Below are 57,671 nucleotides of genomic sequence, written 5' to 3'. Positions count from 1 at the left end.
CGAACTCATTTTGGCGATCATTTGTTGAACCAATTGATGACGGCCAATTTCTTTGCCAAAGGTCTTGCGCTCATGGCAATATTTCAAACTTGCTTCTAAACTAGCTTCGATTAAGCCAACCGCTCCAGCAGCTACGGTAAAACGACCATTATCTAATGCTGCCATGGCAATCTTAAAGCCTTCGCCTTCTTCACCAAGTCTGTTCGTAACTGGAACTTTTACATCTGTTAGGAATACCTCACCTGTGTTACCGGCACGAATTCCTAATTTCCCTTTGATGGCTTTTGTTTCAACGCCAGGGAAGGTACGCTCAACGATGAATGCTGTAATCCCCTTGTGAGCGAGGTCGTGGTCTGTTTTTGCAAAAATAATGAAGTTATCAGCATAATCACAAAGTGAAATCCAAGTTTTTGATCCGTTTAAGATATAGTAATCTCCCTCGCGGCGCGCCGACGAGTTCATTGCTGCCACATCACTTCCGGCATTCGGCTCTGTTAATCCAAAAGCGCCAATTTGTTCACCCTTCGCCTGCGGTACTAAGTATTTTTGTTTCTGCGCTTCTGTTCCCCATTGCAATAACGTCATGCTGTTAAGACCGGTATGTACAGAAACCGCTGTTCGATAAGCCGTATCCCCTCGTTCCAGCTCAGCACATACAATGGCAAGTGTATTATAATCCATACCTGCTCCGCCGTACTCTTCCGGGATACAAACGCCCATAAGTTGTAATTCGGCTAATTTCCTCATGATGCTTGGTTGAAATTCATGGTTGCGATCCCATTCCTGAATATAAGGGATGATTTCCTTATCTACGAATCTTCGCACCATTTTTTGCACACTTTGTTGTTCTTCTGTTAATTCAAAATTCATCATTAAAAATCCTCCTAAAATTGTAATTTTTTCATAATTTTCTGTTAATTGATTCAACTTACCACATATCTCAAACTACTTTTTAAGTAAAAAAGAGTCAGTAAATCCAACAATGCTGACTTCACATTGCTAGGCTTACTGACTCTTATTCATGGCTTGTCTTCTCGTGCCAGAAGATCAAGTGAACAATGTCAAGTTTTCATCTTTCAATTTTAGAAAAATCAATCCGGGCATGCAGCAAGGAATTTGCTGTCATCGGTTTGTTAATCTCATCATAAAATAATAGTTTGAATTTTTCAACAATTTATTTATCTCAAAATACGACATTATTTACTTACATACTTTAGTGCCGTTTTCAGTTGTAAATCGTTTTTCTCCTTGCGCAGCTCGGCACGGATAGCTTCTACTAAATTGGATGCTGTCTTCTCGTCAATGATTCCAGTTGGCTTTAAGTCTTTGACCTGTTGAAAGGCTTTTACGGCTGTCTCGGTTTTTTCGCTAAAATAGCCATCTGTCCGACCTGGTGAAAAACCGAGCCCCTTCAAAATTTCTTGAGCATGTTGGACCTGCTCATCGTTCATATCGAGTTTTAACGGCTCTTCTAGGTTGAGCGGCTGGGTCCGATACATCGCAGGCTGACTAACCTCAACAGTTGGCGCAATACCCTTTTTATGAATCCAATTGCCATCTGGTGTCAACCATTTAAAAAGAGTCAGCTTAATATTACTGCCATCACCCATTGGAACTGCCTGTTGCACTGTTCCTTTCCCAAACGTCGTTTCACCAATTAAGGCATATCCTTCAGCTTCATTTAAGGCACCTGCAAGAATCTCCGACGCGGAGGCGCTGCCCTTATTAATCAAAATAGCGATGTCATATTTCTTCTTCTTTTTTAGCTCGGAAAAATAACGAAGCTTCTCTCCGTTACGCTGTTCAATTTGCACATATGGCTTTTTATCAGTTACCAGCTCACGAAGGATCTGCTCGACACTGACCAACAGGCCTCCGGGGTTACCACGAACATCAAGGATAAGACCGTCGATGCCTTCTTTTTCAAATGCTTTAAGTTTCTTCTTGAAATCATCTGCCGTATTTTCTGAGAAGGTCGTGATTTCAATGTAGCCAACCTGTTTGCCATTTTGCTCCTTTATTTCTCCGTGGACTGTCTCAAGCGGAATTTCATCACGCTTAATTTCCACCTTAAGCGGCTTACTTAAACCATCACGTTGAATTTCCAACTTTACCTTCGTGCCCTTCTCGCCACGAATTTTAAGCGTTGCTTCATAAAGGTCCAAACCAATAACACTTTCGTTATCAACCTTGAGGATTTGATCGTTTGGCTTTAGGCCAGCCTTTTCAGCTGGAGAACCTTTGAACGGGGAGACGATGACAATTTTTCCATCAACACTTGAGACCTCAGCACCGATTCCTTCAAACGATGATTCGAGTGTTTGATTGAACTGCTTAGCCGTTTCCTCATTCATATAGACAGAATATGGGTCCTCAAGCTTTGAGAGCATCCCCTGAATAGCCCCTTCGACAAGAGTGTCCTCCTCCACTTTTTCAACATAGCGATTCTTGATTAGATCATAGGCTTGCGAAACCTTCTGCAACTCGCTTGCACTTTCCTCCGATGAATTGCCCGCTTGTCCCTGTTTACTCGTTTCAGTGGCATTGTTCGGGTTTTGCCTACTCTCCCACCAAGACATGCCAGCATAAGTCCCACCCGCTCCTGTTAATAGCGACCCTGCTAATATTAGAGCTGTCCACTTTCGGCTCATCCTCATCCTCCTATTCACTTTAGAAAAAGTCGCCTTCGTAGCCGACTTCGTATCGTGATTTCAAAAAAACACCACACGAATAGTGCGATGTCCATGTCCATACAAATATATGAACACAGAGGACAAGTTATGACCACGCTATAGCGCACTAACGCGATGGGGGACTGTCCCCCATCGCTTTAACGTAAAAAAGAGGAGGTGCGTATCATCGCACCTCCTCTTGGAGATAATAATTTATGTTACATTGGAATATAGCTTAATGGGTTAACTGCGTTTGATTTAGCCGAATTCCACTCACCGACATGCAGTTCAAAGTGAAGATGCTGCCCGTAGGACTGACCAGTATTACCCATATAACCGATAACATCACCTTTTCGTACTGTTGCATCAGTACCAGCGACACGGCTGCTCATGTGTGCATAAACAGTTGTATAGAGTTGACCGTTATAATAATGAGTAATAAAAATACAGTTTCCGTAACTAGAAGAATAATAGGATTTAAGAACAATACCATCTGCTGCAGCTACAATAGGAACCGACACCGAATTAGCGATATCAACTCCTTTGTGGTTTTCACCTTCACGATATCCAAATCCGGACGAAACTCGCCCAACTGCAGGTCTTGTCCAATAACCGTTCGATACTGTTGGTGCAGAACCACCGCCTGCTCCACCAGTACTGCCACCGCCATTATTCCCTTGCGGTGGTTGTGTAGCTTTTGCCGCCTCGTCAGCCAAGCGTTGCTCCTCAAGCTTAATCGCCTTTTGAATCGCTGCTTGCTGAGCTGCTAAGATGGATGCCTGTTCCTCCAACGCCATCATTTCTTCGTTAATTTTCCCCTCTTTTTCCACTAATGCAGCCATGACTTGGTCTTTTTCAGACTTTTGCTCTGCAAATTGGCGATTCATTGCTTCTAAATCTTGATACATCTTTTCAAGGGAAGCTAAATCAGTTTCAACTTGCTTTTGCTTTGCTTCTAAAAGCTGCTTATCCTGCTTTTGCTGACGCAATATACCCTGGTCAGCCTCTAAAATCGTTGCTAGTGCACCAACACGATCAATAAAATCACCGAAGGTTTGCGCCCCAACTAACACATCTATATATGTGACGCGTCCGCCATTTTCTTGGAACGAACGGGCACGATCTTTTAATAATTCAGTGCGCTTATTGATTCGGTCTGAAATTTGTTGAACCTCTGTTTGAAGCTGCTGAATTTCACCCTTTTTTACTTCAATTTCCTGCGACTTTTCATTCATTTTAAGATTGGTGTCACCAATTGCTAAATCAATTCGTTTCATCTCTGCTGTTAAAGATTCTTTTTCATCTTTAACTGTATTCATTTCTTCGCTGGTTTCGGTTAACTCTGAATTGACACCTGACTTCTGTTGATTAATTTGAGCTTTTTGCTTTTGTAAATCGGTTAACTTAGAGGCAGATGCAGTGTCTGCTGTGATCCCTGGTATGACGGTTCCAAGAAGTAATGCTGTTGCGATTGATACTGTATACACTGTGCGTTTCAAGCTCCGATTCCCCCTTTTTCTCTCTCTATGTAAAAGTAACATCACGCAAACACGGAAAGGAAACTTAGCGAATAACCTGAACTGGAATCCGCTAAGCTTCCTTTTTATAAATTTCATTGCGTGATGTAATACACAATCAACACGAATTAATGCTAATCAACAATTAAATGGTTGGTTCTCCTCTAAACCAAAACTACACTTTTAGGAACTTACGGACAGACATTAAGCTTCCCCATACACCAATTAACGCGCCCATTAACAGAAGTAAACCTGACACTTGGAAAATAAATGGTGAAAATTCCAGTAGTTGGATGAAGTTGTCTTCCAACTTCGGTTTTAAATAGTCATAAACGTAGAAATATCCCGTTCCAACAACAATAATTGGCAAAATTGACCCAAGAATACCTAACCATAGCCCTTCAATGAAGAATGGCCAACGGATAAAGGCATTGGTTGCACCAACAAGTCTCATGATTTCAATTTCACGCCTGCGAGCCACAATGGTAATTTTGATTGTATTTGAAATTAAAAAGATCGCTGTAAATAACAAGCCGGCAATTAATGCTAAGCCAACATTTCGACTAATCTTGGTAAAACCAAACAGCTTTTCAACCTCGCCTTGTCCATATTTAACCTTGGCAGCAAATTCAAGCTTTTCGATTTTTTTTGCCGTTTTCATTGTATCAACTGGATTTTTCGTTTTTACGATATAAACATCGTTTAAGGGATTATCCTGTTCAAACAGCTTAAAGGCTTCTCCTTCTTCTCCAAGACTTTTGATAATACCCTGTAGCTCATCTTCTTTTGAGGAGAACTTTACACTTTTGACCTCAGGAATTTGTTCTATTTGTGTCCTCAAGACTTGTTGATCTTCTTTATTAGCTGCCACATCAATGTGGACACGAATTTCAACATCCTCTTCAATGGATGTTGCAACATTGTTGAGGTTCATCATAATCACGAAAAATACACCGACAAGTAAGAGTGTAACCGTGACAGCACCAACTGAAGCAAAGGTCATCCAGCCGTTACGAGCTATACTCCTTAAGCTTTCTCTTACATGACGGCGAATTGTCCTAATTTTCATAGCCATATTCACCCTTCTGTTCATCACGGACAATTTTACCTGATTCAATGGCAATAACACGTTTCTTAATCGTATTCACAATTTCACGGTTATGCGTTGCCATGACAATGGTTGTGCCCCGTGTATTAATTTCCTCAAAGAGGTTCATTATCTCCCAAGATGTATCGGGGTCAAGGTTACCTGTTGGTTCGTCAGCAATGACAACCTTTGGTGCGTTGACGATAGACCTTGCAATCGAAACACGCTGCTGCTCCCCACCTGAAAGCTCAGACGGTAGCATTCTTGATTTATGCCTTAAGCCAACTAAATCCAACGTTTCCATAACCTGCTTCTTAATGTACTTCGGTTGTTCCTCAATAACCTCCAGCGCGAAGGCAACATTTTCATACACTGTTAAACCCTGCAAAAGCTTAAAGTCTTGGAAAACGACGCCAATATTTCGACGCAATAGCGGGACTTTGCTATTTTTGATTCTTGAGAGGTTTACACCATTAATCATAATGTCGCCTTTTGTTGGTCTTTCCTCACGGTACATCATCTTAATAAATGTAGATTTCCCTGCACCACTTGGACCAACGACATAAACAAATTCACCTTGCTTAATTTGCACACTAATCCCATTAACGGCCGTTACACCGTTCGGGTACTTTTTGTATACATCCTGCATTTCAATCATTTATATCACCTTAGTCTAAGTATGTCATAGGAGCCTTCTTTTCTCTTTCTATATAAAAAAGCCTATTCGACAAAATTTTTATTTTTTTCAAAATCCAAACACCAACGTATTTAAACATATTACAGCAAAATAATACTAAGTCCGACAACACAACTAATTATAACATTATCATTTGTCATATTGATGAAAAAAAATATTACAGTTTCGTATCATAAATGTTATTTCAGGAATAATTTGTTGCAAATAGTGCTTTTGTCTTAGCTTAGATTCAACGGGTTTTTCCAATATATAACCAATTTTATTATAGTTTAGTCGACAAAATTCGCCAATAATCCACACTGTTAGTTCTTAAAAAAATTCCTACAAACTTCCTACAGTTATACGGCAATGAAAAAACGCCCCGGACATAATGCCCAAGACGTTTTATGTAATTATTTTTTCTCAGCTAACCATCCAGCTACTGCTTTAGCATCGTCGCCAGTTAACTGGCCTTTTGGCATTGCGTTACGGCCATTTACAATAACCGTTTCAATTTCGTCTTTAGATAGTCTTGATCCAACTTGAGTTAAATCTGGGAAGGCTCCACCGCCGCCACCTTTCAAGTCAGCTCCATGACAGCTAGAGCATTTTTGTTGGAACAACTTTTCAGGATCTGGCTTGCTGCTCGCAGTATCCTTTGTATCGTCTCCGCCACCGCCACAGGCAGCAAGTACGATTGAAGTTCCGATTAATAGGCCTAATAACTTCTTCTTCATTCCCTAAATCCCCCTTGAAAGTCAATGATACATCTCACAGATATTATAACAATTTTATGTCCTTTTGAAACCCTCTCCTAAAACCTCTGATGCCTCCATAACGATGACAAACGCAGTCGGGTCAATGCTTCTGACTAATTGTTTCAACTTTGTGAACTCTGTGTGATTAAAGACACACATCAAAATCGGTCGTTCATTGTCGGTATATCCACCATGTGCAACTAATTTTGTCACACCTCGGTCCATTTTTTTCAAGATGGCTTGTCGAACTTCATCTTCATTATTTGTAATAATCATTGCCATTTTTGACAAACTTAGCCCCACTTGAACAAGATCAATCGTTTTACTAGTAGCAACCAAACTCAAAAGTGCATACAACCCGCTCTCGATATTAAAAACAAGTGCTGCCGACAACACTATAAGTCCGTCAATGAGGGCTACACAAGTCCCGAGTGACAATCCACTATATTTATGGATAATTTGCGCTGCAAGATCCGTTCCGCCAGTCGATGCTCTCCCCCTAAATACGATACCAATCCCCAGGCCGACCATAGCACCGCCGAAAATTGCCGCAAGAAGCGGGTCCGTTGTCCAAGGGGCCCAGTCCTTTGTCAGAAACACAACAAATGGCAGGAACACTGTTCCAACCAGTGTTTTTACCCCAAATTGCCTACCAAGCAAAAGAACACCCGCGATGAACAACGGAATATTTAAAGCCCATTGCACATACGCTGGTTCCCAGCCAAGTACATCATATAAAATCGTACTAATACCGCTCACACCACCCGATGCAATCCGATTCGGAAGCAATAAGACATTAAAGGAAATGGCGACGAACGCTGATCCAACTAAAACGAATATATATTCAAATATTTTTGCGATAAGTGAGTTTTCCGCAAAGCTTTCCTGACGTCTTTTCATAGATGTTTCTCCTCGGTAAATTTATTCAAAAAAACCTATGCAATCCCATAAATCGCATAGGCCTTTTAAAACAAAATTAATTCAGTTTCGAGCGCAAGTAAGCATCGATAAATTGATTGATGTCACCGTCCATGACAGCTTGAACATTGCCGCTCTCGGTGTTAGTGCGGTGGTCTTTTACCATTGAATAGGGATGGAAGACATATGAGCGAATTTGGCTACCCCAGCCAATCTCCTTCTGCTCACCGCGAATTTCCGCTAATTGCTCCTCTTTCTTTTCAATTTCACGTTGGTAGAGCTTTGCTTTTAGCATTTTCATCGCAGCTTCCCTGTTTTTGATTTGCGAGCGCTCTGATTGGCAAGTTACGACAATACCGGACGGTAAATGCGTAATCCGTACAGCTGAGTCTGTCGTGTTAATGTGCTGACCACCAGCACCTGTGGAACGATACGTATCAATTTTCAAATCCTCAGTGCGAACTTCAACCTCAATTTCTTCATTGAACTCCGGCATCACCTCGCACGATACAAAGGAGGTGTGTCGACGCCCAGATGCATCAAATGGCGAGATACGCACAAGACGGTGGACACCCTTTTCAGCTTTCAAATATCCGTAAGCGTTATGGCCCTTAATTGCTAAGGTAACACTCTTAATCCCTGCCTCATCACCAGGTAGATAGTCTAACGTTTCGACCTTGAAGCCCTTCTTTTCGGCCCAGCGCGTATACATCCGGAGCAACATTGAACCCCAATCCTGTGATTCTGTTCCACCCGCACCTGGATGAAGCTCTAAAATAGCATTATTTTTATCATAAGGTTCACTTAATAAAAGCTCGAGTTCAAACTTGCTCAAGCGCTCTGTCAGTTCGCCCAACTCTGTTTCTAATTCTTCACGAAGCTCATCATCAGCCTCTTCTTTAACTAACTCATAGGTCACTTCAAGATCCTCATAGGATTCGTTAAGTTCATAAAAAACATGAACCTGATCCTTCAAGGCATTCGATTCACTAATTACAGTTTGAGCAGCCTGCTGGTCATCCCAAAAGCCGGGCTGTAGCATTGTATCCTCAAGCTCAGCAATTCGCGCTTCTTTATTTTCCAGGTCAAAGAGACCCCCTAAAACCCGCTAATTTCTTAGCTGTTTTTTCCAATTCATTGCGAATGTCCGCTAATTCCATTGCCAATTCACCTCAAATAAATGTTATTTATTATTATACTGTTTTCATCTAGCTTAGGTAAAGATATCAAGATTTTAGACAAAAAAAGCAGCTCTAAACACATCGGTTTAGAACTGCCACTATAAGGGGGTTATCCTTGCTTCTTAACTTCTAAAAATAAAATATGATGGCCGTCTATGTCTTTGACTTTAAAAATATAACCTTCCGCTTCCATTTCATCACCAAGCTTGGCATCAATGTTTCGAGTTAAGAACCATCCGCCAATCGTGTCGACATCTTCTTCAGAAAGATTAGTACCTAATGTATCATTAACCTCGTCAACTAAGACTTTGGCGCTAAAAATATAATGATTTGGCCCGATTTTCCGAATTTCAGCGACTTCATCTGCATCAAATTCATCACGAATTTCACCGACGATTTCTTCAAGAATGTCCTCAACAGTGACTAGCCCCGAAGTACCGCCATACTCGTCTAGTAAAATCGCCATATGAATTCTTTCTTTTTGCATTTTCACTAAGAGATCGTGAATTGGAATCGTTTCAATCACTCGAATTACTGGTTTTACTAAAGACTGCAACTGTAATTCATTTTCAAAATCCTCGCGTTTCAAGCTTGCTGTAAGTAACTCTTTTATGTTAATCATACCAAGGATATTGTCCTTATCGCCCTCGACGACGGGGTATCGTGTATATTTCTCTTGCTGGATAATTGTTTTAATTGTTTCTATGTCATCCTCAATATCAAAGCTGACAATCTCAGTTCGCGGTACCATTATTTCCTTAGCAAGGCGTTCGTCAAATTCAAAGATGTTATTCACGTATTTATACTCGCTTTGATTGATTTCTCCGCCCTCCAAGCTCTCTGAAAGTAAAATTCTTAATTCTTCTTCAGAGTGAGCTAATTCATGCTCTGAGGTTGGTTTTAAACCAAATAGTCCTGTAACTGCACGAGCAGAGTGATTTAACACCCAAATAAACGGATACATTAGTTTATAGAACAATCTAATCGGCCCTGCAACTGCTAATGTGACCGCTTCAGCTTTTTGAATCGCTAATGTTTTTGGCGCCAATTCACCAACTACTACGTGAAGGAAGGTTACACCACCAAAGGCAATGATAAACGACAATACACTTGATATCGACGAATCTAAGTGCAAACCTTCAAACAGTGGATGTAATAATCTTTCCACTGTCGGCTCTCCTAACCAACCAAGTCCTAAAGATGTTACGGTAATCCCCAACTGACAAGCAGACAAATAATCATCAAGATGGGTCGTTATGTCCTTAGCGGCAAGAGCACCTTTTTTTCCTTCATCTACTAATTGATCAAGCCTTGACCCTCGGACCTTTACAATCGCAAATTCGGTTGCGACGAAAAAGCCGGAAAATGCAATTAAAACTGCAAATAAAACAAGATTCGTTATTATCAAAATAAGGCCCTACAAATGTAAGGCGTACACCTCCTGAGTGTATCGAAAAATGTTAAGACGCTGGTGTTCATACCAGGAGCCAGACACTTTTCAAATTATATACGATTAATCGTCGTCTCCCTGCATAAAAATCATGACATATTTTAGTAATTCAAGCAAGGAAATAAGCGCTGCAGCAACATAAGTTAACGCCGCTGCCCCTAATACTTTTTTAACACCATTCTCTTCATCGTTGTACAAGAAACCTTCAGCGATCATTAAGTTGCGTGCACGAGAGCTAGCGTTGAACTCGACTGGCAAAGTAACCAATTGAAATGCAACCGCAACCGAGAAAAAGATGATCCCTAGACCGATAAGCGATAGTGCTTGAAATAGAAATCCGCCAATTAACAGAAATGGTGCAATTCCTGATGCGATGTTAACTGCAGGAAACATTCTGTGTCGTAGCGTTAATGCCTTATAGCCTTCTTTATGCTGAATAGCATGTCCAATTTCGTGGGCTGCTACAGAAATAGATGATATAGATCGACCGTAGTAAACGGCTTCTGATAGTCTGACCACCCCATGAATCGGGTCATAGTGGTCTGACAGTGTGCCGCGCACCACTTCAATTGGAATGTGTGACAAGCCATTACGGTCAAGCAACGCCCGAGCTACTTCTGCTCCTGATGCTCCCGTTCTGGTTGGCACTTCGACCCATTTGTTGAATGTTCCTTTAACACGAAATTGTGCCCAAAGCGAAATCCCAAATGCAATTAAAATCAAAAAGTCCATCGGGTGAAAAAACAAGTTGAATACCTCCATTTATTTTTTAGTTCATTTTCGAAATAGGGATGAGGGGCATTTCGCCCCCATGGTTAAAAACCTTCAATTATTTTGTACGAACGAATGACGAAAAGGTTTCAATATTATTATTCTTTCGCCAGTTGATTTCCGCTCCGGGCACTTCGCTTTCCGCGGGCGGTGCAGGGAGCCTCCTCGGCGCAAAGCGCCTGTGGGGTCTCCCTATGCCCTTTACTCCCGCAGGAGTCTCCGTGCCCTCCGCTCCAATCAACTATGTTCCTAAAAAAATCAGATGGCATTCGTTTCGTTTTCGGATGTTGCCGCAACAGCTGATGCTGGTTTTTCTTTTGAGAATAACCAACCACCAAGGGCAATTCCGACTAACACAACATAGAAGGTCACTTTCCAAAGCATGGAGTGCGAGAAATCTTCACTTAACACGCCAAGTGCAGGATGGGCCAAGGTATAAATAGCGAGCTTGACACCTACCCAGCCAACAATCATAAACGCCGCAATTTCTAGCCCTGGACGCTTGTGCAATAAATCAACAAACAAGTTAGCAGCAAAACGCATGATGATCAGACCAATCATACCACCTGCGAAAATAACAATGAATTTACCGCCATCAAGTCCGCCAATATTAGGTAACGGTGTGTCTGGTAGCATAACTGCCATAGCAACAGCTGCAAGAATTGAATCAACTGCAAATGCAATATCAGCGACTTCTACCTTTAAAACGGTCGTCCAAAAGCTTGATCCTTTTTTCTCAGTCTTCTGCTTATGTTCTTCTGCTTCATCATTTTTAGATTTAACCAGTTTTCGAAAAATATGATTCCCGGCCATAAACAGAAGATACAAGGCACCTACAGCCTGAAGTTGCCATACATCCACAAGGTATGAAATCACAAATAATGAAACGAAACGGAAGACAAATGCTCCTGCTAAGCCATAGAATAATGCTTTTTTACGTTTTTCAAGCGGCAGGTGCTTTACCATAATTGCCAGTACCAATGCGTTATCTGCAGCTAACAGTCCCTCTAATACAACCAAAACAATTAATACCCAGCCGTACTCCAATAATAATGATAATTCCATAAAAGAAATCCTCCTTTTAAAAGTAAGTTTCCGTCATATCCATCTGCGGCAACAAAAAAGACCCCTACCAAAGATGCGGTAAAGGTCTTAAAAATACAAAAAGACCTTTACTCTTACAAGTAAAGGTCTCGCTTACAACGTCACGTTGCCAATAAAGCCGGAGAAACATGCGCTTCTCGGAATGACGACTTTACTGTCCAGCTACTCCCCTTTAAAAGGAAATATGATATTAATACTAATGTACGGGAATTTTCAGCAACTGTCAATATAAAAATCTAATAAAGTACTTTGGATTAGCTATTTTAAAATAAAGTCTAATTAAATAAAAGCTGATTATAAGTTCAAAATAATCGAACTTATAATCAGCTTTTTTTAAAAACTATTCATCTAATTTTCTAGGAGCATGAGCAGTTGCTCGTAACTCTTCTTTAAAATCTGATGATATTACAGGACTATGACAGAACGAACATCTCTCACTTGCATCCCTGACCGGTCTATGACCGTAAAGAGAATCATCGAATTGAGCGGTATTTCCATACATCTCAATCGCCTTTTTAGTACCATCAATAGGTGTGAAATGACACTTCGTACAGAAATCTCGTTCCATTTCTGCCGTAAATTCGGTGCCAACTGTTTTCGGGAAAATATCTCCGGTATCTCGCTTGATATTGCCCAAATTGCCTTTTAACGAATAAACAGAGTCGGAATTACCGTGAGTTTCATGACAGTCCGCACAAGCCAATTGTCCCTTTAAAGGTGTTCCATCGGCTGCCGTACTGCCATCTGTTGCAGTCATATTATGACCAGAATAATAAAGCAGCGTTGGATCCTCATAAAATTGTTTTATGTTGCTACCTTTTACTCCATCATGACATCTTAAACACAAATTGAAGTCAGTTGCTAAACCAAGATTCTTTTTGTAATTATAGACTGTACCAGATTTATCCTTGATTTTATTAGGATTCTCTTTTGTCCAAGCAGTATGAGGGTTGTGACAGCTTGCACAGGATTCGCCCTCATCCTTAATATTTTGATGGCTTTGAAAATGAGGTGCGTCAGAATCATATTCTGGCATAGCTGAAGCAACTGTCCCATCGTGACAGGCCATACATAAATACTCGCCTTGATCATCCTGGACTGTACCACCAATTAAATTTGCGTTGTCACCATTGTGGGTACTATGGCAATTAGCACAAGAATTCGTATTCATTCCAAGACTTCCATGAATATCAACTGAATGTATCTCAGGACGTGTTGTAAATTTAAACGCCTTAGGAGTAATATTTAATCCTTGGTCATTTTTTATCTCAGGATTAACATAAACTTTATATGTTGTTCTAGCACTCCAGGTTTGACCTTCAGGCAAGGCTAAAGTAATAACATATTCATTACCAACTTTGGTTAATTCTTCGCCTGCATCATTTGGAACAATTTTTAAAGCAACCTTCTTACTAAGATCGGTTTCATTTGCAGGAAGCACAATTAATGGTTCAGCGTAATTTTGTAACGTACCTGCTTCAGTAATCTTAATACGGAAAGTTGAATTTAGTCTTACATTTGTTAAGTCCTGTGCTGGTAAATAATTATCAGCGTTTGGTGCTTTATCAGTTTCTGGTTCGTATTTACTTAGACCTGCAGCTAATCTAAGATCTAACGATTGACCTTGTGGTTCCGTTAAATCTAGCGGTGGAATGGTATCTAATACTGCAGCTTCCCAAGTGGCACTATCATATGCCATTAGCTCAATACTTGTAACTACTGGCCTGATTCCATTTGCTTCACTTATGGAAAATAATGCAGGACCTTGCTCTAATGTAGTTTGGACATTTTGAACCTGGGTTTCATTGGTTTCTGTTATTGGAGTAGAAATTGGTCCTTGTTCCTGTGTTGCATTCGTTTCGGAATCAGAAGGTGTTTTATCAGTTGAGATTTCTCCACCATTCACTACACTGTCTGTATTACTAGTAGTTCCATTCTCTTGTGTAGTAGTTTCCGTTAATGATCCACCTTCAGCAAAAAAAATATTTTCTTTAGGGAATGGTAGGATGAGAGAACCCCAAAAAACAAACCATATTGCACAGTATGATAGTAGTTTCTGTATATAGTTCGTTTTTTTCTTCACTACAGTCACCTTTTCTTTGATTATTAAGATGATAATCTATTACCACCTATTTTTATTATATCAATAGAATAATTTCTATTTATCTCTAGATTAGAAAACTTTTTGACATTTATAAGGGTAATAGCCATAATAATAAAAAACAAGGTAACAATAGTGATATTGTCACCTTGTTTTTGTTCACTTTTTAGGCTAGCAAATAGATCGGCTATTTGTTAGCTTTTTTTGGAATTATTTAATTCCACCTTTACCTGAATAATCTCCACCAGGAACTGCTCCTGATGCTGGATATGTGCTTGTACCTGGAGTATTAGCAATTGCATGTGTAGATTGGTGACAAGACCAACATACAGCCATATTTGTGTATCTCTTTAATGCTGAAGAACCGCTCTTGCTTACATCTTTCATGTAATCTCTAGCAACTTCTTCTGTCCAACCTTTTCCACCATCAACAACTGGCTTTTGAAGGTCAGCAATAGTCTTGCCAGCAGTGTCTTTTAATAATGTAATATCTGTACCGTGTGAATAGTGACATGCTGTACAGCTACGACCAGACTTAGTGCTGTTTGTTGTATGAGTGTAATGAACGCCATCTGCTTTTGGACCATTCTCTCTATTTTTCAAGTAGTCGTCATGACAAGATCCACAGAAATTTGAGTAATTTAATTTGTAATCATAAACCTGAGCTTGTGTGTAGCCATCAGCAGGTTTATTGTAAATACCATTTGATTTATAAATTTTTAGTCCAGATAGGTCTGTAGCATTATTAATATCTGCATATGCTGGATCTAAATCTAAGTCAAGTTTAATTCCTGCTGTACCAGTAGGTACTGGATTTAATTTTGTAATAGTTTCAGTATAACCTACAATTGTTACGTTGAAGTTACCGGCAAATGCTTTACCAGCTACTGATTCATTTAATAAACGGTCGTTTGCTGATCCGTGTGGATTATGACAGCTTGAACATTCAAATGTTGCAGTAGATGTATTAGCTAGTGCACCAGGAGCTGATTTTACTGCTAATTCCCCTTGAACCGAGTGCATTGAAGAACTTTGATCATGTGAGTCCATGATACCTGCTTCACTTGCTACAGTTACATCGTAGAAGCCCATTGTACCATCATGACATGACATACAAAGCTCATATTCACCACTCTTAAGTAACATATCATCTTCACCATTATGGGTGCTGTGACAGTTTGCACAAGAGTTTGTGTTGTTTTGGAAGTTACCATGCGTTTTGTGAGTATTATCAGCACCAAAGTTATCTTTAGTACCAACATTTGATGGTAAAGTTACTTCTGCAGCAGCAAAAGTCGCAAACATGCTTATTAAAATAAGCATAAATAAAGCAGAAAAGCCTACTTTTAACTTACTCATTTCAAAAAACCTCCCTAAAATTCTCTCTGTTTGTTCTTTCTCTTTTTCTCTTTTAATCTAGTGGTATTAATAAATTTGAATACTTCTTTTTATACACCACCTCCTTAAAGGAAAAATACCTTAACATATCTTTATTTCTTTATTCACATTTCGTTAATAATTGTTATGTATTCTATTATTAAACAACCGTTCATGAGTAAAAAAACGGTTGTGATTTATCGATTTAAAGGTGCAAATATACTCTATAAAAGATTCTATTCTCAAAAATATCCAACCTAATATTTACATTTTTATTATATCAACATAACTATTATCTGAGATTATCCAAAAAGAACATTTTTTGACAATTTATTAGCATATTTAGAGGTAAAAACAAGGGAACAAAACGAATTTATAGTTCCCTTGTTTTTGGTTATTTCTTAGTTACCGTATTTCTCAGACCAGTGTTCGATAACTTCAGCAAGTTCGCCTGCAAACGCTGGATCATAAGATGCTGATTTCCAGTTAGTTACTCCATCCCATCCAGGTTGAGAACCGTCTGGAGCTGTATACATATAAAGTGGAGTATCAGGAGAACCAGCAGTATTTTGACCTGCGGCAGCTGGGCCACCTAAACCTTCAGCACCGTGACAAGAGAAACATACTGACATGTTAGTGAATTTCTTAAGTGCAGTTCCTTTTGCACTTACATCTTTGATGTATGCTTCAGCTTTATCTGCAGTAATAACACCATCTGCTACTAGTTCAGCAGTTGTTCTACCTGAAGAATCCATTAAAGTAGTATTATCAGTTCCGTGTGCATAGTGACAAGAAGCACAGTTTCTTCCACCCTTATGGCTGTTAGTAGTGTGTGTGTAAACGCCTTCTTCTTTACCACCATTGTCAAGATTTGGTTTCTTAGCTGTTCTTGATGCTAAATAGTTGTCGTGACAAGTTGAACAGAAGTTGCTATAGTTCATTCTGTCTCTTGCACCATCTGGACCTAAAGATTTAGTAATCTTTAATCCTGATAATGTTGAGTTGCTATTGATGTCTGCATATGCAGGGTCTTCTTTTAATACAAGCTTAATAGCTTGTTGACCTGTAGGGATTGCAGTCGTTTTACTGAATGATGGACCATGTGATGAACCCATTTTTCCAGAAACATTGTAAGCATATGCTTTACCAATAACTGTTTCGTTTAATAAACGGTCATTTGCAGATCCGTGTGGGTTATGACAGCTTGAGCACTCAAGTTCAGCTGTTGAAGTGTTCTGCCATGCAGCTGGGGCTGCGCCAATTTTCACACCTGAATCAACATGGTGCATAGTTGCGTCTTGGTGTGATTCATTGAAAACACCAGCGCCACTTGCTGCAGTTACATCGTAGAAGCCCATTGTACCGTCATGACATGACATACAAAGATCATATTCGCCAGCTTTCATTAACAACATATCATCTTCACCGTTGTGCGTGCTGTGGCAGTTTGCACAAGAATTTGTGTTGTTTTGGAAGTTACCGTGAGTTTTGTGTGTGTTTTTCTGACCAAAGTTGTCAACATCTCCGACATTAATACCAGGTGCTGGATTTGTTGAAGTTGGAACAAATGGTTCTTCTGCAAATGCAGCAGTTGCAAAAATGCTAACAAGAACGAACATTAGCAATGCTGAAAAGCCTAATTTTAACTTGCTCATTTTTAATAAACCTCCCTAAATTCTCTCAATCTCTTTTTCTCTATTTTTGATTAGGTAGAAACAATTGATCTTTCTGTTGAGACATCACCTCCTTTAAGGAATTTTGGATAAACAGTTCATTATATAGTAACGAAGGCTACCTTTTTGGGAGGTAATCAAGATAGTCCTCGTAATGTTCAAAGTTATGTGAATATGTTACGGTAATTAGATTTAGGAAAAGGTAACAATGAACATTGTTACCTTTTCCAATTAGAGTATCTTCTTTTAAAAATCAATCAATTGATAGAGATATAAATTATTTAATTTTTGCTCTACCTAATAGACGGCCATCTCCACCAAGGAATTGAGGATCAATCTGACCTTTTGCAATACTAGAACCGTGACAAGCAAAACATACAGCCATGTTTGTAAATTTCTTCAATGAAGAACCTTTTACGCTAACATCTTTCATGTATTGCTCAGCAGTTTCTTGAGTAAATAGGTTTACACCGTTAGCATCTTTAACTTGTAATAAAGCATCGATATTTCTTCCTGCTGCATCGATCATAGTTGTTACATCAGTACCATGTGCATAGTGACAAGCTGCACAGCTACGGCCTTGGCTAGAGCTGTTTGTAGTATGCGTATAAGTGTCATGTGTATGTGTTGCAGTAATTGCAGAGCCTGTGCTTGGTTTTCCAGGCATTGGATTGCTTGAAGAACCTGCATTACGCTTTGCAAAATAATCATCGTGACAAGCGCCACAGAATTGAGAATAGTGAATTTTATCATTCACACCTGTTGCAGCGATAACTGATCCTTTTGGACCATTTGATTTTGTAATTTTTAATCCACCAGTACCTGTTAATGCATTAAGTTCTGCATATGCAGGATCATCTGTTAATTCAAGTGCGATTGTTTTTGTTCCAACTGGAGCAGGTGTTTGAACACCATTAACTGCATAAGTTGCAAATGCTTTACCAGCAACTGTTTCGTTCAATAAACGGTCGTTTGCAGATCCGTGTGGGTTATGACAGCTTGAACACTCTAATTCAGCTGTAGAATTATTTGTAAATTTACCAGGTGCGCTACCAATTTGAATTCCTGCATCTACGTTGTGCATAGAAGAACTTAAGTGTGAATCATCAAAAGTACCTGCACCACTATTTTTTGTAACATCGTAGAAGCCCATTGTACCGTCATGGCATGACATACAAAGTTCGTATTCGCCATCTTTCATTAACAACATTTCATCTTCACCATTGTGCGTGCTGTGGCAGTTTGCACAAGAGTTTGTGTTGTTTTGGAAATTACCGTGTGTTTTGTGTGTACTTTCATTACCGAAGTTATCGACGCTACCAACATTAACGCCTGGACCCGGATTAGTAGTTGCTGCAGAAGCACCAGCTGCAAAGATGCTTACAAGAATAAGCATTAAGATAGCTGTAAATGCTATTTTAAGTCTGCCCATTTTAATAAAACCTCCCTAAAATCTCTCTGTTTTTTCTCTCTAAAAAAAGGTAGTATGATAAATTAATAACTATTTAGCTTCAACCACCCCCTTTTAGGTAAAAAAAGATTAGTAGAATACAGCAACACGCTGATTTACAGTATCAGTGACAAAGAGCGTTCCTCTTTCATCAATAAACATGCCGTTCGGAAGGTAAAGTTGTCCGTTTCCAGATCCCATTCCACCTAATTCAAACTTTTGCTTTCCATCCTCATCAAAAGCGTAAATAGTGTGAGATAAATTATTTACCACATACAATACTCCATTTGAATCTACTGCTACACCACGAGGGTTAAGGAAAATCGTATCACCTTTTCCATCTTCAGAGCCGTTAATGATTTTGATAAACTTTCCTGCTTTATCAAAAACTTGAACTCTATTATTAGCAGAATCGGCTACATAGATTTGACCATCATCATCGACAGTAACAGCGTTTGGAGCAAGGAATTTACCTTCGTCTGCACCAGGACCACCGATTTCCATTACTTTATCTCCATTTAACTTAAAGACAAATACTTTGTTGGCCTTAATGTCAGTTACGTAAAGCTTTTCATCAAAAATTCGTAGTCCACCTGGCGATTTAAGAACTTTTTCTTCGTCCTTGAAGTACTTAATAAACTTACCTTTAGAATCAAAAATCGAAATATTTGCATTGTACATATCGGCTACATAGACGTTGCCTTTTGTATCTCCAGCAACACCATAAGGGAATTTGAATTCACCTTCTTTTGTTCCTTCTTTACCAAACTGGAATACAGGTGTTCCAGATTGATCATAAACTTTCACTTGTTTGCTCTTTGCATCACTTACGTATACCAAATCATCAATGACTGAAACATCCATTGGTTTTGCAAGTGGTTCGTTGAAATCTCCATAGATTGCCTGAGCGTATACAGGTTCTTCCTTTGGATCCATAGCAGCAACAATTGGTGTTAATTTAGAATCTAGGTTAAAGAAGTAGACGACTGCAAAAAAGGCAACCGACAAAACAACTATTGTGCTCATCCATATATAAACTGTTTTCTTTTTCAAGTGTTGTCATCTCCTTTTACTTGCTGTCTTTGTCCTTTGTTTTTCCATCGATTCTTTCAAGACCTTCTGAAGCAGCCTTGTAAAGTGGATCAAAGCTTAATGCCTCTTTAAAGAATTTTTCTGCTTCTTTATATTTACCTTGATCTTCAGCAACTTTACCAATTTCGGTAATAACATCACAGTTTGTTGGAGCAATTTTCAAGGCTTCTTTAAGAGATTTATCAGCTTCCTTGTACATCTTAAGCTCACGGTATGTCATTCCAGCTAGCAAATGACTCTTGAAGTTTCTTGGCGCAAGGTCAACCGCTTTTTGAGCTTGTTTTAGAGCATCGTTATATCTTTCATCATCTAAATAAACTAAGCCAAGGTTAAAATAGGCACCAAAATATTCTTTATCAAGTTCAACAGCCATTTTTAATTGCTTGATGGCATCGCTGTTATCACCTTTTACGAAATAGGTATAACCTAGGTTTACTCGATTCTCAGCATCATTTGGTTCAGCGTCAACTTTACCCTTATAATAGTCAAGCTGTTCATTTATCCGTTCCTCATCAGCATTAGCCCAGAGGTACTTATCACTTACAAAATAACCACCGACGATACATACTAATAAAGTTCCAAATATTAATAGAAAAGACTGCCACTTTGTAAATTTGTCGTTTTTGATCTTTTCTTGCTTATCACTACGGTTGGGTTCATGTGTGATCGGCATTTCTTGTGCCCCCATCATTATCCACCTCAAATTTCTTAAGTTATTTACTTGATGTCAGACAAAATTGAAATTGACAAAATTCAATTAGTTATTGCTTATGACAAGAAGTACATTTTTTCTCAGCGTGACATTTATAACAAGTTTCTGATGGTTTTTTAACATTATCCACAGGAACTGGATGTCCACTCTTCCAATTCTTTTGACTATGCTTACTTGGGTGACAAGTAGAGCAATTTACTTGATTCTCTCCAGGTGTGCTTGTTTTCTTCAAATCATGACACGCTGAACAGTTTTCTTGATTTTGCTTGGCAAGACTAGCATGATTTCCAAAGAAACTGTCTTTATGGCTCTCAGGTCGTTTACTATGACAATCCTGACAGAAAGTATTTTCCTTTGCGTAACTAAACTGGTCTTTCTTTACCTCAGCTGTACCATCGCTTAGGTATTCAGCAACGACAGATTTTTTTTCGTATCCTTCTAAAGGCTTATCTGACATGTATTTATGACAGGAGTTACATTCCGCTAAATCTGTTTTAGCCTGTTGACCATGGGCTGATGTTTTAAAGTTTGCTTGTTTATGGCTTTCTGGTTCCATTCCAGATGAATGACATGTACTACATTCATTTGATACTTTCCTTGCCTTGTGGCATTCCATACATGTATCCATGTCTGGTTTAACAAACTTTTGGTCCTTCATTGCAGTTTCGCCGGTTTTATCATCCCATTTTTCATAATCTGTTTGGAAGGTCATTTTCCGGTCAGAAATCTTACCATGAGCAGTACCAACATGACACTGAATACATTCAATATCTTTATTTTTGTGTTTATCGTGTGGGATAATGATATCCCCAGTCACCGTGAAATTCCGCTTGTTAATGTTGTGACATCTCTCACAAGCTGAATCAGGAATTTCATTTGGCATTTTAATTGGAGCCGTATAGGTTTGTGTCCCCTTTTTATACACTTGTGCCAATCCGTTAACTTTTGCTTTTGCATAATTCTCGGTGCCCGGAGTTATATGACATTGTACGCAGTCCACCTCACTGTGACTCGAAGCTTTCCACGTATAAAATTCCGGTTTCATCTCGTGGCACGAGGAGCAGAACTTCGAACTCGAAGTCGTTTCTACTCCTACTGCCCCGATTGAGAAGAAGATAACTAGCATAAAAAGCGCAACGGTTAAGTACTTATAAAGCTTGAAGCGATTCTTGTTGGTAGGGGAGGTCTGTTTCTTTTGATCTTCTTCCATTTTTGACCCTCCTGTTTACATCCATTGACCAATAAAAATGTTATTTCTCACCTTTAAATCCAGTTCTGTGACAGAATTCGCAATAAACATCGGTTGGGGCATTCGTTACTTCGCCTTCTTTAACCTTTGCGCGATCGTGGCACACTAAGCAGCTTTCTTTATCTTGGCTGGTTTGTGCCTTGCCAGAGTGCTGTGTTAACCACGCATCACTGTCACCATGACTTTGCGGGCGTTCAGCGTGACACGCACTACAGAATTGATTTTTACGAGATTCAGTTTTTACTACATTAATATCTTTTGTATATTTTTCTTTGCCGTTACCTTTTAGAAGTTCATTAATATCTTGTTTGGCAAAGACTTTAATCCATTTAGAATCTGTGTGACAGTTAACACACTTATCAAACTCTTCGATTGCCTTGCTGCCATGACTTTGATTCCAGTCAGCATTTTCGTGGCTCTCCGGTGTACTAATCTCTTGGTGACAAGTTGTACATTCCATTGACAGCTTTACATCAGCGGTTTGCTTACCTACAGCCATCAAAATAGTATCTTGTGTTTTTTGGTGACTTTCTTCGGACTCAACTGCTTCTGTCTTATGCTCTGCTTCTTTACCATGGCTGCTCTTAGGTAGGCTATATGCAATGTCCTCCCATGGCTTTTTACCTTCGTTTACTTGGGTATGACAGTCAATACATGTCCCCATGTTTGGCGCCATGTACTCTTTGCCCATAAGCTTGTCTGCAACTTCAGGAGTCCACTTGTCTAAATTCTCCTGTGTGTTTAGGCCTCGTTCAACGATTTTCGAGTGCGCTACACCACTATGACAAGTAACACAAGGAATGTCCTCTTCGATATGCTTTCCATGATTTACTTTCAAATCACCTGTTGCCGTTACTAAGCGGTTCTTAGAGTGACACTGTAAACAGTTTTCGTTTTCCACTGCAACCGTCTGTGCAATTGGATTTGGCGGTCCAACAACGTGATAGTATACTTCTTTCAATGCTTCAACCTTGTGCACTACCGTATTAACCGGACCTGGTTTTACGTGACACTGTACACAAGAAATTTCACTATGGGCACTTGCTGAATAAGTAATATGTTCAGGTCCCATTTCATGACACGCTTTACAAAAAGTTGGAGTTGATGTAGCTTCAATCGCTCCATACATTGTCCCTAATAATGCAATAAATACAAATAATGACACGAATAGTAACTTCCATCGGTTAACAGGATCTTTCCAATCCGTTTCTTTAATCTTTCTTATTAACCTCCTGATCAATCCAGGCTTTTTTTCGGCTGGATTACTTTCTGGGGTCTGTTTTTTTCTCCAAAAAGCCACTGATGTTCACCCTTTCTGCTGTTGTATTCTAGTTATTTTATCTATGGTTTTTACCTCTCTAATGGTAGTATCTAATAAGTAAGCGATTTTTCCAAATGGACAATTTGTGAAAAGATGTGGTATTCTTATCCGTTGGATTTTACACTCTAGATACAGTAAAAAACATAAAGGTGATGAAAAACTATTAAATCAACAGTTTAAGCTAAGTGGTGTTTTTTGTATTATCTTTAACAAGTTCTAGATGATGCTAATTACTCCCCAATAAATTATATTGATATTTAAAAGATAACCTAAGAAAAACACACAAAAAACACACAAAAGTGGCAAATCAGAAACAATAATGTTTACACAATGTGAACTTTGTTACAGATTTTCAACAAAAACCAATACATACTTAAATTCTTTTGGAAAAACCTAAATTCTAGCTGTTTTCTATACCAAAATAACATAAAAAAGCAAGGTGGTAATCTTTACCTATTAGATTACCACCTTTAAAAACCTATTTAGATTAACTTTATTTCGTTGTAATCCTCGCTTAACTTTTGGGTCAGTTATGTAATCCACTGGTGTCTTCATTTAATTTTCCGCCTACCTGCAACCTATCGCAAACGAGAATTCACAAACTTTTTTCACTTTTCAGAGAAACTGTCTTTCTGAAATGGACTACAATGATTCCCCTTTAAAGCCTGTTCTGTGACAGTATTGGCAGTAGATATCATTTTGGGCTTTTACGTTTTCTGTTTTTCCTTCATCTTTTGTGCTTTCAATTGCTTTATCTCGATCATGACAAACAAAGCATTTAGCCTTTGCTTCATCCGTCCGCGCACTATCTGCATGGCTACCAGTTAACCAAGTGTAGCTGTCGACATGGCTTTGCGGACGTTTTTCATGACAGGAGCTACAATATGGATTTTCGCGAGCTTCCTTTTTCACGATTGTTGCGTTTGGTGTATATTTCTCTTTTTCAGTGGTACCATTTAGTAATTCCTTGATATTCTCTTTACCTAACACCTTGATCCATTTAGAATCGCTGTGGCAATTAACACATTGGTCAAGTGTTTGAATGGCTGCATCGCCATGGTTTTGTCCCCAATCGCTATTGGTGTGATTAGCAGGAGTACCTACCTCTTTATGACAAGTGCTACATTCTTGCGACACCTTGACGTCGGTTTTTTGGACACTAACTTTTTTGAGGACTAATTGCTGCTGGTTTTCCTTATCTTTATCTTTTTCTTTCTCTGCAGCTTTCGCTACCTTTTCATCTTCTTTTTTACCGTGTCCTTCTGCATGTGGATTTTCAGGTAAAGCGTAAGATGGATCCTTCCAAGGCTTTTTGCCCTCATTTACTTGCTTATGACAATCGATACAAGTACCCATGTTTGGATTCATGTTGTCACTGCCCATTAATTTATCAGCGTTTGCAGTCGTCCATGAATCGTATGTTGTAGAATCATTGATGCCACGTTCTACTACTTTTGCGTGAGCAACACCACTATGGCAGGTAATACAAGAAATACCTTCCTTAATGTGATCGTTATGCGCAACAATGAGGTCACCGTTTGGTGAGACTTCTCGTTCCATAGAGTGACATTGCAAACAGTTTTCATCCAAAACAGCAACCGTTTGCACGATTGGGTCTGGCGGACCAACAATATGGTAGTATACTTCTTTTAATGATTCCATTTTATGAACAACCATCTCAACATTACCTGGTGCAATATGACATGATACACATGTTTGCTCACTATGTGCGCTTTTTTCAAACGTTACATGTTCGGCTGCCATCTCATGACATAATTTACAGAAGGAAGGATTATTGGTGTAAGCAATTGCTCCACCAACAAAGCTAATACCGCCAATAAATACAAATAATAATACGACAACTAACTTCCAGCGGTTAACTGGATTTTTCCAATCAATATTCTTAATTCTTCGCCACAATCCCGGTTTTTTACTCTCGGGATTATCCGCAGATGGACCCTTCTTTCCTCTCTTCCAAAAAGCCATTTTTACTCACCCCTCTTTTCAAAATATTATCTCTCTATAACAATAGTATCTTACAAGATATGGTTAACTTTCCAATGGATATTTTGTGAAAACTTTCTCAATTCTGACAAATTGCATCGTTATCACATTAATAATCATTCAAAAAGGAGTAATGTTAATATTTAACTTAGGTTATAGGGAATTCCACAATTGGAATAATACTGTTAAATCACGAATTGAAATGTGAATAGAAATTGAATCTTAGGCTATTAATCACAAAGTTCACTCATTCTTTACAAAATCAAAGCAGCCGTGAAGTTGTCACCCTATATCGGAAGTGATAATATTAGTAAGAAATTACTCGATTTATTTTAAAAGGATTTAGCTTATTTAAGGCGAATCCTATATCATTAACGGTTTTCTTGAATCGAATAAAGGAGCGTCACTAAATGCTTGGAATTTTAAATAAAGTATTTGATCAAAACAAGCGTGACTTAAAACGTTTAACGAAATTGGCAGGACAAATTGAAGCATTGGCTGGTGAAACTGAAAAGCTGTCTGATGACCAACTTCGTGAAAAGACTGCTGAGTTTCAGGCCCGATACCAAAATGGTGAAACTGTTGACGATTTACTTGTTGAATCATTTGCAATCGTACGTGAGGGTGCACGTCGGGTATTAGGCCTATATCCATATCCAGTTCAGCTCATGGGGGGGATCGCTCTTCATGAAGGGAATATTTCAGAAATGAAAACTGGTGAGGGTAAAACGTTAACAGCAACGATGCCTGTTTATTTGAATGCGATAACCGGAAAAGGCGTTCACGTGGTTACTGTCAACGAATATTTGGCTAGCCGTGACGCAACGGAAATGGGACAGCTTTATGAATTCCTTGGTTTAACTGTTGGATTAAACCTTAATGGAATGTCTAAGGAAGAAAAGCAGGCAGCATATGCTTGCGATATTACTTACGGAACGAATAACGAATATGGCTTCGACTATTTGCGTGATAACATGGTGCTTTATTCAGAGCAAAAAGTTCAGCGCCCGCTTCACTATGCAGTAATTGATGAGGTTGACTCCATCTTAATCGATGAAGCCCGGACTCCGTTAATTATCTCGGGCTCTGCACAAAAATCAACAGCATTATATATTCAAGCAAACGCTTTTGTCCGTACTTTGAAAAAAGAAGACGACTATACGTACGATGAAAAAACAAAGGGCGTTATGCTTACTGAAGACGGGATCACAAAGGCTGAAAGAGCATTTGGTATTGATAATCTCTTCGACTATTCTCATGTAACCTTAAACCATCATATCAATCAGGCCTTAAAAGCAAATGTCAGCATGCATTTAGATGTTGATTATGTTGTCCAAGAAGGCGAAATTATCATCGTTGACCAATTTACTGGTCGTTTAATGAAAGGGCGCCGCTATAGTGAAGGATTGCACCAAGCGATTGAAGCAAAGGAAGGCTTGGAAATTCAAAATGAAAGTATGACTTTAGCGACCATTACGTTCCAGAACTATTTCCGGATGTACGAAAAGCTTGCCGGGATGACTGGTACCGCCAAAACCGAGGAAGAAGAATTCCGTAACATATATAATATGAATGTTATCGTCATTCCTACAAATCGTCCGATTGTTCGTGATGACCGTCCAGATTTAATTTACGCTTCAATGACTGGGAAATTTAATGCTGTTGTTGAGGATATCACAGAGCGTCATAAAAAAGGGCAGCCCGTTCTAGTGGGTACAGTTGCAATTGAAACTTCAGAATTGATTTCGCAACTTTTAACGAAAAAAGGCGTTCGCCACAACGTGTTAAATGCGAAAAATCACGGACGTGAAGCCGAAATCATTGCTGAAGCCGGTCATCAAGGTGCCGTCACCATCGCTACCAATATGGCTGGACGCGGTACCGATATTAAACTTGGTGAAGGCGTAATTGAACTCGGTGGACTTGCAGTCGTTGGTACCGAGCGTCACGAATCACGCCGTATTGATAATCAGCTGCGTGGACGTTCTGGTCGTCAAGGGGACCCTGGGGTAACGCAATTCTATCTTTCCATGGAAGATGAATTGATGCGCCGTTTCGGATCTGACAATATGAAAACAATGATGACTAAACTAGGCATGGATGATTCGCAACCGATTCAAAGTAAAATGGTTTCGCGTGCCGTTGAATCAGCCCAAAAACGTGTTGAGGGCAACAACTTTGATGCCCGTAAACAGCTCTTACAATATGATGATGTCTTACGTCAGCAGCGTGAGATTATTTATAAACAGCGTAATGATGTTTTGGAATCCGAAAACCTTCGCGATATTGTCCAAAACATGATTATTGCCTCAATTTCACGTAATGTGGATACTCATACACCTGACAATGAGGATGAAGAAGCATGGAACTTACAAGGCATCGTTGACTACTGTCATGCGAATTTGCTTCGTGAGGGAGACATTACTATTGCTGACCTCCAAGGCCAGGATCCACAAGAAATGAAGGATCTAATTTTTGAAAAAGTTAAAGAGCGTTATGCTGAAAAAGAAGAAATTCTTTCAGAAGAGCAAATGCGCGAATTCGAGAAGGTTATCGTTCTACGTGCGGTTGACGCAAAATGGATGGATCATATCGATGCAATGGATCAGCTTCGTCAAGGTATCCATTTACGTGCCTATGGTCAAATCAATCCTTTGAACGAATACCAATCAGAGGGCTTTGCAATGTTCGAGGCTATGGTTGAGTCAATTGAGGAAGAAGCAGCCATGTACATTATGAAAGCTGAAATCCGCAATAACCTCCAGCGTCAAGAGGTAGCAAAAGGTCACGCCGTTAATCCGAAGGAAGATGGCGAAGCAGTTAAGAAAAAGCCTGTTGTGAAAAAGAGTACGATCGGCCGCAACGATCCTTGTCATTGCGGTAGCGGTAAGAAATATAAAAACTGTCACGGTAAATTTGAATAGAAGTTTTGGATGCGGAAGCGGACTGTCGGGAGCCTATCTCTCAACAGTCCGCTTTTTTGTGTGTGTTTGTGGGGCGATGAGGATTAGTGCCCTGTTTTTGTGGGCTGAAACTAATCTAGGGCACTTATCTAGTTATTAGTACCCTAATTCTGGGGGACGCCTCTAATCTAGGGCACTAATGTGGTTATTAGTGACCTATTTTTGGTGGAAGCAACTAATCTAGGGCACTAAGACCTACCATTAGTGCCCTATTTCTGGTGGAAGCAACTAATCTAGGGCACTAAGACCTACCATTAGTACCCTATTTCTGGTGGAAGCAGCTAATTTAGAGCACTAATCACTACCATTAGTACCCTATTTTGGTGGATGCAGCTAATTTAGAGCACTAATCACTACCATTAGTGCCCTATTTTCATTGGATTTCTCCAAATAGGTCACTTAAGTTTCCTCGTATGAAAAATCCTGATTGAAATACACTATGGGAAACTGACGTTAACAAGGAGTGTGATTACGTGGACACTGGCTTATTACTCGAATACGGTTGGGTTTTACTTGTGCTAATCGGGCTTGAGGGGATTTTAGCTGCGGATAATGCATTAGTTATTGCCATCATGGTGAAGCATTTGCCGGAAACAACTCGAAAGAAAGCCCTGTTTTATGGGCTAGCTGGTGCTTTTGTATTCCGATTTTTATCTTTGTTCATCATTTCATATCTTGCTGATGTATGGCAGGTTCAGGCAATCGGTGCAGTTTACTTGATTTTTATTTCTGTTAATCATATTGTAAAACGTTTTGTCATGAAACAAGAAAAAGCTGAACATAACGAAAAAACTGCAAAGGAAAGCAATTTTTGGATGACTGTGTTAAAGGTTGAGTTAGCCGATTTAGCGTTTGCGGTTGATTCAATTCTTGCTGCGGTTGCCTTAGCGGTGGCTCTTCCACCCACTGGATTAGCAAATATCGGAGGTCTTGATGGTGGACAGTTCATCGTGATTTTTGCCGGTGGGGTAATTGGCCTTGTGATAATGCGCTTTGCTGCAACATTTTTTACCAAGCTGCTGCAAACACGACCTGGACTGGAGACAGCTGCGTTTTTGATAGTAGGTTGGGTTGGAGTTAAACTCGCCGTCTATACTTTGGCGCACCCAGACATTGGGGTTCTCGCTGAAAGTTTCCCGAAAAATCCAGCCTGGAAATTGAGCTTTTGGATCGTATTGCTGCTGATTGCGATTGGCGGTTGGTTTATGTCTGCAGGAAAAAATCATCATCCTCCAGCACTCGAAGGGCACTAATGGTTAATACATCTCCAGCATTTGATGTTTTTCGGCATATTCGAGCCATTCGTGTTTGTTGGTGGTTCCAAGCTTCTTACTGATACTTCTGCGATGGTTTTCTACCGTGCGAATGCTAATATTCATTGTTTGCGCTATATTTTTTTGGGTATAGCCCTTTAGCGTTAAAATGAATGTCTCCTGTTCGCGCGGTGAGAACGGTGTTTCCCATACTTCCCCTTCAACATCACTTTCCCAGACTTGCTCGTTAGCCACCTTTTTACCGCGTAGAACTTGATCAATCGACTTAATAATCGCATCACTTTTAAGATTTTTTACAAGAAAGCCGTCTGCACCCAAGTCAAAGGCTTTCTTTTGATAAGCGATTTCGTCGTACATTGAAAAAACAATAATCTTTCCCTTTGGCACAAGCTTTCTTAGCTCCGGCAGTGCCGAAAAGCCATCAAGTCCATTTGGCATCGATAGGTCAACAAGAACTAGGTCAACTGGAAAATTGGTGGCCTTTTGAATCGCTTCCCGACCATCTGCAGCAAATAGAATCGACTCAATCGGAAAGGCATCTTTTAATAATAGAGACATTCCATCACGGACAATTTCATGATCATCAACAATTAATGCGTTCATGGTGCAACCCCTCCCCACCTAAATCATAGAAAATGGTAAAGAATCTATCGTTATTTTTAAAAGCTTAGTTAGCTAGCATAATGTAGCCCTCAACACGGTTTGCCCCATCCTCATTGCTAATCCACTTAATGTCCCCGTTAAGCATGTTTACTCTTTCTTTCATATGCTTAACTCCTAATCCGGTTCCGTTCAGACGTTCAAGGTCGAATGGGGTTCCATTATTTGAAATTTGGAAATAAATCTCTTTATCAACTTTATAAATATCGATGATAATTGCAGTTGCTTTGCCGTGTCGCACTGCGTTGTTTACCGCCTCTTGGATGATTCGATACAGATGTAAGCCTTCATCATGTTCAAACTTCAGTTCATTCGGCAAATGCATATTTAATGCAAGCTGAATGTTGTATAAATGACGCCAATCTTCAGCTGAAGATTGTAATGCTGATTCCAATCCCAAATTGTCGTAAAGCTGAGGCCGCAGTTCCTTTGTTAGTCGTTTCAGACATTGCAAGGTATCTTCCATCACCACATTCATTTTCTCCAAACGAGTTGAGTATTCAGGACTGTTTACATGCCGCTTAATTCCGTCAAGTCCTAAGTATATGCTATAGACACTTTGACCAATGTGATCGTGAAGCTCTCTGGCAATCCGCTTTCGTTCACTTTCCTGGGCGAGCATCGTCTCGTGAATCAGCAGCTCCTGGGTTTTAACCTTCTCCTGCTGGTTCATTTGACTTGGATTCCGAATAATTAATACTCTGTATATTTCGTCTTCTATTTTGATTTTATTCATCGACATTTCAAAATCCGTTTCTGAATCGACGTAATTAGGAATATGAGATCGGAAGCTGGGCAAAGCATGGTCATTGGCCAGAATACAGCGTTCTTCATGGTCTGATACCTCACGAAGCTGGCAATAACTGCAATACGGAACAGGCTCCCCAACCTTCCAGCCCGTAATCTGGTTTGCTTTATGATTTATGTAAAAAATAGTACGGAATTCATCCATGATGACAATTCCTTCAGCAAATTCCTCAACAACCTTTTTAAAATGCTCTTCCTTCATATTGAACACCATCCTAAAAAGACATTTAATACTACGATGACCCAACTACGTCACATTTTATTCACAACTTCAATAAAACACTTCTTGCATAGGGGGAATCACCCATGGGGATTTTTTCGCTAACCATTAAAATGATTATTAAAGTTGAACCCGGCCATTCAACTTTAATATACACCTAAACCATCGGCCTTGCGAAAAATAACTATTTATTTATGGAGGGATATGAATGAGTGAGGTATGGTTGCTAAGCAGATTACAATTTGCTATCACAGTCCTTTCCCACTTCTTATTTGTACCATTTTTCCCAGAAGAACATCTCAATATATTATTAGTTAGTAACAATTTTGATGGCTTTTCTTTGAAAAGTGTTACCAATACCCCTTATTGGTGACACTTTCGTTTTCTTTTTCTGAAGAATTGTTACCAATAGCCTCTATTGGTGACAGTTTCAGTTGCTTTTCCTTGATTTGTGTTACCAATAACCGTTCCAACTGACATCTTATGGATAAAACTAGACTTGGCATAACGGATCATAATATTACCGAGTTAGCTTAATGCCCTTTTCTTTTGCGTTTTTAAAAAATAGATATCTAATCTCCGTGTTAGTGCCCTATTTTACATATCTAAAAAAGGATTAGGTTACTAATGTACATTTTAGTACCCTCTTTTCCTTCCCATCCATAAAAACAGGTAACTTACGCACCCTTGATCAACAGACAAAAAACAGAGAGACTCGCTTTTTGAGTCTCTCTTCATATCTCACTCTTAGTGTTTTGGTGGAAATAGTGCTGTTTTTGCGATTTTTATATTTAAGAAAACAAATCGCAGGAATTGATAGCTATAGCATCTTCGCACAAACAGGGTCCGTTTTGTTGGTTTCATTTCTCTACATAATTCCATTTGCTTTCACCTCTCCTATACTGTAAAAGGGTTTCACGACGCTTATTCAGGGATCACACTCCAACCAGGGTTACCTTTCATTTTATAAATGAACATAGTGTGCAGTGAGCGCTTAATCCAAGCACCAGCAAGACCTACTTCCATATCGGTAATTTTCAAATCGCGACCCGTTTCCGGATATCGCTCATAGTCCGGTACGACTGGGTACATCACGATGGATGCCGCGGAACCGTTCACTACTGATTTGCCAATTGAAGCAATACACGCACCCGGCATTGCCGCCATTGATTCATGATGCGATGGTTGTTTGCCCTTGATCATATCAACAATATTTAACGCTGCAATCTTACCGATGACACCAGACGCCATGCCTGTACGTGGTGTTGTTGCCGTAATGACAGTACCATTTTTCGTAACATGCGGCTTCGAGACAGTCCCCGGTGTCGCAAAAGCGATTCCTGCTGCAAAGACATTTTCATAGACTGGAGATTGATAGGTTGATGGCCAATCAGAGGCCTTCAAGTCATCCCATTTCTTACCGTATACGCCATCGACTAATGTAAAGCCACCAGGGTTCGTCATTTTAGCTGAAATGTCATTGCCATCACGATCAATATATTTAATTTTTGTACCAAGGAATTGCGGAATTAACATCGCAAAGTCGAATTCTGTTTCACCAAACTCACCTTCATAATTTTCCCAATGTACCTTACCCTTCTCTACCTTCCTAACCGCCGTTTGCACCTGATAATAGATTTCTTGCTCAGAAAACAGCGATTTCATGAACGCTTCTGATTGCATAATATAACCGTATTTAGAGGCTTGAAGTCCGCCTACACCAAGGTCACCTAATTTCGGTTCATTGGAAATCCACATGATTTTTGCCTTATCGCGTAAGACACGCTTTTTAAGGTCATTGTGGATATTAGTAATGTATTCAAGTGCAGCCCCTTGACATGTAGCTTGTCCATGTCCCGTTCCGATTAGGAGCTTTACGTGCTCGCCTTGTTCCATCCGCTTCACTTGTTCTAGATACGCATCACGTGCCATTTTTGCATGATGAATATTACAGATGGAATGCGAATTGCCTGCATCAGGACCAAGCCCTTCTGTTCCTTCAAAATTAAGATGAGGACCTGTAGCATTGATTAAATAATCATAGATGACCTTTTTCTTTTCGCCATCCTTTGATTCAACTAATACGTATTGTTCATCAGGGTGAATTTCACGAGCCCATGCTTGAATAAAATGAATATGATGTTTCTTTAATACGGGTTCAAGCTCGAACATTGTTTTATCCGGATCCATTGCCCCAATCCCAACCCAAACTAATGATGGAATATAAGTAAATCTAGGCCATGGGTTGATCACTGTAATATCATGCTCACGTCCTAGTTCCTTTCGTAAGTAAAGTGCAGCTGTTTGTCCAGAGAATCCTGCTCCGATTACAACTACATTTGCCATTGTAATTTCCCCCTTCTCCATATACCACAACGGGTATACAAACGAGCAAAAATTTTTATTTTGACTAGCAATCATTTATCTGTATCTAGTTCCAAGATACCACGTTTTTATTAATATAAAAGTGGTTACGGCGGAAATAGGGTTTAACCCCTAAATGAAAGTTGAGTATTGAAAAAGTAGTGAAGAAATATTGAATGTTTTGTTAAATATGTTGTTTCGTCATGTTCCTGCGCGAAATTTATAAAAAAACGTCAGCCATATAGGGCTGACGTAAATTTGGTTTATTTTGATAAAATCAAGATAAAAACACAGCACCATATACTAATGCTCCAGCGATAACAAGAGCAGGATGGACCTTCATTTTTTCCATTAACACAAAGCTCACGACCGCAAGAAACAGTGTTTGAATCCACCCAGAGTGATCATATGCGGAGAAAAACATTTCGTACGTCATAATTCCTAATAAAACAGCGATAACGGGACGGACAAACATTGTCATCCTTTTAACTTGCGGAGAGTTTTTGAATTTCATTAATAAGCTGAGCAGGGCAATCATCAAGATAAGCGATGGCGCTACTGTGGCAATAATAGCAACAATTGAGCCAAGTACCCCTGCAACATCATATCCAATATACCCCGCCATTTTCGTGGCAATTGGACCTGGCAATGAATTTCCTAACGCAAGCACTTCGCTGAATTCGTTAACGGTCAACCAATGATTGCGATCAACCACCTCAGTCTCAATCAACGGTATCGATGCGGGGCCGCCGCCATAACCGAGGATTCCTGGCAGAAAAAATGCCCAAAATAGACGAATGTAGATCATTTACTGTGCACCTTCTTTACCGTTTCACTTGGGTTTTTTTTAGACCTATAAACCAGGGCTCCAAGTAATAGGGCAAAAATAATGATAGCCGGGTGTAGCCCAATCACCTGCAGCAGAATGGTACTGACGATAATAAAACCTAACGTCCAACCCCAGCCCAGCTTTGACTGTGAGGATTTTTTAACAAAATCCCAAGTTAGCGTTCCGAGCATGACAGCAACGACTGGCACAACCGCCTGCGACATGCCACTGACCCAGGGGCGATCCTTATAGGCATTGAGGACCGTTAATAATAAAATCATTAAAATAATGCTTGGTACAACTGTTGCAATGATGGCAATTATCATGCCAAGTTTGCCGCCAACACGGTAGCCGATATAGCCTGCCATTTTCGTGTTAATCGGGCCAGGCAACGCATTTCCAAGTGCCAAGACATCGCTGAATTCATCTGAACTCATCCATTTGTAGCGTTCGACAACTTCCTTATGTACAAGTGGAATTGAGGAAGGTCCTCCTCCATATCCAAGTATTCCCACTCTAAAAAAAGCAAAAAATATGTCTGCCTGCTTCATTGTCTATCGAACGTCCCTTCTTTTCCTTGGCGGGAATTTTACCGCATGCTTCTTTAACAGTATATTACTAAAGGATACCATTATTATTATAATGACAAACGGCTTAGATAACCATGACGATTTCGTATTAATTGGTGGATATTACAGTTACGGTGCGGGCCTAATAGTTTATCCGCCATGAAGTGCGTCAAATGGTTTATCCGACGTTTATTGTTATTTATCCGACGATTGGGCCCGTTTATCCGACGATTATGGGAGTTTATCCGCCAAATATGGCTATTTATCCGACGAATTTGGCCATTTATCCGCTTTTCGACAATATACGACAACTTTGAAAGGATGCTAACGTGATTATTGTTCCGTATATAGTAGCTGCTGTTAATAACATGCATAACATGCATAACATGAATTGCCTTAACACAAAAAAACACAGCCCTCAACAATATGAGGGCTGTGTCCTTCTGCAAAACTTATATTATTGGGCTTCGATTAACCCATAACGACCGTCTTTACGCTTGTAAACAACGTTTGTATTATGAGTATCAGCATTTGTAAATACATAGAAGCTGTGTCCTAATAGATTCATTTGGAGAATCGCTTCTTCGCTATCCATTGGCTTTAGGTCGAAATGCTTTGTTCGAACTACTTCTAAATCTTGATCGTCTTCATCAACTGGAACTTCTTTGTTTTCGTCAAGAACGTTGAACATAGTAGTTAATCCAGCTTTTTCCCTGAATTTTCTGTTAACTTTTGTTTTATGCTTGCGAATTTGACGTTCCAATTTATCTGCAATTAAGTCGATTGCTGCATACATATCTTCGTTTGCTTCTTCAGCGCGTAAGACTAATTGAGTCATTGGGATAGTTACTTCTACTTTAGACTTCTTGTCGCTATATACCTTGAGGTTAACATGCACTTGAGCATTTGGTGTCTCTGTAAAATAACGCTCCAATTTTCCAATTTTCTTCTCTACATACTCTCTTATCGCTGGAGTAACCTCAATGTTTTCACCACGAATGTTGTAGTTCATAAGTAACTCCTCCTTTTGTTAATGGCATAGCTTATGATTAGAGTATACAACTTGTCTATTAGACCTGCCAACTTTTAACTCGAATCATTTTCTATGCTTTGTGATTTTGACTATGTATACTATTTCTATTTTGCCCTGGTTAAATCCTTCCGAAACCATGTAAAATTGTGTCTAATTTTCGAACGCCTCCCTTTTGGAAAATTTTTTCAAAGCAGTAACCGGAAATCCTGATTTTTCGCTTTTAAAATGAGGTCGTAATTCATTTTACAACCGTAAAATGGAAATTACGGAGTTCAAGCACCTGTTATTTTTTGGGAAATACTTCTAACCTTCCCTATTTTATGTTTTCAAGAGTGTGATTTATGTTCTTTTTTTATATAAGCAAGCTACAAATCACACATCTAAGAAAACTTACCCTCTGGCCAAGGTGAGCGAAGATATCGAAGCAGCTCCAGCCTCTTTTAAAACTTTCGCAGCGTGACGCAAGGTTGAACCGGTCGTGTAAATGTCATCTACAAGCAGGATGTTTTGATTTTTCACGTCCACATCAACATGATTTAACGAGAAAACCTGGTCAAGGTGGATCCGCTCCCACCGTGATTTTTTCGATTGTTTTTCTGCGTGGAGCCGAGTTAATAGGCAGGTTGGAGTAAAGCCAGATTCCTTAATTAACGCTTCTGCTTGGTTAAAACCTCGTTCATAGAGGCGCTCCTCACTTAACGGTATGGGCACGAAAAGGTTGGGCTTAAGTTCTGTCAGCTTTCTTTTTAAAAATAATGAAAAGGCGTGGACGATCACATAATCACCGCGAAATTTAAACCTGGCCAACGTTTCTTTCAAAAAGTCATTGTAGTGAAAGATGGATGTATTGCGTTCAAGCAAGCCAGACCATTCGGGGGTCTCCTCCCAGCGAATACAATCGAAGCAAAGCTCTCCAGTCTTATATAAATATTCCCCATTTTCAAAGGAACGACCACAAATTCTGCAGGTTTCACCGGTAATTTCTTCAAACTTTTCTTGGCAGGTTTGGCAAATAGGCGTGGCAGCTTCCACGGAAAATAACTGAACCCAACCGATTTGATGAGATATTTCGTCATGACAAATCGCGCAGCGAGGATTGTGGAACAACGTTTTCATCATTATGAGCTCCTTTCATAACGAACGACGAGCTAGTCCAACAAACCAAGCTGCTTCGCCTCGTTATTCATTTGGACTATCTGCTTTCTTGCCTGAACCATTGCGTTTGTTTTACCAAAATGAAAAAAAGTAATGGTACCACTTGGATGTTTTGCCTTCCTTCCAACACGTCCAGCTATTTGTACTAGCGCGCTTTCAGTGAAAATTTGATCCTCAGCTCCCAAAACTGCAACATCTAGATTCGAGAACGTTACTCCACGCTCAAGGATAGTTGTAGTCACAAGCAAGGTTATTTCATGGTTTCGCATTCTCATGACCTTTTCCTTCCGCTCAGAATCCTCGGCATGAACGGTTTCGATTTTTCCTGAAGGGAATGCTGCCCGAAGAATGGGTAGAAGAACCTGAAGCAGTTCAATTTTAGGCGCAAACAGCAGAATTTGCTTATCGGATGAAATACGCCTTTCAAGCCATTGAATTACGTTTTTAGGAAGACGCTTGTTTTTAGTAAGCATTTTATTCCAGTTACCACACCACTGAAATTCTGGGACTGGCAAAGGATGACGGTGATAGCGGGCGGGGATTTTCACATGGCTTAACTTGCCTTGTCGGCACCGTTTCTGCCACTGTTGATTTGGAGTTGCGGTTAAGTAAACAAGCGCTGAGTTGGGCTTTCTAGCCTGCCTGACAGCATATTGCAAAGCATCGTCTGCGGTATAGGGGAAAGCATCTACCTCATCAACAATGATACAGTCAAAAGCTTGATAGAAACGGAGCAGCTGATGAGTGGTCGCGATGGTGAGCGGGGCGAGCAAATGTCGGTCAGGACTTCCGCCATAAAGTGATGCAACGCTAATCGTCGGAAAAGCTTGTTTAAGTCGTGGCGTCAGTTCGAGGACGACATCTGTTCTTGGTGTGGCTATGCAGACTCTAAGTCCATTTACTAATGCTTGATTGATTCCCTCAAAGAGCACCTCCGTTTTTCCAGCGCCACAGACCGCCCAGACCAATATTTCGGTTTGCTTTAGAAGCGCGGCCGCAACAGCCGAAGATGCCTGTTTCTGGCCTAGAGAGAGCGTACCTGACCAGGAAAGCAGCGATTTGGCATCAATCCCCTCTTGATTAATCAGAATGGGCACAGGCCCTTTCCAGCTCAGTAATTGAGTACAGGAGCTGATACGCCCCATCATTATGCACTTGCGGCAATATGTGCAGGTTTGGCCACAGCGGGCACATGGAAAGACCCCAAACCATGAAGAGTCTTGATTTCCACAGCGGACGCACTGCACTGAGCCTCGATTTGTGACAAGTCCATTTCTGGATGTAATAAAACCGTTATCAATATGCTGTTGAATTTCAAATTGTGTGAAAGGTAAATCATCAAATAGAAGTTGTTTTCCGAAGGTCATGTTTTGAAGGTCTGGATTGAAGGAAAAATTGTGGCCAGAGACAGGAGAAGCATGAACAACATCAAAAGGCTGCAACGAAACCTCACCTCATTCAATTTTTATCTCTTATAATTTAACGCGGTAAAGCAGCGGGGGACTGTCCCCCACCACTGTACTGCGGTAAAGCGTTTATTTTTTGTACCAGCCCATGCCCATTGCGCCTTCGCCGAGATGGGTTCCGATGACAGCCCCAAAGTAGCTAATCGTGAATTCAACATTTGGGAATTGCTCTGCTAATTCATCTCGCCAGGCAAGTGCATCACCTTCACGGTTTGCGTGGATAATAGCCGCTTCGTATTGCCCACTATTTGAAACAGATTCCCGTAATAATTCCTCAATTCGCTTCATCGCCCGCTTCTTTGTTCTGATTTTTTCAAACGGAACAATTTGCTTATCCACAAAATGCAATAGTGGCTTAACTTGCAGAAGGCTACCAATTAGAGCTTGTGCGCTTGAAAGACGTCCGCCCCGCTGCAGGTGCGATAGGTCGTCGACCATAAAATAGGCTCGTACATCTTTCTTCATTTCATCCAATCGTTGTACGATTTGCGCTGGATCCTTACCTTCAAGCGCCATTTTAGCGGCCTCAATCACGTAAAAGCCCTGAACCATGCAGCTAACCTCTGAATCAAATGGATAAACCTTAACATCGACCATTGTTCCTGCAGTGACAGCACCTTGATATGTGCCGCTAATTCCACTGGAAAGATGGATGCAAACAACCGCATCATAGTCCTTTGAAAGTGCTTCAAACAGCTCGACAAATTCACCAATAGGCGGTTGGGATGTTGTGGGGAGTTCACGGTCTTTCACCATGCTATAAAAATCTGTTGCACCGAGCTCCTTTTCTTCCTGATAAACCTCGTTACCAAAAATTACATTTAATGAAATCATATTTATTTTTAATTGTTCTTGGACCGCTTTTGGTATATATGCTGTACTATCCGTAACGATTGCAGTTCTCATTTATCTGCTTACCATCCTTATATCTTTTTCTTCTAACTTTATGTCTATTGTCCATTTTATATGATAACCTATGAAAATGCATTTTTAAGGTGTGTCCTATTTTCAGCAAAATAAAAACGCTGTATCACTACAGCGTAATTGTCAAAGTTATATAGAATTTGCTTATCCCCTTACAAGCCCTCTTAGCTTGATTTCAGCAAAAATCGTTTCAATAAATTGTTTTTCTAGATTATATTTTTGTGCTTTAAAATAAACTTCTAGCAAATCTTGGTCTGATAGTAACCTGAGCGATGACATGGCCAATTCACTCCATTCATGAAGATATACTATATTTTCACAAATTAGCGAAATATAGTAAACAAACGGAGTGTTGATGTCATAATATTTTCAACGTTCTGTGAATATTTTCGCAATATCATAATTTCTATGACGAAATCGCTTGATATTTTAAAAATCCTGCTTTGATTTTTATTTTATCATAATATTCTTGTGGTAATAACGGGACTTTAGTACTGTTTAATAGCAATATGAAAAAGTGAGTCCCATTTTTCTAGCAATAGTATTCTTACCTTACCTCAACCCAACCGTTCTTTATGGCGACAACTACAGCTTGAGTACGGTCATTCACATTCATTTTTTGTAAAATATTACTAACATGGTTTTTAACTGTTTTTTCACTTATAAACAAAGCTTCGCCAATACCCCGATTGCTTTTCCCATCAGTCAACAGTTGCAGAACTTCACATTCTCGACGAGTTAATAGATGCAAAGGACGTCTAATCTCAACTGATGAAAAAGCATGCGGACTCACGTCTCGAGGTTCAACACTCGCTGCTACTAAGCGACGATATTCATTGACCAAGTTATGAGTAACCTTTGGATGTAGATAGCTTCCCCCTGCTACGACAACCTTCACAGCCTCAATCAGCATCTCAGCATCCATTTCCTTTAATAAATAACCACTTGCGCCAGCTTTTAATGCGGTCATAATGGTTTTCTCATCTTCTTGATAAGAAAGGATAATAATCTTTGCATCTGGATACTTATCAATAATCAGTTTGGTAGCTTTTATCCCGTTGATATTCGGCATATTAATATCCATGATTACTACATCGGGCTTATATGTATCAATTAAGGTAAGGGCATCTTGTCCATCCTGGCCTTCACCTACAACTTTAAAAATTGGTTCAAACTCCAGGATTCGTTTTACCCCTTCTCTAAACAACTGATGGTCATCAACAATTACAATATTTGTTGTCATTCTCCTCGCCCCCTTATCGCGATTTTTCTTGTAAAGTTTTAGGATCTATTCGCAGTTCCTGATCCGATTTGGGAGTTTTCTACCTCGCCCGTTAACTCATTGTCTTCTTCAAAATTTTTAAATCAAATCTGCTTATTGAAAAAGAAATTTTTACACGCTTGTTATATTGTTCGAAATAGTTATAGGTCTTTTTGAGGGTAAAAACAAAAAAACTATCAACATAACTGGTTTACAACAATTCTCCCATTCCATCTGCTAAAATAAAGAAGTTTAACTATCGAAATATTCCTAAAATTTACCTATTCAGAATGTTTCAATTATAACACAAAACACTTTCTTATTAGGTCAAATTTTATTACAATCATCTAGGAAGAAACTGTCTTTTTATTGGATTTCCCATCAATTTCACTCGGCTTTTGTCATCCGCTGATGATTTTTGATGAAATTTCTTTGGAATCACATAGATTGGAGGGGTGGAAATGCTACCTCATTACTATACAGTGAAGGGCGAAGGCGAACATGAAATCGTTATTCAAAAATCACGCTTCATCGCTCATGTTACAAGGGCCGAAACCGAAGAACAAGCCCAGGAATTTATCCAACGCATCAAAAAACAAAATTGGAATGCCACACACAACTGCTCTGCCTATCTCATTGGCGAGCATGACCAAATCCAAAAGGCTAACGATGACGGTGAGCCTAGCGGTACAGCAGGAGTCCCTATTTTAGAAGTATTAAAAAAACGCAAACTAAAGGACACTGTAGTCGTTATTACCCGATATTTCGGAGGGATTAAGCTTGGGGCAGGCGGTTTGATTCGCGCATACGGAAAAGCCACCTCAGAAGGTCTTGACGCAACCGGCATCGTCGAACGAAAGCTCATGCGCATCATGCATACAACAGTTGACTACACATGGCTGGGCAAGCTTGAGAATGAACTAAGGTCTTCCATTTACGAAATTAAGGAAATTCACTACCTTGAGAAAGTGGAAATTGAGACTTATGTTGAGGAAGGACAAACGCAAAGCTTTGTTGACTGGATGGTGGAGTTAACGAATGGGCAAGCGGAAATACGTGAAGGGGAATTGCTTTATCAAGAAATCAGTATTACTTAAGTGATTGCAGTTGTAACTCACAATAAAGGGCTAATTCATCATGATGAATTAGCCCTTTTATTTATTTATCCCGCATATTAACTGGTCTAAGACCTCTTAATAATTTTAATAGTGGTTTGTAATCTTCACGAACAAGACCGATTTTTTCAACGAAGAGTTCAATAATTACTATAATCGTCAAAAGGATTAAAACCGAGCCACGAATAGTTGCTTGTGAAAAGATAAATGCAGCAAGTCCAAAAATGGCACTCATTGCGTAAATCAATAGAACTGTTTGTCGGTGTGAATAACCAGCACGAAGTAAGCAGTGATGCAAATGGGATTTGTCAGGTGCAGTTAACGGTTGCTTATTCACAAAACGTCTGATAATCGCAAAGAATGTATCAGAAATTGGTACACCTAAGATGATTACCGGAATAATCAAAGAGATAAATGTAACGTTTTTAAAGCCTAACAGCGATAATACACTTATTAAGAACCCTAGAAACAATGCACCGGTGTCACCCATAAATATCTTCGCTGGATGGAAGTTATATAATAGAAAACCAAGTGTTGATACAGCTGCAATTAAGGCAATAATGACCACATATGGGTTGCCCATCACATACGCCATACCAGCTATAGTAAGTAAAGCAATCGTAGAAACCCCTGCTGCCAAGCCATCTAAACCATCGATTAAGTTAATTGCATTAGTAATACCAACAATCCAAACCATTGTAATAGGGATACTTAACATTCCAAAATCTAATTGTCCGCCACCAAATGGTAAGTTAATAAATTCAACCCGAATATCACCAAGAAATACGACCAAAAAGGAAGCAAGAATTTGCCCAAATAATTTTACTTTTGGAGAAATTTCCTTTGCATCGTCTACTGCACCAGTAATAATGATGATTAAACTTCCCAAAAATATAGCTAAATTAAGATGTTGACTTGCGTTAGGTATTGGTAGTAAAAATTTAGGATCAGGCTGAATAATAGCTAGACCTATAATAAAACTTATATAAATAGCCAACCCGCCCAGGCGTGGCATGATTTTTAGATGAACTTTCCGTTGATTGGGCTTATCAGTCGCGCCAATTTTAAATGCTAATTTTTTTACTAACGGTGTGAGGAAGATCGAAGCTAAAAAACACAAGACCAAAGTAATATACAACATTAAGGACCCTCCATACTTTTATCATTACCTTATTTTTTTAAATCATAATGGTAATTATTTATAAAATCTTAATTTTTTTCTAATTAATTTTTTTACCACATTGCAAATTTCGATAAAATACTCCTAATGGATTATAGCATAGACTATTCAGCAATGAAACTATTATTTAATCAGTAATTTGTTAGATTACGATATTTAATAAATGCAATATCACTGTAATAATTGTTAATAAATTGTTATGTATACATCGTCATTTTCTACGTAAACATCATTATTTTAGACGCTAGTTTTTGATTAATGTTTCATTCCTTAGCGGAAAATATGTGTACATTTTTTGAACATCAGCTACAAAAAAGGGATATGGTTGAAGTTATCATCAACTTCAACCATATCCCTTTAAATTATCCATTTAGTTCAACTAAATAAGCTGAAAGCGCTTCTTTCCAATCACGTAATGGCGTTAAACCTTGTTCTACATTTTTCTTTTTACTAAGCACCGAATAGCTAGGTCTTGCTGCCGGGCGTGGGAACTGGTCAGTTGTTAACGGATTAACCTTAACATTCATTCCAGCCTGTTTAAAGATTTCCTCTGCAAATTCATACCACGAACAAACGCCCTCGTTTGAGGCATGGTAAATTCCGTATTTCTCGGATTGTACTAGCTCAATGATAAACGCAGCCAAATCAACAGTGTAAGTTGGTGAACCAACTTGATCCGCAACAACTCCAACTTCGCCACGTTCTTCACCGAGGCGAAGCATCGTTTTAACGAAATTATGACCATTAATCCCATATACCCAAGCTGTACGAACGATAAAGAACTCATTTAAGCTTTGCTGAACGAATTCTTCTCCAGCCAGCTTTGTTTTCCCATATACCCCTAGAGGGTCTGTTTCTTGCTCAGGTTCATATGGCTCAGTTGCGGTTCCGTTGAACACATAATCGGTACTTACATAAACCAATTTTGCGCCAACCTTAGCAGCTGCTTGCGCCAAATATTTTGCCCCTAAAGCGTTAACTTTATAGGCCGTCTCTTCATCTTCCTCTGCTTTATCAACATTGGTATACGCAGCTGAATGGATGATAGCATCAGGTTTAACCTCTTCAATGAATGCGTGGACTGCAACCTCATCAGTAATATCTAATTCATTCCGTCCAGTAGCAAATACTTCATGATTTCCAGCAACCAATTGTTTTGCAAGGTCATATCCAAGCTGACCTTGTACTCCTGTTACAACTACTTTCATTATTTAACCTCTAATCTGTCACCATATTGAGATTTGAAATAATCCTGATACTCACCAGAAATGATGTTCTCCCACCATTCCTTATTATCTAAATACCACTGAATTGTTTGTTGGATTCCTGTTTCAAATGTATATTTAGGTGTCCAGCCTAGTTCTGTACGAAGTTTCGTAGCATCAATTGCATAACGGCGATCATGGCCTGGACGATCCTTAACAAACTTGATTAATGACTCTGGTTTATCCAATGTCTTTAAAATTGTTTTCACGATTTCAATATTAGTGCGTTCGTTATTACCGCCAACATTGTAAACTTCACCATCTCGACCATTATGTAAAACGAGGTCGATTGCTTGGCAGTGATCTTCAACGTGTAACCAATCGCGAACGTTTAATCCATCACCGTAAACAGGAAGCTCTTTATCGTTTAAAGCATTAATAATCATTAATGGAATAAGCTTCTCTGGGAAATGGAACGGTCCATAGTTGTTAGAGCAACGTGTGATATTAACTGGCAAACCGAAAGTTTCATTATACGCACGAACAAGCAAGTCAGCACCAGCTTTACTTGCACTATATGGGCTGTTCGCAGCTAACGGAGTCTCTTCAGTAAAATAGCCTGTTTCACCAAGTGTCCCGTATACTTCATCCGTAGATACTTGTAAATATTTTTTCACACCAATCGTTTTTGCAGCATCTAATAACGCCAATGTTCCTTGAATATTTGTTTGAACAAAGATTCCTGGATCAGTAATACTTCTATCAACATGTGATTCAGCCGCGAAGTTGATTACATAGTCAAATTTTTCAGTCTCGAATAATTGACCCACAAATTCACGGTCTGCAATATCACCACGTACGAACTTATAATTCGGAGCATTTTCAATGTCTTTTAAGTTTTCTAAATTCCCGGCATATGTTAACAAATCAAGGTTAACGATATTATAGTTAGGATATTTATTTACCATGTAACGAACAAAATTACTGCCGATAAAACCGGCACCGCCTGTTATTAGCAATTTCATAAGTTGTTGCCTCCTATTCCTCAAACACAAAATTTAGATGAGTTGCTTCTGCCAATGTTGGATGTTTTGTATCCTTTTCCGAAAGGATAGGATTCGTTGTTGGCCAATCAATTCCTAATGCTGGGTCGTTCCAAAGAATACCGCCATCATGTTCTGGTGAGTAGTACTCATCCACTTTATAGGCAACTGTTGTATCAGGTACCAATGTACAGAAGCCATGTGCAAAGCCTTTTGGAACTAGTAATTGACGCTTGTTATGTTCAGATAAGATTACGCCAACCCACTCGCCGTATGTAGGTGAACCTTTACGAATATCCACAGCCACATCATAGATTGCCCCTGTTACGCAGCGAACTACCTTCGTTTGTGCTTTCGGATTTAATTGGAAGTGTAAGCCCCGTAATGTTCCAACCGGTGCAGACAGGGATTGATTATCTTGTATAAAGTCGAAATGCAATCCTAGTTTTTCAAACATTTCCTTATTATAGCTTTCCATGAAATAACCGCGATGGTCACCAAAAACTTTAGGCTCTAAGATTTTTACTCCTGACAACTTTGTTTCAATAACGTTCATTTGCTTTTACCTCACTTTGTCCCTTGGGTCGCTACTTTAACCAAGTATTGGCCATATTGATTTTTCATTAATGGCTCGGCAAGTTCTAATAACTTATCTTTTGTAATGTAGCCCATTTTATATGCAATTTCTTCTAAACAAGCAATTTTTAAGGATTGACGCTTTTCAACTGTTTCGATAAACTGGGATGCTTCTAATAGGGAAGCATGAGTTCCGGTATCTAACCATGCATAACCACGACCTAACAATTCAACATTCAACTCACCCATATCCAAATAGGCTTTATTGATATCAGTGATTTCTAGTTCACCACGTGGCGATGGCTTGATGTTCTTCGCAATATCCACAACACGATTATCATAAAAATAAAGACCAGTAACCGCATAATTTGATTTTGGTTCAGCAGGCTTTTCTTCAATTGAAATTGCCTTGCCTTCCTCATTAAACTCAACAACGCCAAAACGCTCTGGATCGTTAACGTAATATCCAAAAACTGAAGCGCCCGTCTCACGAGAAGCTGCATTTCTTAAAAGATTCGTTAAACCATGACCATAGAAAATATTATCTCCTAAGACTAATGCAACATTATCATCACCGATAAATTCTTCACCAATTAAAAATGCTTGTGCCAATCCACCTGGATGTGGCTGTATTTTATAGGAAAAGCTCATGCCCAAATCAGAACCATCACCTAAAATTTGTTCAAACCGAGCTGTATCTTCTGGTGTTGAAATGATTAAAATATCCTTAATTCCTGCCAACATTAACACGGAAAGCGGATAATAAATCATTGGCTTATCATATACTGGTAATAATTGCTTTGAAACCACTTTTGTTAATGGATATAATCTTGTTCCACTTCCACCCGCCAATATGATTCCTTTCATATTAAAGACATCTCCTCAGCTTCATTAATATTGATCTACAAAAAATTACAAAATGCGCCCTATCATCCTCATTAATTATAAGAAAGCGTGTAAAAAAAGACAAACAACCCTCTGTTTTGTAACATAAAAGTAATACTTAAGACTTACTTTTTTTATATTGAAGGACAGCTTTTACAGTCCCGATGCGTCCTGACAATTTTTCCGTATATGATCGTTTTCGCATTCCCGTTACATTTCCACCATGGCGAACATATTTCATTAATGGTTCATCAATATAAACAATCTTTTTCTTCTCTAGCATTGCAACAATCGCAATCCATTGATCATGCATTTCGATATCTTTTGGTAATGGAAGGAATAATGGAACTAACTCCTTTTTGAAGGCCATCATCGCCCCTGTAAATGCATTTTTAAGAATGTTCCCAAGTAAACCTTGAAGAATATTATTACTATTATACGCATTCCAAGATTTATTCATTGTATGTAAATCACCATCGACAACCAATGCATCATGGACAACCAAATCAGCATGTTCATTTTGAAAGGCGTTTACTACCTTACTTACCTTATCCTCTTCCCAAATATCGTCTTGGTCACATAAAAAAATCACGTCACCATCTGCAAATCCTAACGCTTTTTCAAAGCTCTTGATTGCTCCCAGATTCTCCTTATTTATAAATACCTCAACCTTATTCCCATACTTTTGTTTAATAAGTTCAACCGTATTGTCTTTTGAACGATCATCAACAATAATGACCTGATCGTCTTCATTTAGCTGATTTAAGACAGAATCTAGTTGGCGGATAATAAATGAGGCCCCATTATAAGTTGCTAAACAAACTGAAATCTTCATTATTTATAACCCTTTCTAGACAGAAACCAGTCGACGTAAAGTATAGGCTGCAATCTTTTTGTTTTTTACCAAGAGCATCTGCTTTAATAGTCGCTTTATTAATTGACGCTTATAGGCAGGTAACAAATCTTTTTTATATTCTTTATAAAACCTTATTTCTGAGTCTAAAATGCTTTGGTAACGTTTAAGTGAAACGTTCGCATAATCCATAACCGATAGTTCATGAGCAATTACTGTATCAAGAATCATCACCTTATAGCCGTTTTCATATATTTGATGAAATAACCAATGATCTAAATAATCTAAAGGAAATTGCTCATTAAATCCGGATATTTCAGTTAAAAACGAAATTTTCAGCAAAGCACCTGAATTTATTGCCATAACTGATGTGTTTTGAATCCCGGCAACTGGTTTATTCCCTTGCAAAGGGCGTAATCTATCGCTAAATACAGGTGATATCAGCGCACTTTCTGATGTAATCATCGGTACAACAGCAGCAACATCTTTATTAATTGAATTTAGCGAAACTAAGCAATTAAAGTATTCTTCTGTCAAGGCTGTATCGTGGTCTAGCAACAACAACCAATCGCTCCCATTTTCCTTTGCATAATGAAAAGCGAAGTTATAAGCAGTCACAATTCCAATGTTTCTGGGATCATGTTTATAGATCACATTTACATTTTCTATTTGCTCAGGGATGCTTTGTGCATCTGGACTGTTATCATAAATGATTACAGAAAGATTGCTAAAAGACTTTTTATGCAGGATACTCTTTAACGATTGATAAGTCTTAGATTCACTAATCTTAAGTTTATAAACGACCATTACAATTGTTGTGTTCATAATACTTTTCCTCTAGTTACTGGCTTTTTTTTTGAAAACAGTGTAAACAGCAATGGATAGACTAACTGAAAGCTTAATCCGGTAAAAGAGAACATATTACTAAAAGTGTTAAACACAAAGATAGAATTTAATATCGCAAGACCGACAATAAAGTAATCACTGTTTAAATTTTTCAATAACAATATATAAAATAATGCAAATCCAAACATAAACATGATCAATAACGATATGCCGACCCAACCCAAAATAACATAGGATTGAGCAAAAGCGGTTGATACGTTAAGTTCAGGTGTAATTTGAAGACTGTTTGGAATGTTTATTTCGTATGAACCAACAATTCTTTTGCTAATAAAATCAGGTAATACCTGAGTTACAGAAAAGACAAAGGTGTCACTTCCAGTAATGTCATTCTCGTATTCAAAGTTATTAATAGTTTCTTGCAAATTCGCTAATGGAGATGAAATATAGATATAGGGCCAAAAGAATTCTTCTGGTATAATTGAATCTTTGAACTCATCTGTAGCCCCACCAATTTGTAAAAAAAGACTATTATCAAACATGGAAGTATTAGTGTTATAAGAGTTGTTTACCCTCATATTCCCAACAACACCGAAAAAATATAAAAACACAACTAATAGCAATGATAATCCTGCGATTTTTTTAAGAGTAATCTTATGTTGATACTTGATTAAATACACAAAAACACAGCTCATCATGATAATGACTAGCATACCTCTGTTCATAATAAGCAATGATGGGATTAAATTTAGAATATACAACACAATCGTTTTAGTTCGTTTCTCTTTTTCAGATAAAATTACTTGAAACAGAAAAATGGAAAAAAAGGAATTAAACGTAACTAAAAACACATGAAATGTGGGAATACCAAATTCATGATAGCTTAGTGAATTCCCTGTAAATATTGCTAATAATGGGAAATTCCGATGGTACAAAAATTCTATGAAGTAACCAATCAAAATCGCATAAGTAATCCAACGGTAATATTCTTTATATATTAATCGATTAAATTCAATAATCTTATATTTCATTAAATAATTTCCAATAAGGATCGCTACTACAATTGAAATAATAAGAAATAACAATAGTGTCAGTCCAAGGTCAGGATATAAATTAGACCATTTTAATAAGTAGGCCACCAACACTGCGAGAAATGAAAAACCGTGTATAAAATAAGGATTTATCACGCTTATGATGACTCCTTTCTAGAAAAACTCCAGGTCGATAATACTTTTACATCCCTCATATCAACAAATAATTGAAAAGTTCTATTTTTAAAAGACATATTTATTAACGAATTGTTTTCTTTTTTGAAGTCAAATTAAATATAAATGCGATTAAAGCACCAAATACAAGACCTAAAATAACTCCCATAACCATATTAGCGTTAGATCGTGTATGAAGAATTTTAGATTCCTGACCGCTCTTTGCCACCTCTACCACTTCAACAATGTCAACGTCTAAATATTTATCAGCAACTTTAGTAAAGTTTTGTGCAGCGGAATTTACCAACTTTGTTACTTTTTCCTGATTGGCGTCCTCTGCAGTTACTCTGAAAATATGTGAATTGTTTTCATTAGCAACTTCAAGTTTGTCAGCTAATTCTTTAGCGCTTTCATCTAATTTTAATTCTTTTTTTACATTATCCAGTACGACAGGAGTTTCAATTAATGTTTGAGCTGTATTCAAAAATCGCCCAATTTCATCAGTTTGATTAATGACGATGCCTGCTTCAGGTTCCTTTTTTTCAATCAATACCAAAGCAGACGCTTTATATGTTGGTGGAGGCCCTTCTGGAACTAGCATTCTCCCAACCAAACCACCAATTACTGTAAAGAGTAAAATAACCCAAACGTATTTTTTAATAAATTTCATTAAGTCATTAATTAACAATGTCCCTTCCATAGTTACCCTCCGCAAATATAGATTATTTTAATTGCATCTTTAAACCCATGAAACTAAATAAATTTCCAGCCCCACTTATTAAAAAATTTAATCATTGACTTGATAAAAATTTTAAATAATCGGGAGTTTTTATGTGCACCTCGTTCATAGTAGTGAACTACATTTGAAAAAGGAGTGTACACAATTCTCATTTGACGCTTTTTTAACTCTAAACATAGATCGTAGTCTTCAAAATACATAAAGTAACGATCATCAAATCCATTAACATCTTTGAATGCATTATTTCTAATTAACATAAAGCAGCCCGACCCGATTCGAATATCGACAAAACGGTCATTGGGGATACTCCGTAATTCATAAGAAGAAAGACGTTTTGCGAACATGTTTTTTACAAATTTAAACGGAATAAATCTAAGGGCATAATCAAATACTGAAACACGGTCACGCATTAAATGTTGAGCAGTGCCATCCGGATTCAACACTTTCGGAACTAATAATGAAATGGTTGGATCCTTTTCCATATTATCCAACATTCTCAATAGATCCTCTCGTTTCAAGATAATATCCGGATTAAAAATTAAGAAGAATTCCTCTTTAGCATTTAATAAATTATAATTATGTCCGAAACCGAAACCATTATTTTCATGATAGAATGTAATATCAGCAAAATCCTCATAATTCTTTAATTTCTCCGTATATTCATTACTAGAATGATTATCAAAAATTACAAAGCGGAATCTGCTGTCATTTCCAAACTCTTCTTTTATATTGTCCAAAACCCGAAATATATGCTGACTATTATAGGTCACAATGCTTATTGCTACTTTGGGATTATCCACTGAATTCACACACTCTCTCATATCTTCTTGTATATTTATTATTACTTTTTATTTAATAATGTATTAATAAGAACGACCAAGGTAAAATAACAAATAAACTTTTCAATATTACTTCTAAAATACTATAATTGTAGTTATTTCAGAATTTTCCTCCAAATTCCAGGGCTCCTTCATGACTACAAAGCATAATTATAGCATTATGTTGTCGGATTTTGTAGCGTAGGTTCACCAAATTTTTTAATTATAGTTGCAACATTCGTAAGTTGACGCTTATAATTTTTAGGAGACTATAAAAATAAAAGATATGAATAGGACCTAAATAAAGAAGGGATATCACAAATGGAAAGTAGAATTAATAATAGAAGGAAAAAGAAGCGGAAATCGAAACGAATTGCTTTAATTACCTTTTCCCTTCTAATTTCTGGGATTGGAATTTTTCTATATAATATTTACAGCGATGTTGCCCGTGCAGTTAATAATATGAATAAACCGATTGAAAGAAAAGTGTCAGAGAAACGGGAAGAGAAAGTTGAGTTTGTTAAAAAGGATCCTATTTCAATTCTCCTTGTAGGGGTTGATGAACGAGATGGTGATAATGGTCGGACTGATTCCATGCTCGTCATGACTCTTAACCCCGAATTAAAAACAACAAAGATTGTCAGCGTACCACGGGATACACGTGCTCAATTAATCGACCCTGAAGATGGAGAAGTAAGCAGAACTGATAAGATGAACCACGCATATGCATATGGTGGAATCGAAATGACCATTAGTTCTATCGAACATTTTTTAAACATACCAATTGACTATTACACAGAAGTAAACATGGAAGGTTTTGAAGACATTGTCAATGCGGTTGATGGAATCGATGTTTACAACGAGTATGAATTCGAATTGGATGGTGTACACCTTACAGAAGGTGAGCACCATTTAGACGGTGAAGAAGCATTAATGTATGCACGAATGAGAAAACAAGATCCTCGCGGTGATTTTGGACGACAAGAAAGACAACGCGAGGTCATTTCAAAGGTAATCGAAAAGGGCAAATCCCTTAAAGCATTAACTAATTACGATGAAGTTCTCCAAGCACTAGAAAAAAATATCAAAACAAATCTTACTTTAAATGAATTGGTCGGTATACAGCAACAATACAAACCAGCAGCCGAAACAATTGAAAAAATTGAAATTGAAGGAACAGGCCAAATGATTAATAACGGGAAAATGGATATTTGGTATTATATTGTAGAAGCCGAAACAAGACAAGCGCTTTCAAATCAACTTCGGGATCATTTGGGACTTGAGCCAGGCTTAATAGATGAATAGTTATAACTCCAGAGATAAATAAATTAAAGGGTTCAGACAATTGCTCTGGACCCTTTTTAAGATTAATTTTGCTGTTTTTCATATCCTTTAAAAGACCATTAATACTAAACAACTCAAAACAGTAATTCAGAAAGTAGGATAATAAGAATGCTACTAAAGCAGAAAAATTGGTTTGTTTATTCATTCATATTTGTTTTACTCTATCTATACCAATTAATTGTTACGATTCTACCCGGGGACGACACGATATTTTCCGAGGCATCTGATCAATACTCACTTGTAGAATGGCTTTCACAACGGTATTCACAATGGTCAGGCCGTCTTTTCCCTGACACAATGGTGTATTTCTTTCTTGATGAAAATGTATGGTTATGGCATATTATGAATCCCCTCATGATGCTATTGCTTGCATTTAGTATTGTCAGGATAATAAAGAAGATTACAACATGGCAGGAAATAGTAATTACACTTTTGGTGCTTGGTTATTTTGCACAAAGTGTTCTAAGCTCTGGCTTTTTTTGGATAACAGGCTCATTTAATTACTTATGGCCTATCGCATTAGGGGCTTTTTCTATGATTCCTTTTACAGACAAAGTATTTAGAAAAGATCATCTTACTATTAATTGGAAATTAAGTATTCATTTAATTGCTGGTATCCTTGCCTCAATTGGCAATGAACAAGTCGCGTTATCAGTAGCTTGTTTTTCTGTATTGGCCTTGATCGTTCTTATAATAAAAAAACAAAAGACAGATTTGTTTTTTGTGTTTTTCACTTTAATGGTTATCATTGGAGCATGTATTCAGCTTTTTGCTCCCGGAAACCAAGTCCGTTACGAAGCGAATACAGAATTTTGGTTTCCCGGATTCGACCAATTAAGCTTAAAAGATCATTTTTATTTAGGAACCATCTGGGCTTTTGAAAAACTTTTTAGGGATATGAAATATATTTTATTATTGCTATCAACTATTGCGATATTGGTTCAATTTAGTGAAAATAAGAAATCCCCTTCCTTCATAACGGTCCTTTTCGCTTTGCAATATACCTTAACAATTGGATTACATATTATTGGTGATAAAATAGCTTATTTATATGACTTCATCAAAATTAAAAATTATTCGTTTGCCGAAAGTCTTTTTACACTTTGGAATATGCCTTTAGATTTTCTTGTAGCATTATTACCTTATATTTATTGGACTCTTTACATCATGCTTCTTGCTTACATCCTTTTCAACATTAATAAAAATAAAAATCGCTATTTCGTCATTATTATTTTGGTAGCAGTTATTTCAACTCTTGTTGTAATGTTCTTTTCACCTACCATTTATGGATCTGGCAATAGAGTCTTATCTGTCGCTTCAGTTTTATTAGCACTGTTAGTTGTAAAAACCATTATTGAACATCAATTTTGTAATCGGTTATACACAATATCAATTTTAGCTAGTTTTTCATTATTAAATCTAGCTATCATGTACATAAAATGGCATTTTAATGGTTTCAACTCCTTTTTATAAAAAACAGTCTGCTCCATTATTCGGGCAGACTGTTTTTATAATTTTGAATCTAATTTATGAAGTTGTAAAACTCTTGTGCAAAGAACCCAATTTTTGCAGCCCATGCCTCGTCTGAAGCATATTGATGCCAACTATTATCAAACCGCATATTATCAATTGTAGGTTGATAGAAAGGCAATACATCATCTGTGTCCCCACTGCGAATTACATAGTTACTGCTAATCCAGCATGCTCCAGCCACAATACCGCCTTCTTTAGTCGTATAATCATAGGCACCTTCAGCAGGTTTAGAGTCTATTGCTCCAATACCGTAATAATTATACTTTGTTTTAACAATTGTGGAAGTACCCCAACCAGTTTCTAGACCAGAATGAGCCAGTAAATAAATCGCATTAAGACCGCTTTGTTCTTGAGCGATTAAATAGGCGTATCCCATTCCCGTCATATTTGTTGTTTTACCACCAGTTTTGTAATTTATGAATTGGTTTATTTGCTCCGCTGTAACATTAGCCTTCGCATTTAGTGGAGTAAAAATATTAACCTGATTTGTTGTAGTTCCTACCTTATTAAATTCATATTTAATCAGATTATAACCTTGATTACCACTAGTCGTTATGGCTCCCCATATCCATCCACGTTGTCCGGCGGCAGTTTGAATATAATACCATTCAGTATATGAAGTACCCGGCACTGTTTGCTGGTCTAGTACGTAAACCCTTGAACCTGCAGTGACAGTACCAAGACTACTACTTGAGCTTGAGGCACTACTTCTTAATGTGCGAGCTTCTTTAACTAGCCATAAATCCTCGGTTAAATTGTTTTCAAGATAATCCTTGTGAACCCAGCCAACACTACCATCCTGAGTTTGGATTTTGGCTGCATAATTTTTCTCTTCAATTAAATACACTAAGTCACCATACCCTAATTCCATATATCTTGTATAGCTTGGATTATAATACGTCAGATGCTTAGTATAATCCGCTAACTCCTCATAGCTACGATAAACCGGTAAATTAATTGCAGAAACTAATTTTGCGTTCTGTGAAGTAATATTCATTAAGTCAACCTTGAGCTCCGCCACACCTGTATTATCATAATACTCTACGACAATCTCATGATTACCTGCGCCAAGAGTAATATTAGATTCATTATCTGCCGAATTAACCTTATCCGTCCAAGAATCGATAGTCAACGCACCATCAACGTAAACGCGAATTCCATCGTTTGCTCTAGTTTTGATTCGATAGATTCCTGTTTCAAAATAAGCCTTTTTGACAAATCGAGCAGAAAATCCATCAGCAGGTATTTTAGCCTGTGGTTGACCTGTTCCCCAATTAAAATTCAAATCAAGAATTGGGGTTTGCGCTTCCTTACCACCAATAATCATTGGTTCCCCAGTCAGCGTTTTATTTGGATATAGATAACCAACCCATTGGTTAGTATCTAACGCACTGCTCAAAGGCTGAATAAAGAATTCCAAATTACTTTGGCTAGATGCTTCATAATATTGAACTTCAATCCAATGTACATTCTTTTCATCAGGATTTGTTGTACTCTGGTCAGAAATTGATACCTTTACAGCATCTTCCTTAGAATCACCTAGCGTCCAACGATCTAAAACAAGTTTTCCATCAATGTAAACACGAACTCCATCATCTGCCCTCGTCCGTATTAAATAATCGCCCGCAGCCAATCTTTTAGCAGTACGATATACAGCGGAAAAATTGTCTGCCGGAATAACATTTTGAACAGGACTGTCTAGACCATTATTGTCAACCAGAGCTTTATTCACTCCAGTTGGTGAAATAACCTTAGCCGCAGCAGGAGTTTTTCCGATTGATGTTGTTGGATAATAGTATGCAAGCCAAGTATCAAATGGAAGAATGTGTGATGACACAAATGCTTGCCCCGTATCTTCATAATAATTTGTTGATACTTTATGTTCTCCTGCAGTCATATTGAGTAGCAGAGCAGTATCCATTGTTCCATCAGAATTAGACCATCTATTAATTTTCAAATCATTATCGACTTGAACCTTTATTCGGTCATCAGCAACAGTTTGAATGAAATAATCTCCGCTATTAAAAGTTTGCGATTGATCAAAATAAGCTTCAAAACGGTCAGTCGGTAAACTTTCTGGTCCAGCACTTCCCCAATTTTGAAACACTTGATTAGAAAATTGATAGAATACATTATCAGTAGAAATTTTCTCATAGTTAAATTTCAAATTTGCAAGACCAGTATTTTCATAATACTCTACTGTAACTGTGTGCATACCACCATCTAAATAAAGAGCATTTTTTCTAATAGCGGCTTCACCTACTGACCAAGAGTCAATAATTAGCTGATTATCTACTTTTACTCTCACACCGTCATCAGCTTGTAGTGTAAATAAATAAGTTCCTTTATCGAAATTAACCTTTTTAGTATATCTTGCTGAAAACTGATCAACAGGTATTGAAGTATGAGGGGAACTTGTACCCCAGTTAAAGTTAATTTCTTGGATTTGATTAGTTGAAGATTTTCCACCTATTAATAACGGAATGCCCTCTAAATTCTTATTTGAGTAATATTCACCAATCCAATTATCCTGGATGGCTTGTTCGTAGGATTCCAAGAAAAATTCCACTTTACTGATATTTGCGCCATCATAGTATTCCACATCAATCCAGTGTACGTTCTCCTCACCCACTTTGGCATTTGCCTGGTCAGCGATTTGGATTTTAACGGCATCCTCTTGGAAGTTTCCTGCTGTCCAACGATCCAGCACAAGTTTACCGTCTACAAAAACCCGAACTCCATCATCTGCTTTCGTGCGTAAAATATATTCCCCAGCTGCGATTCGCTTTGCAGTAGTGAAACGAGCCGAGAAGTTATCAGCAGGAATTCCTACAGCAGGAGCACCTAAACCATAATCCTGGGAAAGCTTTTTCAAATCTCCTTCAGGCTGGATTAGCTTAGCAGCAGTTGGAAGTCCAGACAGATCACGATTTGGATAATAATAGGCAAGCCATGTATCAAATGGCACTACATCGGAAAATACTGCAGCACCACCAGTGTTCTCATAATAGTGGGTTCTAACTGTGTGATTTCCTTCTGTAACATTGGGCCAAAGCGCCCGATTTTGCTCCCCACCAGAATCACTCCAACGGTTAATTAACCACTCACCGTCAGCCTCAACCTTAATTCCATCATCGGCAACTGTCTGAACAAAATAGTCGCCTCTTGTAAAGCTTTTTGACTGATCAAACTTAGCAACAAAATAATCTGCAGGCATATTGCTATTTGGACTTCCAGCTCCCCAATTATGATGAACACCATTTTCAGCCTTTTCTTGTAACTCAGCATACTTTTTATAATTAAAGGATAACTTGGCACCACCAGCATTTTCATAATACTCTACTTTAATTACATGGTTACCTTGCTCCAGATTCACTTTCGCGATATTTTTTTCGCTATTTGAACTATTCCAATGGTTGATAATCAACTGATCATCTACCCAAACTCGAACTCCATCATCAGAAGTTGTTTCAAATAGGTACATTCCTTCATCAAGGGCCACATCTTTTGTGAATCTTGCAGAATAAAAATCTGCCGGAATTGAACGATGAGGTGAACCAAATCCCCAATTAAAATCAATCGTAGAAAGCTTTGTTGCCGAATTCTTTCCACCTACAACGGCGGCTTTCCCCGTTAAATTCATATTAGGATAAAATTCGGCTAACCAAGAGTCATCTTTCGCCAGTCCGTAAGG

49 protein-coding genes (2 of these 49 running past the window's edge) are annotated in these 57,671 nt (G+C 38.5%); 7 read left to right on the top strand and 42 right to left on the bottom strand.

The genetic code is table 11. From position 1 onward, the window contains the following. The 20 genes from HHO41_RS01040 to HHO41_RS00945 all read right to left on the bottom strand — a co-directional run. A protein-coding gene (locus tag HHO41_RS01040; protein WP_169095239.1) for an acyl-CoA dehydrogenase family protein crosses the window boundary here: on the bottom strand, positions 1–870 show its 5' portion. Its footprint begins 339 nt before the window's first position; 870 of the gene's 1,209 nt are visible here — the first part of the coding sequence; its start codon is at positions 868–870; the stop codon falls past the left edge of the window. Positions 871–1,196: 326 nt separating this feature from the next. After that, positions 1,197–2,651, bottom strand: a complete 1,455-nt coding sequence (locus HHO41_RS01035) for a S41 family peptidase (protein ID WP_169094961.1) — start codon at positions 2,649–2,651, stop codon at positions 1,197–1,199. Between the two features lie 239 nt (positions 2,652–2,890). Continuing rightward, positions 2,891–4,171 (bottom strand): murein hydrolase activator EnvC family protein, encoded by a 1,281-nt coding sequence (locus HHO41_RS01030; protein ID WP_169094960.1) that lies wholly within the window; start codon positions 4,169–4,171, stop codon positions 2,891–2,893. Between the two features lie 193 nt (positions 4,172–4,364). Then, a complete protein-coding gene (gene ftsX, locus HHO41_RS01025) occupies positions 4,365–5,258 on the bottom strand; it encodes a permease-like cell division protein FtsX (RefSeq protein WP_169095238.1) in 894 nt (297 codons plus the stop codon). After that, positions 5,248–5,934, bottom strand: coding sequence for a cell division ATP-binding protein FtsE (ftsE, locus tag HHO41_RS01020; protein ID WP_169094959.1), 687 nt, complete (start codon positions 5,932–5,934; stop codon positions 5,248–5,250). The genes ftsX and ftsE overlap by 11 nt, the downstream gene beginning before the upstream one ends. Positions 5,935–6,365: 431 nt before the next feature. Continuing rightward, entirely contained in the window at positions 6,366–6,689 is a 324-nt protein-coding gene (gene cccB, locus HHO41_RS01015) for a cytochrome c551 (protein ID WP_169094958.1), read from the bottom strand. Between the two features lie 54 nt (positions 6,690–6,743). Continuing rightward, the gene (locus HHO41_RS01010; RefSeq protein WP_169094957.1) at positions 6,744–7,610 is read right to left on the bottom strand and encodes a YitT family protein; all 867 of its coding nucleotides are present in this window, start codon (positions 7,608–7,610) and stop codon (positions 6,744–6,746) included. Between the two features lie 76 nt (positions 7,611–7,686). Further along, positions 7,687–8,788 (bottom strand): peptide chain release factor 2 gene (gene prfB / locus HHO41_RS01005; RefSeq protein ID WP_169094956.1). Its coding sequence is split into 2 segments (ribosomal slippage): positions 7,687–8,715 and positions 8,717–8,788, totalling 1,101 coding nucleotides; the frame shifts between segments, so codons are not numbered across the junction. A 130-nt stretch (positions 8,789–8,918) separates the two neighbouring features. Next, on the bottom strand, positions 8,919–10,217 hold the full coding sequence (locus HHO41_RS01000) for a hemolysin family protein (RefSeq protein WP_169094955.1): 1,299 nt from the start codon (positions 10,215–10,217) through the stop codon (positions 8,919–8,921). A gap of 105 nt (positions 10,218–10,322) precedes the next feature. Further along, a complete protein-coding gene (locus HHO41_RS00995) occupies positions 10,323–11,006 on the bottom strand; it encodes a zinc metallopeptidase (protein WP_169094954.1) in 684 nt (227 codons plus the stop codon). Between the two features lie 282 nt (positions 11,007–11,288). Further along, positions 11,289–12,095, bottom strand: a complete 807-nt coding sequence (locus HHO41_RS00990) for a TerC family protein (protein WP_169094953.1) — start codon at positions 12,093–12,095, stop codon at positions 11,289–11,291. A 379-nt stretch (positions 12,096–12,474) separates the two neighbouring features. Then, positions 12,475–14,217: a cytochrome c3 family protein gene (locus HHO41_RS22685; protein WP_169094952.1), complete on the bottom strand. Its 1,743-nt coding sequence runs from the start codon at positions 14,215–14,217 to the stop codon at positions 12,475–12,477. Positions 14,218–14,445: 228 nt separating this feature from the next. Continuing rightward, positions 14,446–15,558 carry a cytochrome c3 family protein gene (locus HHO41_RS00980; protein WP_169094951.1) on the bottom strand — a complete coding sequence of 371 codons (1,113 nt, stop codon included), beginning with the start codon at positions 15,556–15,558 and terminating at the stop codon, positions 14,446–14,448. Positions 15,559–16,013: 455 nt separating this feature from the next. Beyond that, entirely contained in the window at positions 16,014–17,267 is a 1,254-nt protein-coding gene (locus tag HHO41_RS00975; RefSeq protein ID WP_169094950.1) for a cytochrome c3 family protein, read from the bottom strand. Between the two features lie 295 nt (positions 17,268–17,562). Then, positions 17,563–18,717, bottom strand: a complete 1,155-nt coding sequence (locus tag HHO41_RS00970; protein ID WP_169094949.1) for a cytochrome c3 family protein — start codon at positions 18,715–18,717, stop codon at positions 17,563–17,565. 108 nt (positions 18,718–18,825) lie between these two features. Beyond that, positions 18,826–19,788 (bottom strand): 6-bladed beta-propeller, encoded by a 963-nt coding sequence (locus HHO41_RS00965; protein ID WP_169094948.1) that lies wholly within the window; start codon positions 19,786–19,788, stop codon positions 18,826–18,828. 16 nt (positions 19,789–19,804) lie between these two features. Then, positions 19,805–20,500: a tetratricopeptide repeat protein gene (locus tag HHO41_RS00960; RefSeq protein WP_248278314.1), complete on the bottom strand. Its 696-nt coding sequence runs from the start codon at positions 20,498–20,500 to the stop codon at positions 19,805–19,807. An 88-nt stretch (positions 20,501–20,588) separates the two neighbouring features. Further along, a complete protein-coding gene (locus tag HHO41_RS00955; protein ID WP_169094946.1) occupies positions 20,589–21,749 on the bottom strand; it encodes a NapC/NirT family cytochrome c in 1,161 nt (386 codons plus the stop codon). Between the two features lie 40 nt (positions 21,750–21,789). Beyond that, positions 21,790–23,088, bottom strand: a complete 1,299-nt coding sequence (locus tag HHO41_RS00950) for a NapC/NirT family cytochrome c (protein ID WP_169094945.1) — start codon at positions 23,086–23,088, stop codon at positions 21,790–21,792. Positions 23,089–23,751: 663 nt separating this feature from the next. Further along, positions 23,752–25,095, bottom strand: coding sequence for a cytochrome c3 family protein (locus tag HHO41_RS00945; protein ID WP_169094944.1), 1,344 nt, complete (start codon positions 25,093–25,095; stop codon positions 23,752–23,754). A 428-nt stretch (positions 25,096–25,523) separates the two neighbouring features. Here HHO41_RS00945 and secA point away from each other — a divergent pair, with 428 nt between their 5' ends. Continuing rightward, complete coding sequence (gene secA, locus HHO41_RS00940; RefSeq protein ID WP_169094943.1) at positions 25,524–28,037, top strand: preprotein translocase subunit SecA; 2,514 nt, start codon at positions 25,524–25,526, stop codon at positions 28,035–28,037. Positions 28,038–28,549: 512 nt separating this feature from the next. Further along, positions 28,550–29,329, top strand: a complete 780-nt coding sequence (locus HHO41_RS00935; protein WP_169094942.1) for a TerC family protein — start codon at positions 28,550–28,552, stop codon at positions 29,327–29,329. A gap of 3 nt (positions 29,330–29,332) precedes the next feature. Here the strand turns inward: HHO41_RS00935 and HHO41_RS00930 are convergent, their stop codons facing one another. Next, complete coding sequence (locus tag HHO41_RS00930) at positions 29,333–29,953, bottom strand: response regulator transcription factor (protein WP_169094941.1); 621 nt, start codon at positions 29,951–29,953, stop codon at positions 29,333–29,335. 64 nt (positions 29,954–30,017) lie between these two features. Further along, entirely contained in the window at positions 30,018–31,019 is a 1,002-nt protein-coding gene (locus HHO41_RS00925; RefSeq protein ID WP_169094940.1) for a sensor histidine kinase, read from the bottom strand. 226 nt (positions 31,020–31,245) lie between these two features. Here HHO41_RS00925 and HHO41_RS00920 point away from each other — a divergent pair, with 226 nt between their 5' ends. Next, complete coding sequence (locus tag HHO41_RS00920) at positions 31,246–31,410, top strand: hypothetical protein (RefSeq protein ID WP_169094939.1); 165 nt, start codon at positions 31,246–31,248, stop codon at positions 31,408–31,410. Positions 31,411–31,961: 551 nt separating this feature from the next. Here the strand turns inward: HHO41_RS00920 and HHO41_RS00915 are convergent. The 3 genes from HHO41_RS00915 to HHO41_RS00905 all read right to left on the bottom strand — a co-directional run bounded on the left by HHO41_RS00915 (position 31,962) and on the right by HHO41_RS00905 (position 34,781). Continuing rightward, the gene (locus HHO41_RS00915) at positions 31,962–33,383 is read right to left on the bottom strand and encodes an NAD(P)/FAD-dependent oxidoreductase (protein ID WP_169094938.1); all 1,422 of its coding nucleotides are present in this window, start codon (positions 33,381–33,383) and stop codon (positions 31,962–31,964) included. Positions 33,384–33,678: 295 nt separating this feature from the next. Continuing rightward, entirely contained in the window at positions 33,679–34,209 is a 531-nt protein-coding gene (locus HHO41_RS00910; RefSeq protein WP_169094937.1) for a chromate transporter, read from the bottom strand. Beyond that, complete coding sequence (locus HHO41_RS00905; protein WP_169094936.1) at positions 34,206–34,781, bottom strand: chromate transporter; 576 nt, start codon at positions 34,779–34,781, stop codon at positions 34,206–34,208. Before HHO41_RS00905 ends, HHO41_RS00910 begins: the two co-directional genes overlap by 4 nt. Before the next feature lie 191 nt (positions 34,782–34,972). Between HHO41_RS00905 and HHO41_RS00900 the strand changes: the two genes are divergently transcribed. After that, positions 34,973–35,116: a hypothetical protein gene (locus HHO41_RS00900; RefSeq protein ID WP_169094935.1), complete on the top strand. Its 144-nt coding sequence runs from the start codon at positions 34,973–34,975 to the stop codon at positions 35,114–35,116. Between the two features lie 140 nt (positions 35,117–35,256). Here HHO41_RS00900 and hpf read toward each other — a convergent pair whose 3' ends face one another. The 6 genes from hpf to HHO41_RS00870 form a co-directional block, all read right to left on the bottom strand. Beyond that, positions 35,257–35,811, bottom strand: a complete 555-nt coding sequence (hpf, locus tag HHO41_RS00895; protein WP_169094934.1) for a ribosome hibernation-promoting factor, HPF/YfiA family — start codon at positions 35,809–35,811, stop codon at positions 35,257–35,259. A gap of 411 nt (positions 35,812–36,222) precedes the next feature. Next, positions 36,223–36,951, bottom strand: coding sequence for a ComF family protein (locus HHO41_RS00890; RefSeq protein ID WP_348981201.1), 729 nt, complete (start codon positions 36,949–36,951; stop codon positions 36,223–36,225). 29 nt (positions 36,952–36,980) lie between these two features. After that, positions 36,981–38,429 (bottom strand): ATP-dependent helicase ComFA, encoded by a 1,449-nt coding sequence (locus HHO41_RS00885; protein ID WP_481747073.1) that lies wholly within the window; start codon positions 38,427–38,429, stop codon positions 36,981–36,983. Between the two features lie 93 nt (positions 38,430–38,522). Next, a complete protein-coding gene (locus HHO41_RS00880) occupies positions 38,523–39,359 on the bottom strand; it encodes a DegV family protein (RefSeq protein ID WP_169094933.1) in 837 nt (278 codons plus the stop codon). Positions 39,360–39,521: 162 nt separating this feature from the next. After that, complete coding sequence (gene sda, locus HHO41_RS00875) at positions 39,522–39,656, bottom strand: sporulation histidine kinase inhibitor Sda (protein ID WP_169094932.1); 135 nt, start codon at positions 39,654–39,656, stop codon at positions 39,522–39,524. A gap of 268 nt (positions 39,657–39,924) precedes the next feature. Then, positions 39,925–40,620 carry a response regulator gene (locus HHO41_RS00870; RefSeq protein WP_169094931.1) on the bottom strand — a complete coding sequence of 232 codons (696 nt, stop codon included), beginning with the start codon at positions 40,618–40,620 and terminating at the stop codon, positions 39,925–39,927. 479 nt (positions 40,621–41,099) lie between these two features. Here HHO41_RS00870 and HHO41_RS00865 point away from each other — a divergent pair, with 479 nt between their 5' ends. Beyond that, positions 41,100–41,735: a YigZ family protein gene (locus HHO41_RS00865; RefSeq protein WP_169094930.1), complete on the top strand. Its 636-nt coding sequence runs from the start codon at positions 41,100–41,102 to the stop codon at positions 41,733–41,735. 61 nt (positions 41,736–41,796) lie between these two features. On the opposite strand, the gene HHO41_RS00860 is transcribed toward HHO41_RS00865, so the two are convergent. The 10 genes from HHO41_RS00860 to HHO41_RS00815 form a co-directional block, all read right to left on the bottom strand. After that, a complete protein-coding gene (locus HHO41_RS00860; protein WP_169094929.1) occupies positions 41,797–42,894 on the bottom strand; it encodes a glycosyltransferase family 4 protein in 1,098 nt (365 codons plus the stop codon). A 401-nt stretch (positions 42,895–43,295) separates the two neighbouring features. Further along, positions 43,296–44,141 (bottom strand): dTDP-4-dehydrorhamnose reductase, encoded by an 846-nt coding sequence (gene rfbD / locus HHO41_RS00855; RefSeq protein WP_169094928.1) that lies wholly within the window; start codon positions 44,139–44,141, stop codon positions 43,296–43,298. Further along, complete coding sequence (gene rfbB, locus HHO41_RS00850) at positions 44,141–45,163, bottom strand: dTDP-glucose 4,6-dehydratase (RefSeq protein WP_169094927.1); 1,023 nt, start codon at positions 45,161–45,163, stop codon at positions 44,141–44,143. Before rfbB ends, rfbD begins: the two co-directional genes overlap by 1 nt. A 13-nt stretch (positions 45,164–45,176) precedes the next feature. After that, entirely contained in the window at positions 45,177–45,737 is a 561-nt protein-coding gene (gene rfbC / locus HHO41_RS00845; RefSeq protein ID WP_169094926.1) for a dTDP-4-dehydrorhamnose 3,5-epimerase, read from the bottom strand. An 11-nt stretch (positions 45,738–45,748) separates the two neighbouring features. Then, on the bottom strand, positions 45,749–46,624 hold the full coding sequence (gene rfbA / locus HHO41_RS00840; protein ID WP_169094925.1) for a glucose-1-phosphate thymidylyltransferase RfbA: 876 nt from the start codon (positions 46,622–46,624) through the stop codon (positions 45,749–45,751). A 136-nt stretch (positions 46,625–46,760) separates the two neighbouring features. Next, positions 46,761–47,477 carry a glycosyltransferase family 2 protein gene (locus tag HHO41_RS00835; protein WP_169094924.1) on the bottom strand — a complete coding sequence of 239 codons (717 nt, stop codon included), beginning with the start codon at positions 47,475–47,477 and terminating at the stop codon, positions 46,761–46,763. Positions 47,478–47,492: 15 nt separating this feature from the next. Continuing rightward, positions 47,493–48,320, bottom strand: a complete 828-nt coding sequence (locus HHO41_RS00830; RefSeq protein ID WP_169094923.1) for a glycosyltransferase — start codon at positions 48,318–48,320, stop codon at positions 47,493–47,495. Further along, positions 48,317–49,525 carry an O-antigen polysaccharide polymerase Wzy gene (locus HHO41_RS00825; protein ID WP_169094922.1) on the bottom strand — a complete coding sequence of 403 codons (1,209 nt, stop codon included), beginning with the start codon at positions 49,523–49,525 and terminating at the stop codon, positions 48,317–48,319. Before HHO41_RS00825 ends, HHO41_RS00830 begins: the two co-directional genes overlap by 4 nt. 103 nt (positions 49,526–49,628) lie before the next feature. Further along, on the bottom strand, positions 49,629–50,243 hold the full coding sequence (locus HHO41_RS00820; protein ID WP_169094921.1) for a YveK family protein: 615 nt from the start codon (positions 50,241–50,243) through the stop codon (positions 49,629–49,631). Between the two features lie 53 nt (positions 50,244–50,296). Beyond that, on the bottom strand, positions 50,297–51,082 hold the full coding sequence (locus HHO41_RS00815) for a glycosyltransferase family 2 protein (protein WP_211170991.1): 786 nt from the start codon (positions 51,080–51,082) through the stop codon (positions 50,297–50,299). A 339-nt stretch (positions 51,083–51,421) separates the two neighbouring features. Between HHO41_RS00815 and HHO41_RS00810 the strand changes: the two genes are divergently transcribed. Both HHO41_RS00810 and HHO41_RS00805 read left to right on the top strand, forming a co-directional pair. Continuing rightward, positions 51,422–52,405, top strand: a complete 984-nt coding sequence (locus HHO41_RS00810) for an LCP family glycopolymer transferase (RefSeq protein ID WP_169094919.1) — start codon at positions 51,422–51,424, stop codon at positions 52,403–52,405. 147 nt (positions 52,406–52,552) lie between these two features. After that, positions 52,553–53,917, top strand: a complete 1,365-nt coding sequence (locus tag HHO41_RS00805) for a DUF6056 family protein (protein ID WP_169094918.1) — start codon at positions 52,553–52,555, stop codon at positions 53,915–53,917. Positions 53,918–53,966: 49 nt separating this feature from the next. Here HHO41_RS00805 and HHO41_RS00800 read toward each other — a convergent pair whose 3' ends face one another. Further along, positions 53,967–57,671 carry the 3' portion of a PA14 domain-containing protein gene (locus tag HHO41_RS00800; RefSeq protein WP_169094917.1) on the bottom strand. It continues 1,965 nt past the right edge of the window, so only the last 3,705 of its 5,670 coding nucleotides appear in the window; the start codon falls outside the window, past its right edge; it ends in the stop codon at positions 53,967–53,969.

Source organism: Bacillus sp. DNRA2, assembly GCF_012843265.1.
Classification (GTDB): Bacteria; Bacillota; Bacilli; order Bacillales; family Cytobacillaceae; genus Bacillus_BU.
This window is presented reverse-complemented; position numbering and strand designations above follow the sequence as displayed.

Coding starts and splice junctions, on each gene's coding strand:
- HHO41_RS01035 (WP_169094961.1), bottom strand. CDS start 2,651: ATGAGCCGAAAGTGGACAGCTCTAATATTAGCAGGGTCGCTATTAACA.
- ftsX (WP_169095238.1), bottom strand. CDS start 5,258: ATGAAAATTAGGACAATTCGCCGTCATGTAAGAGAAAGCTTAAGGAGT.
- ftsE (WP_169094959.1), bottom strand. CDS start 5,934: ATGATTGAAATGCAGGATGTATACAAAAAGTACCCGAACGGTGTAACG.
- cccB (WP_169094958.1), bottom strand. CDS start 6,689: ATGAAGAAGAAGTTATTAGGCCTATTAATCGGAACTTCAATCGTACTT.
- HHO41_RS01010 (WP_169094957.1), bottom strand. CDS start 7,610: ATGAAAAGACGTCAGGAAAGCTTTGCGGAAAACTCACTTATCGCAAAA.
- HHO41_RS00990 (WP_169094953.1), bottom strand. CDS start 12,095: ATGGAATTATCATTATTATTGGAGTACGGCTGGGTATTAATTGTTTTG.
- HHO41_RS00980 (WP_169094951.1), bottom strand. CDS start 15,558: ATGCTTATTTTAATAAGCATGTTTGCGACTTTTGCTGCTGCAGAAGTA.
- HHO41_RS00975 (WP_169094950.1), bottom strand. CDS start 17,267: ATGAGCAAGTTAAAATTAGGCTTTTCAGCATTGCTAATGTTCGTTCTT.
- HHO41_RS00970 (WP_169094949.1), bottom strand. CDS start 18,717: ATGGGCAGACTTAAAATAGCATTTACAGCTATCTTAATGCTTATTCTT.
- HHO41_RS00960 (WP_248278314.1), bottom strand. CDS start 20,500: ATGCCGATCACACATGAACCCAACCGTAGTGATAAGCAAGAAAAGATC.
- HHO41_RS00955 (WP_169094946.1), bottom strand. CDS start 21,749: ATGGAAGAAGATCAAAAGAAACAGACCTCCCCTACCAACAAGAATCGC.
- HHO41_RS00945 (WP_169094944.1), bottom strand. CDS start 25,095: ATGGCTTTTTGGAAGAGAGGAAAGAAGGGTCCATCTGCGGATAATCCC.
- secA (WP_169094943.1), top strand. CDS start 25,524: ATGCTTGGAATTTTAAATAAAGTATTTGATCAAAACAAGCGTGACTTA.
- HHO41_RS00930 (WP_169094941.1), bottom strand. CDS start 29,953: ATGAACGCATTAATTGTTGATGATCATGAAATTGTCCGTGATGGAATG.
- HHO41_RS00925 (WP_169094940.1), bottom strand. CDS start 31,019: ATGAAGGAAGAGCATTTTAAAAAGGTTGTTGAGGAATTTGCTGAAGGA.
- HHO41_RS00920 (WP_169094939.1), top strand. CDS start 31,246: ATGAGTGAGGTATGGTTGCTAAGCAGATTACAATTTGCTATCACAGTC.
- HHO41_RS00915 (WP_169094938.1), bottom strand. CDS start 33,383: ATGGCAAATGTAGTTGTAATCGGAGCAGGATTCTCTGGACAAACAGCT.
- HHO41_RS00910 (WP_169094937.1), bottom strand. CDS start 34,209: ATGATCTACATTCGTCTATTTTGGGCATTTTTTCTGCCAGGAATCCTC.
- HHO41_RS00905 (WP_169094936.1), bottom strand. CDS start 34,781: ATGAAGCAGGCAGACATATTTTTTGCTTTTTTTAGAGTGGGAATACTT.
- HHO41_RS00900 (WP_169094935.1), top strand. CDS start 34,973: ATGGTTTATCCGACGTTTATTGTTATTTATCCGACGATTGGGCCCGTT.
- hpf (WP_169094934.1), bottom strand. CDS start 35,811: ATGAACTACAACATTCGTGGTGAAAACATTGAGGTTACTCCAGCGATA.
- HHO41_RS00890 (WP_348981201.1), bottom strand. CDS start 36,951: ATGATGAAAACGTTGTTCCACAATCCTCGCTGCGCGATTTGTCATGAC.
- HHO41_RS00880 (WP_169094933.1), bottom strand. CDS start 39,359: ATGAGAACTGCAATCGTTACGGATAGTACAGCATATATACCAAAAGCG.
- sda (WP_169094932.1), bottom strand. CDS start 39,656: ATGTCATCGCTCAGGTTACTATCAGACCAAGATTTGCTAGAAGTTTAT.
- HHO41_RS00870 (WP_169094931.1), bottom strand. CDS start 40,620: ATGACAACAAATATTGTAATTGTTGATGACCATCAGTTGTTTAGAGAA.
- HHO41_RS00865 (WP_169094930.1), top strand. CDS start 41,100: ATGCTACCTCATTACTATACAGTGAAGGGCGAAGGCGAACATGAAATC.
- HHO41_RS00860 (WP_169094929.1), bottom strand. CDS start 42,894: ATGTTGTATATTACTTTGGTCTTGTGTTTTTTAGCTTCGATCTTCCTC.
- rfbD (WP_169094928.1), bottom strand. CDS start 44,141: ATGAAAGTAGTTGTAACAGGAGTACAAGGTCAGCTTGGATATGACCTT.
- rfbB (WP_169094927.1), bottom strand. CDS start 45,163: ATGAAATTGCTAATAACAGGCGGTGCCGGTTTTATCGGCAGTAATTTT.
- rfbC (WP_169094926.1), bottom strand. CDS start 45,737: ATGAACGTTATTGAAACAAAGTTGTCAGGAGTAAAAATCTTAGAGCCT.
- rfbA (WP_169094925.1), bottom strand. CDS start 46,624: ATGAAAGGAATCATATTGGCGGGTGGAAGTGGAACAAGATTATATCCA.
- HHO41_RS00835 (WP_169094924.1), bottom strand. CDS start 47,477: ATGAAGATTTCAGTTTGTTTAGCAACTTATAATGGGGCCTCATTTATT.
- HHO41_RS00830 (WP_169094923.1), bottom strand. CDS start 48,320: ATGAACACAACAATTGTAATGGTCGTTTATAAACTTAAGATTAGTGAA.
- HHO41_RS00820 (WP_169094921.1), bottom strand. CDS start 50,243: ATGGAAGGGACATTGTTAATTAATGACTTAATGAAATTTATTAAAAAA.
- HHO41_RS00810 (WP_169094919.1), top strand. CDS start 51,422: ATGGAAAGTAGAATTAATAATAGAAGGAAAAAGAAGCGGAAATCGAAA.
- HHO41_RS00805 (WP_169094918.1), top strand. CDS start 52,553: ATGCTACTAAAGCAGAAAAATTGGTTTGTTTATTCATTCATATTTGTT.